Origin of the sequence: Hominimerdicola alba (assembly GCF_900109655.1) — a bacterium.
Taxonomy (GTDB): domain Bacteria; phylum Bacillota; class Clostridia; order Oscillospirales; family Ruminococcaceae; genus Hominimerdicola; species Hominimerdicola alba_B.
Map to the genome: position 1 here is coordinate 115,343 of NZ_FOAT01000005.1, position 57,671 is coordinate 173,013.

Annotated in this window: 56 protein-coding genes and 3 tRNA genes (1 of these 59 cut by a window edge); 26 read left to right on the forward strand and 33 right to left on the reverse strand. The window is 47.6% G+C overall.

Annotated elements, in window-relative coordinates:
- A protein-coding gene (locus tag BMY75_RS07560; protein WP_074831972.1) for a YesL family protein crosses the window boundary here: on the forward strand, positions 1 to 284 show its 3' end. The gene continues 610 nt to the left of window position 1, outside the view; only the last 284 of its 894 coding nucleotides appear in the window; its start codon lies off the left edge, out of view; its stop codon occupies positions 282 to 284.
- A 104-nt stretch (positions 285 to 388) separates the two neighbouring features.
- Here BMY75_RS07560 and BMY75_RS07565 read toward each other — a convergent pair whose 3' ends face one another.
- Entirely contained in the window at positions 389 to 1,597 is a 1,209-nt protein-coding gene (locus tag BMY75_RS07565) for an ATP-binding response regulator (RefSeq protein ID WP_074831977.1), read from the reverse strand.
- Between the two features lie 218 nt (positions 1,598 to 1,815).
- Here BMY75_RS07565 and BMY75_RS07570 point away from each other — a divergent pair, with 218 nt between their 5' ends.
- The 12 genes from BMY75_RS07570 to argS all read left to right on the forward strand — a co-directional run bounded on the left by BMY75_RS07570 (position 1,816) and on the right by argS (position 12,441).
- Entirely contained in the window at positions 1,816 to 2,307 is a 492-nt protein-coding gene (locus BMY75_RS07570) for an RNA polymerase sigma factor (protein ID WP_074831981.1), read from the forward strand.
- A gap of 1 nt (position 2,308) precedes the next feature.
- Positions 2,309 to 3,496 carry a hypothetical protein gene (locus BMY75_RS07575; RefSeq protein ID WP_074831984.1) on the forward strand — a complete coding sequence of 396 codons (1,188 nt, stop codon included), beginning with the start codon at positions 2,309 to 2,311 and terminating at the stop codon, positions 3,494 to 3,496.
- A gap of 345 nt (positions 3,497 to 3,841) precedes the next feature.
- Positions 3,842 to 4,270: a 50S ribosomal protein L13 gene (rplM, locus tag BMY75_RS07580; RefSeq protein ID WP_024857551.1), complete on the forward strand. Its 429-nt coding sequence runs from the start codon at positions 3,842 to 3,844 to the stop codon at positions 4,268 to 4,270.
- 16 nt (positions 4,271 to 4,286) lie between these two features.
- A complete protein-coding gene (rpsI, locus tag BMY75_RS07585) occupies positions 4,287 to 4,688 on the forward strand; it encodes a 30S ribosomal protein S9 (RefSeq protein ID WP_074831988.1) in 402 nt (133 codons plus the stop codon).
- A gap of 82 nt (positions 4,689 to 4,770) precedes the next feature.
- Positions 4,771 to 5,277 (forward strand): hypothetical protein, encoded by a 507-nt coding sequence (locus BMY75_RS07590; RefSeq protein WP_074831992.1) that lies wholly within the window; start codon positions 4,771 to 4,773, stop codon positions 5,275 to 5,277.
- Positions 5,278 to 5,624: 347 nt separating this feature from the next.
- Positions 5,625 to 5,771 (forward strand): hypothetical protein, encoded by a 147-nt coding sequence (locus tag BMY75_RS17960; RefSeq protein WP_170844270.1) that lies wholly within the window; start codon positions 5,625 to 5,627, stop codon positions 5,769 to 5,771.
- Positions 5,758 to 7,443, forward strand: a complete 1,686-nt coding sequence (locus tag BMY75_RS07595) for an RNA polymerase sigma factor (protein WP_074831995.1) — start codon at positions 5,758 to 5,760, stop codon at positions 7,441 to 7,443. Before BMY75_RS17960 ends, BMY75_RS07595 begins: the two co-directional genes overlap by 14 nt.
- 102 nt (positions 7,444 to 7,545) lie before the next feature.
- Positions 7,546 to 8,061 carry a GNAT family N-acetyltransferase gene (locus BMY75_RS07600; protein ID WP_242940199.1) on the forward strand — a complete coding sequence of 172 codons (516 nt, stop codon included), beginning with the start codon at positions 7,546 to 7,548 and terminating at the stop codon, positions 8,059 to 8,061.
- A gap of 213 nt (positions 8,062 to 8,274) precedes the next feature.
- Positions 8,275 to 9,360: a D-alanine--D-alanine ligase family protein gene (locus tag BMY75_RS07605; RefSeq protein ID WP_074832003.1), complete on the forward strand. Its 1,086-nt coding sequence runs from the start codon at positions 8,275 to 8,277 to the stop codon at positions 9,358 to 9,360.
- Positions 9,353 to 10,174 (forward strand): glutamate racemase, encoded by an 822-nt coding sequence (gene murI, locus BMY75_RS07610; protein ID WP_074832006.1) that lies wholly within the window; start codon positions 9,353 to 9,355, stop codon positions 10,172 to 10,174. The genes BMY75_RS07605 and murI overlap by 8 nt, the downstream gene beginning before the upstream one ends.
- A gap of 51 nt (positions 10,175 to 10,225) precedes the next feature.
- Positions 10,226 to 10,666, forward strand: coding sequence for a YwiB family protein (locus tag BMY75_RS07615; protein ID WP_170844271.1), 441 nt, complete (start codon positions 10,226 to 10,228; stop codon positions 10,664 to 10,666).
- 14 nt (positions 10,667 to 10,680) lie between these two features.
- The gene (gene argS / locus BMY75_RS07620) at positions 10,681 to 12,441 is read left to right on the forward strand and encodes an arginine--tRNA ligase (protein ID WP_074832012.1); all 1,761 of its coding nucleotides are present in this window, start codon (positions 10,681 to 10,683) and stop codon (positions 12,439 to 12,441) included.
- Between the two features lie 91 nt (positions 12,442 to 12,532).
- On the opposite strand, the gene BMY75_RS07625 is transcribed toward argS, so the two are convergent.
- From BMY75_RS07625 to BMY75_RS07695, 15 genes are all read right to left on the reverse strand, one after another.
- Positions 12,533 to 14,608, reverse strand: coding sequence for an EAL domain-containing protein (locus BMY75_RS07625; protein ID WP_074832016.1), 2,076 nt, complete (start codon positions 14,606 to 14,608; stop codon positions 12,533 to 12,535).
- 129 nt (positions 14,609 to 14,737) lie between these two features.
- The gene (gene yfcE, locus BMY75_RS07630) at positions 14,738 to 15,250 is read right to left on the reverse strand and encodes a phosphodiesterase (RefSeq protein WP_074832020.1); all 513 of its coding nucleotides are present in this window, start codon (positions 15,248 to 15,250) and stop codon (positions 14,738 to 14,740) included.
- Positions 15,251 to 15,271: 21 nt separating this feature from the next.
- On the reverse strand, positions 15,272 to 16,546 hold the full coding sequence (locus BMY75_RS07635) for a bifunctional folylpolyglutamate synthase/dihydrofolate synthase (protein WP_074832022.1): 1,275 nt from the start codon (positions 16,544 to 16,546) through the stop codon (positions 15,272 to 15,274).
- 50 nt (positions 16,547 to 16,596) lie between these two features.
- On the reverse strand, positions 16,597 to 17,844 hold the full coding sequence (locus BMY75_RS07640) for an ROK family transcriptional regulator (RefSeq protein ID WP_074832024.1): 1,248 nt from the start codon (positions 17,842 to 17,844) through the stop codon (positions 16,597 to 16,599).
- Positions 17,845 to 18,175: 331 nt separating this feature from the next.
- On the reverse strand, positions 18,176 to 18,424 hold the full coding sequence (locus BMY75_RS07645; protein ID WP_024857565.1) for a YdbC family protein: 249 nt from the start codon (positions 18,422 to 18,424) through the stop codon (positions 18,176 to 18,178).
- A gap of 20 nt (positions 18,425 to 18,444) precedes the next feature.
- Positions 18,445 to 20,451, reverse strand: coding sequence for a lipopolysaccharide biosynthesis protein (locus tag BMY75_RS07650; protein WP_074832028.1), 2,007 nt, complete (start codon positions 20,449 to 20,451; stop codon positions 18,445 to 18,447).
- Positions 20,452 to 20,570: 119 nt separating this feature from the next.
- Positions 20,571 to 21,149, reverse strand: a complete 579-nt coding sequence (gene yfbR, locus BMY75_RS07655; protein WP_074832032.1) for a 5'-deoxynucleotidase — start codon at positions 21,147 to 21,149, stop codon at positions 20,571 to 20,573.
- 40 nt (positions 21,150 to 21,189) lie between these two features.
- Positions 21,190 to 21,996, reverse strand: a complete 807-nt coding sequence (locus BMY75_RS07660) for a helix-turn-helix transcriptional regulator (RefSeq protein WP_074832036.1) — start codon at positions 21,994 to 21,996, stop codon at positions 21,190 to 21,192.
- Positions 21,997 to 22,353: 357 nt separating this feature from the next.
- A complete protein-coding gene (locus tag BMY75_RS07665; protein ID WP_074832039.1) occupies positions 22,354 to 22,806 on the reverse strand; it encodes a hypothetical protein in 453 nt (150 codons plus the stop codon).
- Positions 22,807 to 22,867: 61 nt separating this feature from the next.
- The gene (gene leuB / locus BMY75_RS07670; RefSeq protein ID WP_074832044.1) at positions 22,868 to 23,950 is read right to left on the reverse strand and encodes a 3-isopropylmalate dehydrogenase; all 1,083 of its coding nucleotides are present in this window, start codon (positions 23,948 to 23,950) and stop codon (positions 22,868 to 22,870) included.
- Between the two features lie 75 nt (positions 23,951 to 24,025).
- On the reverse strand, positions 24,026 to 25,180 hold the full coding sequence (locus tag BMY75_RS07675) for a hypothetical protein (RefSeq protein WP_074832047.1): 1,155 nt from the start codon (positions 25,178 to 25,180) through the stop codon (positions 24,026 to 24,028).
- Positions 25,181 to 25,199: 19 nt separating this feature from the next.
- Positions 25,200 to 26,792: an MBOAT family O-acyltransferase gene (locus tag BMY75_RS07680; protein WP_074832050.1), complete on the reverse strand. Its 1,593-nt coding sequence runs from the start codon at positions 26,790 to 26,792 to the stop codon at positions 25,200 to 25,202.
- A gap of 4 nt (positions 26,793 to 26,796) precedes the next feature.
- The gene (locus BMY75_RS07685; protein ID WP_074832054.1) at positions 26,797 to 27,969 is read right to left on the reverse strand and encodes a diaminopimelate decarboxylase family protein; all 1,173 of its coding nucleotides are present in this window, start codon (positions 27,967 to 27,969) and stop codon (positions 26,797 to 26,799) included.
- 9 nt (positions 27,970 to 27,978) lie between these two features.
- Positions 27,979 to 28,212 (reverse strand): acyl carrier protein, encoded by a 234-nt coding sequence (locus tag BMY75_RS07690; RefSeq protein ID WP_013497742.1) that lies wholly within the window; start codon positions 28,210 to 28,212, stop codon positions 27,979 to 27,981.
- A gap of 132 nt (positions 28,213 to 28,344) precedes the next feature.
- On the reverse strand, positions 28,345 to 29,850 hold the full coding sequence (locus tag BMY75_RS07695; RefSeq protein ID WP_074832059.1) for an amino acid adenylation domain-containing protein: 1,506 nt from the start codon (positions 29,848 to 29,850) through the stop codon (positions 28,345 to 28,347).
- Between the two features lie 400 nt (positions 29,851 to 30,250).
- On the opposite strand from BMY75_RS07695, the gene BMY75_RS07700 reads away from it, so the two are divergent.
- From BMY75_RS07700 to BMY75_RS07710, 3 genes are all read left to right on the forward strand, one after another.
- A tRNA-Lys gene (locus tag BMY75_RS07700) sits at positions 30,251 to 30,323 on the forward strand.
- A gap of 40 nt (positions 30,324 to 30,363) precedes the next feature.
- Positions 30,364 to 30,445: transfer RNA gene (locus BMY75_RS07705), tRNA-Leu, on the forward strand.
- A 153-nt stretch (positions 30,446 to 30,598) separates the two neighbouring features.
- Positions 30,599 to 31,258, forward strand: coding sequence for a GNAT family N-acetyltransferase (locus BMY75_RS07710; protein ID WP_074832062.1), 660 nt, complete (start codon positions 30,599 to 30,601; stop codon positions 31,256 to 31,258).
- A 465-nt stretch (positions 31,259 to 31,723) separates the two neighbouring features.
- Here the strand turns inward: BMY75_RS07710 and BMY75_RS07720 are convergent, their stop codons facing one another.
- The 3 genes from BMY75_RS07720 to BMY75_RS07730 all read right to left on the reverse strand — a co-directional run bounded on the left by BMY75_RS07720 (position 31,724) and on the right by BMY75_RS07730 (position 34,595).
- Complete coding sequence (locus BMY75_RS07720; protein ID WP_074832069.1) at positions 31,724 to 33,325, reverse strand: putative ABC transporter permease subunit; 1,602 nt, start codon at positions 33,323 to 33,325, stop codon at positions 31,724 to 31,726.
- Positions 33,318 to 34,028 carry an ABC transporter ATP-binding protein gene (locus BMY75_RS07725; protein WP_074832313.1) on the reverse strand — a complete coding sequence of 237 codons (711 nt, stop codon included), beginning with the start codon at positions 34,026 to 34,028 and terminating at the stop codon, positions 33,318 to 33,320. Before BMY75_RS07725 ends, BMY75_RS07720 begins: the two co-directional genes overlap by 8 nt.
- 494 nt (positions 34,029 to 34,522) lie before the next feature.
- Positions 34,523 to 34,595, reverse strand: a tRNA-Thr gene (locus BMY75_RS07730).
- A gap of 216 nt (positions 34,596 to 34,811) precedes the next feature.
- Here BMY75_RS07730 and BMY75_RS07735 point away from each other — a divergent pair.
- Both BMY75_RS07735 and BMY75_RS07740 read left to right on the forward strand, forming a co-directional pair.
- On the forward strand, positions 34,812 to 35,159 hold the full coding sequence (locus BMY75_RS07735) for an Asp23/Gls24 family envelope stress response protein (protein WP_074832072.1): 348 nt from the start codon (positions 34,812 to 34,814) through the stop codon (positions 35,157 to 35,159).
- 51 nt (positions 35,160 to 35,210) lie between these two features.
- Positions 35,211 to 36,866, forward strand: coding sequence for a DAK2 domain-containing protein (locus BMY75_RS07740; RefSeq protein ID WP_074832075.1), 1,656 nt, complete (start codon positions 35,211 to 35,213; stop codon positions 36,864 to 36,866).
- Positions 36,867 to 37,089: 223 nt separating this feature from the next.
- Here BMY75_RS07740 and BMY75_RS17965 read toward each other — a convergent pair whose 3' ends face one another.
- The 5 genes from BMY75_RS17965 to BMY75_RS07760 form a co-directional block, all read right to left on the reverse strand.
- Positions 37,090 to 37,230: a hypothetical protein gene (locus tag BMY75_RS17965; protein WP_170844272.1), complete on the reverse strand. Its 141-nt coding sequence runs from the start codon at positions 37,228 to 37,230 to the stop codon at positions 37,090 to 37,092.
- A gap of 1 nt (position 37,231) precedes the next feature.
- Entirely contained in the window at positions 37,232 to 39,583 is a 2,352-nt protein-coding gene (gene feoB / locus BMY75_RS07745; protein ID WP_074832078.1) for a ferrous iron transport protein B, read from the reverse strand.
- 241 nt (positions 39,584 to 39,824) lie between these two features.
- A complete protein-coding gene (tgt, locus tag BMY75_RS07750; protein ID WP_013497736.1) occupies positions 39,825 to 40,973 on the reverse strand; it encodes a tRNA guanosine(34) transglycosylase Tgt in 1,149 nt (382 codons plus the stop codon).
- A 26-nt stretch (positions 40,974 to 40,999) separates the two neighbouring features.
- On the reverse strand, positions 41,000 to 41,482 hold the full coding sequence (locus tag BMY75_RS07755; protein ID WP_074832082.1) for an NUDIX hydrolase: 483 nt from the start codon (positions 41,480 to 41,482) through the stop codon (positions 41,000 to 41,002).
- Positions 41,483 to 41,491: 9 nt separating this feature from the next.
- On the reverse strand, positions 41,492 to 42,115 hold the full coding sequence (locus BMY75_RS07760) for a hypothetical protein (RefSeq protein WP_074832085.1): 624 nt from the start codon (positions 42,113 to 42,115) through the stop codon (positions 41,492 to 41,494).
- Between the two features lie 180 nt (positions 42,116 to 42,295).
- Here BMY75_RS07760 and BMY75_RS07765 point away from each other — a divergent pair, with 180 nt between their 5' ends.
- The 4 genes from BMY75_RS07765 (at position 42,296) to BMY75_RS07780 (ending at position 45,573) form a co-directional block, all read left to right on the forward strand.
- The gene (locus BMY75_RS07765; protein WP_074832089.1) at positions 42,296 to 43,312 is read left to right on the forward strand and encodes a stage V sporulation protein AD; all 1,017 of its coding nucleotides are present in this window, start codon (positions 42,296 to 42,298) and stop codon (positions 43,310 to 43,312) included.
- A complete protein-coding gene (gene spoVAE, locus BMY75_RS07770) occupies positions 43,309 to 43,665 on the forward strand; it encodes a stage V sporulation protein AE (RefSeq protein ID WP_074832092.1) in 357 nt (118 codons plus the stop codon). Before BMY75_RS07765 ends, spoVAE begins: the two co-directional genes overlap by 4 nt.
- Before the next feature lie 235 nt (positions 43,666 to 43,900).
- Positions 43,901 to 45,121 (forward strand): phosphoglycerate kinase, encoded by a 1,221-nt coding sequence (locus BMY75_RS07775; RefSeq protein WP_074832095.1) that lies wholly within the window; start codon positions 43,901 to 43,903, stop codon positions 45,119 to 45,121.
- Between the two features lie 242 nt (positions 45,122 to 45,363).
- On the forward strand, positions 45,364 to 45,573 hold the full coding sequence (locus BMY75_RS07780) for an NPXTG-anchored protein (protein WP_074832098.1): 210 nt from the start codon (positions 45,364 to 45,366) through the stop codon (positions 45,571 to 45,573).
- A 52-nt stretch (positions 45,574 to 45,625) separates the two neighbouring features.
- Here the strand turns inward: BMY75_RS07780 and BMY75_RS07785 are convergent, their stop codons facing one another.
- From BMY75_RS07785 to BMY75_RS07795, 3 genes are all read right to left on the reverse strand, one after another.
- Positions 45,626 to 46,765, reverse strand: a complete 1,140-nt coding sequence (locus BMY75_RS07785) for an aminotransferase class V-fold PLP-dependent enzyme (RefSeq protein ID WP_081350480.1) — start codon at positions 46,763 to 46,765, stop codon at positions 45,626 to 45,628.
- An 11-nt stretch (positions 46,766 to 46,776) separates the two neighbouring features.
- The gene (locus tag BMY75_RS07790; RefSeq protein WP_074832101.1) at positions 46,777 to 46,992 is read right to left on the reverse strand and encodes a putative Se/S carrier protein; all 216 of its coding nucleotides are present in this window, start codon (positions 46,990 to 46,992) and stop codon (positions 46,777 to 46,779) included.
- 109 nt (positions 46,993 to 47,101) lie between these two features.
- Entirely contained in the window at positions 47,102 to 48,487 is a 1,386-nt protein-coding gene (locus tag BMY75_RS07795; RefSeq protein WP_074832104.1) for a glycine--tRNA ligase, read from the reverse strand.
- Positions 48,488 to 48,664: 177 nt separating this feature from the next.
- Here BMY75_RS07795 and BMY75_RS07800 point away from each other — a divergent pair, with 177 nt between their 5' ends.
- Both BMY75_RS07800 and BMY75_RS07805 read left to right on the forward strand, forming a co-directional pair.
- A complete protein-coding gene (locus BMY75_RS07800; protein WP_207646264.1) occupies positions 48,665 to 49,381 on the forward strand; it encodes a hypothetical protein in 717 nt (238 codons plus the stop codon).
- Complete coding sequence (locus tag BMY75_RS07805) at positions 49,378 to 49,569, forward strand: hypothetical protein (RefSeq protein WP_074832111.1); 192 nt, start codon at positions 49,378 to 49,380, stop codon at positions 49,567 to 49,569. The genes BMY75_RS07800 and BMY75_RS07805 overlap by 4 nt, the downstream gene beginning before the upstream one ends.
- Before the next feature lie 78 nt (positions 49,570 to 49,647).
- Here BMY75_RS07805 and BMY75_RS07810 read toward each other — a convergent pair whose 3' ends face one another.
- The 5 genes from BMY75_RS07810 to serC all read right to left on the reverse strand — a co-directional run bounded on the left by BMY75_RS07810 (position 49,648) and on the right by serC (position 52,747).
- Positions 49,648 to 49,947: a hypothetical protein gene (locus BMY75_RS07810; protein WP_074832115.1), complete on the reverse strand. Its 300-nt coding sequence runs from the start codon at positions 49,945 to 49,947 to the stop codon at positions 49,648 to 49,650.
- Positions 49,948 to 49,977: 30 nt separating this feature from the next.
- Complete coding sequence (locus BMY75_RS07815; RefSeq protein WP_074832118.1) at positions 49,978 to 51,117, reverse strand: 3-phosphoglycerate dehydrogenase; 1,140 nt, start codon at positions 51,115 to 51,117, stop codon at positions 49,978 to 49,980.
- 24 nt (positions 51,118 to 51,141) lie between these two features.
- Complete coding sequence (locus BMY75_RS07820; RefSeq protein ID WP_074832122.1) at positions 51,142 to 51,348, reverse strand: DUF6440 family protein; 207 nt, start codon at positions 51,346 to 51,348, stop codon at positions 51,142 to 51,144.
- 36 nt (positions 51,349 to 51,384) lie between these two features.
- The gene (locus BMY75_RS07825) at positions 51,385 to 51,564 is read right to left on the reverse strand and encodes a DUF6440 family protein (protein WP_074832125.1); all 180 of its coding nucleotides are present in this window, start codon (positions 51,562 to 51,564) and stop codon (positions 51,385 to 51,387) included.
- Between the two features lie 97 nt (positions 51,565 to 51,661).
- On the reverse strand, positions 51,662 to 52,747 hold the full coding sequence (gene serC, locus BMY75_RS07830) for a 3-phosphoserine/phosphohydroxythreonine transaminase (RefSeq protein WP_074832130.1): 1,086 nt from the start codon (positions 52,745 to 52,747) through the stop codon (positions 51,662 to 51,664).
- Positions 52,748 to 53,177: 430 nt separating this feature from the next.
- Here serC and BMY75_RS07835 point away from each other — a divergent pair, with 430 nt between their 5' ends.
- Positions 53,178 to 54,395 (forward strand): aminotransferase class I/II-fold pyridoxal phosphate-dependent enzyme, encoded by a 1,218-nt coding sequence (locus tag BMY75_RS07835; RefSeq protein ID WP_074832133.1) that lies wholly within the window; start codon positions 53,178 to 53,180, stop codon positions 54,393 to 54,395.
- 327 nt (positions 54,396 to 54,722) lie between these two features.
- Here BMY75_RS07835 and BMY75_RS07840 read toward each other — a convergent pair whose 3' ends face one another.
- Entirely contained in the window at positions 54,723 to 55,625 is a 903-nt protein-coding gene (locus BMY75_RS07840) for a DUF4846 domain-containing protein (RefSeq protein WP_074832136.1), read from the reverse strand.
- Between the two features lie 313 nt (positions 55,626 to 55,938).
- On the opposite strand from BMY75_RS07840, the gene BMY75_RS07845 reads away from it, so the two are divergent.
- Entirely contained in the window at positions 55,939 to 57,543 is a 1,605-nt protein-coding gene (locus tag BMY75_RS07845; protein WP_074832140.1) for a peptide chain release factor 3, read from the forward strand.
- Positions 57,544 to 57,671: the final 128 nt, after the last annotated feature.

Below are 57,671 nucleotides of genomic sequence, written 5' to 3' on the forward strand. Positions count from 1 at the left end.
TTGTGATAGCATTCAACTATATATTACTGATATTGCCCTCAACGATAGCCTTGGCGATGACACTTCTGATGTTCTTCCCATATACGTTCCTGACATTCGTTGCGTGCTTCAACTGCTATCCCGTGATACGCAAGTACGTTATACAGCCTTATTATGACAAGACAGGTGAGAAGAACCCCGAGGACAAAGATATTGACCCCGAGGAAGTTCTTTTCGAGGACAAAGCAGCCGAGGAAGAGGCAATGCCTGTTCAGAAAAAGTCAAGACCAAAGACTATAAAGTAAAATTGGCGGTCGAAATAGTTGCCGCTAACCAAAAAGAGCGTATGCATTGGTTTTGCATACGCTCGATTTTTTATTTCCGTGATAATTTCAGCTTATTCCGCTTCTCACTTCAGCAGCTTGACCAGTTCTGTATAAAGCACTGCCGGGATGACCGGCTTCGCTATGTGCCTGTCCATGCCAGCCGCCTTTGAACGCTCCATATCCTCGGGATAGGAGTTCGCACTCATGGCTATCATCTTAACTGTGGAACTGTCGCTTCGTTCAAGGACGCGTATCTTGCCTGCGGCTTCAAGGCCGTCCATCACAGGCATTTTAACGTCCATAAGTATCACATCGTAGTAACCGATGCCCGATGCCATAAACTTTTTCAGGCACTCATATCCATTTGCGGCAGAGTCCGTTTCAAAGCCCACACGCTTCAGCAGCTTGACTTCCAGTATACGGTTTATGGAATGATCGTCCACCACAAGAGCACGCTTTCCGCTGAAATCATAGCTCATTTCTGAGTTGTTATCATTAGCCTTGCCGCCTGATGCAGGCTCGCAGTCGATCTCCACAACAAATTCGGTACCGACGCCCACCTGAGATCTCACGCGGATATCTCCGCCCATCATGTCCACAAGGTTCTTTACTATGGAAAGACCAAGTCCCGAACCCTGTATCTCAGCTGTTGCGGCTGTCCTCTCCTGGGTAAAAGGCTTGAACATATTCTTCGTGAATTCCTCTGACATACCGATACCGTTGTCCTTCACGGTAAACACCGTTCTCACCTTGCCGTTGCCCGCCGCCATCTGGGAGACTGTCAGCACTACCCTGCCCTTTTCGGGGGTGAACTTCACCGCGTTTGAAAGCAGATTCAGCAGTATCTGCCTGAGTCTCAGTTTATCAAGCACCAGCGTATCAGCGAATATATCGTGAAATTCCGCCGCGAATTCGATACCCTTCTGTTCAGCCTGCGGCGCCATTATGGAAGTCAGGTTCTCCGCAAGAGCTTCAAGAGAGTAAGCCTCGGGATAAAGTTTGAACTGACCGCTCTCTATCCTCGCCATATCCAGTACTTCCCCAAGTATCTCCAGCTGATACTCGGCTGATTCCCTTATCTTTTTGAAATATTCCTTAGCCGCCCTGCCTTCGGATTCTTCTTCGCCAAGTCTTGCAAGACCTATTATGGAATTCATCGGTGTGCGTATCTCATGACTTGTGCGGGACATGAAAGTTGTTACCGCTTCATAGTTTCTCCGTGCACGCGACAGTTCCCCTTTCAGCTCAGCGACCTCTTTCACCGCCGCAAGATATTCCTCCTCGGTATGCAAAAAAACACCTCCCCAAAATATTTATACTATTATAACACAATATTAAGCAAATGTAAAGACCTTTAGCTAAACCACCTGGTAAACTGTCGGAAAGTTAAGCTTCTCTTTGTTGTTTTCCACACATCATGAGTACACTTTTAGTATATTATGCTGATTTTTGAGATCACTATTGAGATTTCGGAGATTTTGAGCGATTATTATACAGGAGGTGAAAAAGTATGCATACTGAAAAAACCGCCATTCAGGAACTTGAACAGACAATAACTAAATACAAACGCACGGTCTACGGCATCGCGCTGACACAACTGAAAAACAAGCACGAAGCAGACGATGTTTTTCAGGAAGTATTTCTGCTGTACTATTTAAAGAAGCCCGTATTCGATGATGAGAAAGCTAAACGTGCGTGGCTCATCAGGACTGCGCTGAACAAATGCAGGCAGTACAATCTAGGAAAATGGAACATGAATACCGACAAGAACTTTGAACCGACCGAAGACAGAACAGCTGACTTTGAAAGCAAGTATGACAGCGAGATCATCGAAGCAGTAAGAGAACTTCCCGAGTATTTGCGCGAGCCCTTGTATCTCCACTGTTTTCTCGGTCTTTCGGTCAACGAAACGGCTTCACTTCTTGGTATCAGGGCAAACACGGCAAGCATGAGATTGAGCAGAGCGAAAAAGATACTTAGATCAAAAACGGAGGGTGAATGATATGAAAGATAACGATTTTAGAAGAATTGAAAATCAGCTCGAACCCGATGACAGGCTGGTAAGAAATGTGATCAATAAGGCATCGGAGTTATCGGCAAACAGTGAGATGGCAGAGGACTATCTGAAAAACCATGATGTTACGGAAACAATTACGGTCAAGCACAACAAAGGTTATATGTATATCTTATCTGCTGCCGCCGCACTTGCACTGGTGTTCGGAGCAGGTATATATATTCGCAGTAATAACGCTGTAAAAACGCATACTCCCGATGCTTCAAGCACGGAAGAAAACGCTGCAGTGGTCACTGACAGCACTCCTGAAACATCAGTTACGGAGAATGTTCCGGTGTCTGAAAGCATTGCGGAAGCAGTAGATAGCAAGGTGGATATCCCAGACAGCACAGTGGATACCCCCGACAGAGTGGCTGACGAGAGCAAATCAGAGATCAAAGATGATGGCAGGAGCGAATGGAAACCGGACAGAACTACTGATAGTTTTGAAAACGAAAACGGCAATGGTCAAGCGGCTGTATTGGCACCCGCAACTGATGAATACAGATCATTCGAGATGAACGACAATACCTATTATTTCGCCTGTGGAAACAAAGGTGAGATATATGATCCGGAACACATGATCGGAAACAATATCCCGAACATTTCTTACATCAATGAATTCCTGAAAAATGTGGAAGTGCCCTCGATGTTCGGGGATATCCGTCCTTCGGCACAAGCAGAGGTTTACAGCCTGCAATTTGCCGATCCCGGCTATCTTGTTGCGGTAAGGTTCATAGATGTTAACGGCGATGAAAGGTACTATCTCTTTGCGGATATGGACCACAGCTTTGACACACTGGAGGAGCATCTGCTTGCACTGAACATTGACATATACACCTTTGACGGCACAGCCATCATCAGGCGAGACGGTGTGCGTTCTTTCATTGATGATGACAGCACACTGAAAGAGATGCTGCTGTCAGCCAACGGTGAAAAGACCGACACAGCATACGGTGAAGCACTTTGTGAGATATTCCTCGATACACCTATCTATGGTGGAAGCGTAGGATATACTGTTTATAGCGATGGCTATATCGGCGTGGTGAATGGTTTCGGAAGTGAAAGTATCTACAAAGTCGGGACAGAAACGACCGCTCAGATGGTAAGCTATATAAATGAAAACTACCATGAGTAAAAATCATGAGCCGTTGAAAATGATCATACGGCAATAACATATCCCCTGCATATACTGCGGGGGATATTTGCTGTAAAAACACAAGTTTTCTCCCATAATACTGTGCATTTTCACCTGTGAACGAAAAATGAAACGGCAAACGAGAAATCGAGAAAAACAAAGAGATTTAAAGAGAAATCAAGAGAATGAGGGATATAAATTAAAAATTCGGCGTATTGACTATTGACATTGGCGAAAAGATGTTGTATAATAGCTTACGTTGCGAATCCCGAAGGTCGTCTTGCGTGCGTCCTCGGGCAGATAGAACGGTTTTTACCGTACACGATATTTTAAGGAGGATACGATATGTCTACTTATATGCCCAAGGCTGCGGACATCACCCGCAAGTGGTATATCATCGACGCTGAGGGTCAGTCCCTCGGTAGAGTTGCCGCTAAGGCAGCTACTATTCTTCGTGGTAAGCATAAGCCTACTTATGCACCTCACGCTGACTGCGGCGACCACGTAATCATCATCAACAGCGACAAGGCTGTTCTCACAGGTAAGAAGCTCCAGCAGAAGAAGTTCTACCACCACACCGGTTGGATAGGCGGTCTGAAGGAGATCGGCTATGACAAGCTGATGGCTGAGCAGTCCGACAGAGCTATGACTATTGCTGTTGAGGGTATGCTCCCCAACAACACTCTGGGCAGAGCTGCTGCTAAGAGACTGAGAGTTTATAAGGGTGCTGAGCATAACAATGCTGCACAGAAGCCCGAAAAGTACGAGCTGTAAGAAAGGAGCAATCAGAATGTACGAATCCAAGCAGCCATATTTCTATGGCACAGGCAGAAGAAAGCACTCTGTTGCCCGCGTTCGTGTTTACGAGGGTACAGGTAAGGTTACTATCAACGGCAGAGACATCGACGATTATTTCGGTCTTGAGACTCTCAAGCTGATCGTTCGTCAGCCTTTCGCTGTTACTGATACTGCTGACAAGTATGACATTGTCTGCACTGTTACAGGCGGCGGTGTTACAGGTCAGGCAGGCGCTATCAGACACGGTATTTCCAGAGCTCTGCTCCAGGCAAGCGATGAGTTCAGACCTCTCCTCAAGAAGGAAGGCTTCCTCACTCGTGACCCCAGAATGAAGGAAAGAAAGAAGTACGGTCTGAAGGCTGCAAGACGTGCGCCTCAGTTCAGCAAGAGATAATCTCTCTTATACTTCAAAACATTTCAAGGCATCCATCGTTTGGTGGATGCCTTATTTATTAGATATTAGAAAGGAACAACATATGACCCGACAAGATATCATTAAAAATATCGATATTGCAAGACGTTATATGAACGAATACCATCTTCTTTTGCCTGATGATGAAGTCCTGTTCGACTGCTATTGCCTTCCCTCTTTCAGATGGAAAGCGTTTTACGCACAGGTAAGCGCGAAGAACGGTGTATATATAGCCAACTGTGCCTATACAAGATATGCCGATCATTTAGGGAACGAAAGCTATTCCCGCCACTTTACAGCCGCCCAAAATGATACGCACCCAGCCATACGAAATGACATTTTCTGTAAGACCGTTTTTCCTGAGCACGAAATTGTTGATGACCTCATTTCCGAAGTTAGTGAATATTCCGCTAAAACCGATGACACCGAAAACGGTATGATGATCGACGGGATCACCGCAGGGATAAGGCTTTTTGAAAACGGCAGTTTACTTCGTGATATTGTATTGGATAACCCCAATAAGCCTGAACCTCTGCTTGATGCTATCTGTTATTTTTCTGATATGATATAATTCTTTCAAGAATATCATCAACGTGACTTTCCAGAAACCCGATATCCCCCATGCGTATCCCCTACCGATACGCATGTTTTTTTACCTCAAAAATATTTTCTCCAAAAGTGTAACCTCGCTCAGACTTCACCCGTCTTATTAACAGAGAGACATAGATCCGATCGGTAAAAGCAATGTTAGAACAATGGATAGTAATAAATAGAGAGGTCGGTGCGACGAAAAATTTTTTTCAAAAAAGTGTAACCCTGTTAAGACTTCATCCGTCTTATTTACAGAAAGACGTAGACAAACACATCCGGAAATGATAAAATGGAGATGACAGGGATCATAAGAAAAGAGAGGTCGGTATGGATATCACGATAGATGAGATGTTCAGACGTTTGCTCATACAGATGCAGAAAGATACTGCACTGTCAGAGAAAGAGAAAGAAATATTAATGAAAGAACTGGAAACAAAGATCAATGAGGAGGAAAACAAGGATGAAAAAGAATGAGCTTATCGAAATGGTAGAACAGTTAAAAGCAGGAAATAAAAATGCACTCAAGGCTCTTTATGAGGAGTATTATGACAGACTGTACTTCTTTGTGCTGAAAAATGTGGACAGCAAGGAAGCGGCTGAGGATATAACACAGGATACATTCCTAAAATCCATGGAGAAGATAGATTCTCTGGAAAAACCTGAGAATTATGTATCATGGCTCCACAGCATCGCATACAACAGATGTACTGATATGTTCAGGAGCAGAAAGAGCGATGTGTACTTCGATACCGATGAGGAGTTTGAATCCGCTATGGAAAGCCACAGTCTCAACGAACCCGTAATGGTACCCGAGGACTACGCCACCGACAAGGACAGGTCTAGACAGCTGAAAGCCATGATAGACAGTCTTAAGCCAGATATGAAGTCGGCGCTGATACTGTACTATTATAATGATATGAGCCTTGCTGATGTAGCTAAGACCATGGGTATTCCCGAGAATACTGCAAAGCAGAAGATCTTCCGTGCCCGCAAGAAGCTGAAAACCAAGATAGAGGAAATGGCAGGCAAGGGCATCGTGCTCTCAGCTATACCCATGAACCAGCTGCTGCGCGGAACAGTATCACCTAAGAAAGCGGCAGCTATGGTGACAAGATCAGGCGCTTCATTAAGCAGTGTCCCGCTTATAGGCAAGATAGCAGGCATATCCGCGGCGGCTGTTATAGCTGTGGGCGTTCCCGTTAGCCTGAGCCGCATGGACAAAAATGCTGATATCGCAGGTAACGTAAGGGTACATGATTCCAGCGCGGTTTCGGCAGAAGCAAATGATTCAAGCACTGCGGATACACTTGCTTCCGAGATGATAGAAGTCTCCCTCTCCGATACATCTGCCGCCAAAGACACAGCAAGCCGTCCCGAAAACAGCAAGGCAGAGGATACATCGTCCAAGCCCGCTGAGAACTACGCAGAACCTGCACCGGCTTCCAATGGGATCGATGTAACCGCGGCAGTAAACACCTCCGCACCTGTGGAGCCTGCTCCCGAAACTGCCGACGTCCCCGAAGAAAAGAAAGAAAACCAACCTGTGGAGATGACTCCCGAAAAGCTTCTCGGCATGACAAATTCTCAGCTGAGAGAGCTTTCAGACAACGATTTTGAGGTTGTACTTGAACCCTATTCTTTCAACCTTGTGTACGGCATAAGATGCAAGGCTTTCCCGAACTACGTTTACATCGTTGATATCCGCAACGAGGACGGTCAGCCTGACGGACCTCTTGATGCGATCGACCGCTGGCACGGAGATAAGAAGATAGTGCTTGACAGCGAAGAGGTACGCGAACTGATAGTACAGGGCAACGAACCCCTCGGCGAAGGTATCAGCGTCGGCATGACATACAGCCAGATAAAAGAGGTAAACGGCGGTCTGCATTTGTATAATGACGGCTTTGCTTATCCCAGGATAAACAGCAAGATATGGGGACTGCACTTTGCTTTAACAGATGAAGAACAGACACTCATCAATGAAAAGTTCGATGAGCTAGAAGCCGAATACGAGGGTACAACTAATGTCCCCATGATAGACCTTACCGAACTCGGCATCGACCCTGTATGCAGTTATGCACATATATTTAACACCTACAACGGTGTAAATACAGGTATATATGACGGAGTTTTTGTAGACAACTAAATCTGAAACACAAGCATTTGCCATAGTATCCCCGATTTGCATCTCGGAGATACTATGGCTTTTCTGTTGACAACAATGCCGACCGGTAGTATAATATTTACTATGACAAATAAATTTACGGAGAAAGATCTTATGGAAGATATCAGACTGATCTTAGCAAAACCGGGCGATGAAAAGATAATACACGCGTTGAAGTATTCTTCTTTTCTGCCGCTGTATGAGCGTTATAAAGACGATGAAACAAGCCCTGCAAAAGAGCCCATCGAAAAAGTCATCACTAAGCTTAAAAGCGAAGACACGGATTATTATATCATAAATGCGGGTTCAAAGCCTGTGGGTGGGATAAGGGTAGTCGATGACGGTATTGTAGATGACAGGCAAGTTTACCGTATAAGTCCACTATTCATCATTCCCGAATACCAGAACAAAGGGATAGGTCAGAGGGTCATAAAAATGATCTTTGATATGTACGAAAGTGCTGATATATGGCGGCTTTCCACCATCAAGCAGGAAGCGGGCAATCGTCATCTGTATGAAAAATGCGGATTTAAGCTAGTCGGCAATGAAATGCCCATCAACGATAAAATGACCATCGTGTTTTACGAAATAATAAAATAGATATCTGTCCTTTCAGTTATCATGACAGGAAAATCATGCCCCGAAGTTCATTTAAATGCTTCGGGGCAAAGCTTTTTTCGGGAGAATTTTCTGCATGAAGACAGTCTGCAAATTGTAAACTTTTTGTTTCATTGTAATTAGTGTTTGCAATCAGCGTAAATATGTGGTATAATATTAAATTGACGTAGTATGTACACGAAAGGACGTATTATTATGGCAAAGCTTAAAGTTGCTGTCATTTTCGGCGGCAAATCCAATGAACATGATGTATCGGTAGTCTCAGCGGCTCACGTTATACGCAGTATCAGCGCGAATTCCGACCGCTATGAGATAATCTGCATAGGTATAACCAAAAAGGGTCACTGGGTAAGATTCATGGGAAGCGTGGAGGATATCGAGAACGGCAGCTGGGCTGAGAATCCCGACAACGCTGCCTGCATATTCAGCCCCGACCCCGTACACCGCGGCTTTATACAGCTGGAAAATGACGGCAGCTACACCAATATAAAGGTAGATGCTGTATTCCCCGTGCTCCACGGCAAAAACGGCGAGGACGGTACTATACAGGGCATATTCCAGATGGCTGAGATACCCTTTGTGGGCTGTGACCTTCTGTCTTCTGCCTGCTGCATGGACAAGGACGTTACACATACCATACTTGAAGCTCACGGCATACGCACCGCTAAGTGGATAAGCATGATATACCGCGATATGAAGCAGCTTGATGAAAAGTGTGCACAGATGGAGAAAGAGCTTGGCTATCCTATGTACGTTAAGCCAGCTAACTGCGGTTCTTCCGTGGGTATATCTAAGGCTCACAACTACGATGAACTGAAAGCAGGCATCAAGGCGGCATTCTCTCATGACCAGAAAGTTGTGGTTGAGCAGGGCATCGTAGGCATTGAACTTGAATGTGCAGTTATGGGCAACGATGAGCCTTTCGCTTCAACCGTAGGCGAGATAGCTGCTGCTAACGAGTTCTATGATTATGATGCAAAGTACAATAATGCTGATTCAAAGACTTACATACCCGCAAGAGTATCCGAAGATAAGATAAACGAGGTTCGTGAAGCGGCTGTAAAGGCATTCAAGGCTATGGGCTGCGAGGGTCTTGCAAGATGCGACTTCTTCCTTTCCGATAAGGGCGAAGTGATACTCAACGAGATAAATACTCTCCCCGGTCATACCAAGATTAGTATGTACCCCAAGCTGATGGAACACGCAGGCATAAGCTATGCCGAGCAGGAAGACAGGCTGATAAAGCTTGCTCTTGACAGATCGGAAGTGGATTATGAATAACTCACCTATTGGCGTATTCGATTCGGGCGTGGGCGGACTTACCTGCGTCAAAGAACTCACAAAGCTCCTGCCCCACGAGGATATAGTATACCTCGGCGATACCGCGAGAGTCCCCTACGGTACGCGAAGCAAGGAAACAATAGCTGAATACACCGCACAGGATATGGAATTTCTCAGGGGACACAACGTAAAGATGATACTTGTTGCCTGCGGCACAGCATCTTCTGTTATAATGTCCAGCCCCGAATTCAGCGGAAAGACAGAGCCCAGCTACAGCGGAGTTGTAATGCCAGCCGCACACGCTGCCTGCGCATCTACCAAAAACGGCAGGATAGGCGTTATCGCTACGGGTGCTACTATCAGGAGCGGAAGCTACGGCAAGGTCATCAGGAGCATCGACCCGAGTGCTAAGGTGATAGGCAAGGCTTGCCCTATGTTCGTGCCGCTGGTGGAAAACGGCTATATCGGCAAGGATTGCGCTCCTACCAGATATTTCGCTGAGGAATACCTTGAATGTATGAAGCGCGAACAGGTGGATACACTGATACTGGGCTGTACACACTATCCCCTGCTGGCTGACCTTATCTCGGACATCATGGGGGAGGGCGTAAAGCTGATATCCGCAGGTGCCGAGCTTGCAAGGTTCGCAGTCAAGACCCTCACATACAGCGATGAGCTGGCAGACCGTGAGGAGCAGGGCAGTCAGAAGCTTTACTGCACCGACAGCCCCGAACTTTTCTCGGAAAACGTGGAAAGATTTCTGGGAGAGAGCTTTTCGGGCACGGTTGAGAAATGTGTGCTGACAGCCCACTGATGCATTTGGCAGGATAAGTAAAATAAGCTGACCGATGTTAGGAGAATGAGCTTGGATAAAAAAGAAGTTGATATCATACTCGTCAGCCGTCAGTACGAGGACTTTGACGATGACCCTGTGAATTACGAGCAGACAGAAGTGCTCTCGGTGGGAACATACGAAAAGACCGCAAACGGCTATCTGATAGAGTATGAAGAAAGCGAAGCTACGGGCTTCGAGGGCTGTATCACGAAGATAGAGAGCTTCGGCAAGAAAAAAGTGGTGATGTCCAGGCGGGGAAATGTATCCTCTGAGCTGGTGATAGAACCCGGCGAGAAGCATCACTGTGTCTACGGTACGCTTTACGGCAATTTTGAAGTTGGCGTTGAGGCACGTAAGATTACCGATAAGCTCACAGATGAGGGAGGCAGGCTGTCTTTCTCGTATGTGGTAGATGTAAATTCGGGACTGATAGGCACCTTTGATATAGATATTCAACTTAAACTGAGATAAACGGAGGAAGTAAGATGCAGGATTTGATAAAGGAAGCTTTCGCGCAGGCAAGGGAACTGGTGCTGAACGCACTGGGTCAGCTGGTGGCTGAGGAGGTATTCCCCGCTGAGGCTGTTCCCGCTTTCAATATTGAGATACCCGCCGACCCCAAGAACGGCGACGTTTCCACAAATGCGGCTATGGTATGTGCAAAGCCTTTCAGGAGCGCTCCCAGAAAGATCGCTGAGGCAATAGTCGGCAAGATAGATACCACCGGAAGCTGTTTCGATAAAGTTGAGATAGCAGGTCCGGGATTTATAAACTTCTACTACGGCAAGGGCTGGTTCGGCTCGGTAGTAAAGGCAGTTCTCGATGAGGGTACCGAGTACGGCAAGACAGATTTCGGCAAGGGCAAAAGAGCTCTGGTGGAATTCGTATCCGCTAACCCCACAGGACCCATGCACATAGGCAACGCAAGAGGCGGCGCTATCGGTGACTGTCTGGCTGCTGTTATGGAGTATGCAGGATATGAAGTTGAGAGAGAGTTCTACATAAACGACGCAGGCAACCAGATAGAGAAGTTCGGCAAGTCCCTGAGACTGAGATATATGCAGATATGCAGTGACAAGGGTCAGGAGATAGTTGCCAGGAACCTCGATATGGACGCTTTCTGCAAGACCATATACGAAGATTCTGAAACATTCCCCATGCCCGATGATGTATACCTCGGCATGGATATCATCGCTCATGCAAAGAATTTCTTTGACGAATATGGCATGATAGCTTCTGCACAGCCCGAAGAGGAGTGCAAGAAGGCACTGGTAGACTACGCTCTGCCCAAGAATATCGATGGTCTGCACAAGGACCTTGCCAAGTACCGCATTAGCTACGATACATGGTTCAGAGAGAGCACACTGCACAATGACGGCTCTGTACAGGAAGTTATCGAGAAGCTGAAAGCAGGCGGATACACCTATGAGCAGGACGGTGCGCTGTGGTTCAGGACTACCGATTTCGGTGACGAAAAGGACAGAGTGCTTGTCCGCGACAACGGCATACCTACCTACTTCGTGCCTGATATCGCTTACCACTACAACAAGCTGGCTGTACGTAAATTCGATAAAGCGATAGATATCTTCGGCGCTGACCACCACGGTTATATCCCCCGTCTGAAAGCTGCCATGACAGCTCTGGGCGTTGACGAGAAGAAGCTGGATGTAGTTATCATGCAGATGGTAAGACTTGTAAAGGACGGCGAGACCTACAAGCTGTCAAAGCGTTCAGGCAAGGCTATCACACTGAATACTCTGCTGGAAGAGATACCGATAGATGCGGCAAGATTCTTCTTCAACCTGCGTGAGCCCAACTCACAGTTCGACTTCGACCTTGACCTGGCTATCTCCAACTCCAGCCAGAACCCCGTATACTACGTTCAGTACGCACACGCACGTATATGCTCGGTGATCAAGAAGCTGAAAGAGGAGAACATCGAAGCAAAGCCCTTTACTGCTGATATGGCTGAAGCCCTCAGCACACCCGAGGAGCTGGAGCTTGTTAAGCTGATGGCAACTCTGCCCACCACCATAACCGAAGCTGCAAAGGCTTACGACCCTGCAAAGGTGACCAAGTACGCGGTAGATATCGCTACACTGTACCACAAGTTCTACAACGCCTGCCGTATCAAGGGCGAGGAAGAGAACGTTATGCAGGCAAGACTTGCACTCTCCATGGCTGTAAAGCAGATAATCAAGAATATACTGGATATGCTGAAGATAGGCTGTCCCGAGAGTATGTAAATGATCTTATGATAACAAAAGCACTTTCCCGCGGGAGAGTGCTTTTTTGATGCGTAAAAACAGGCTGCCGTCCGTACAGCAGCCTGATATATCACTTATTATCATCGTACATATACTTTTCTTCAAAGTCGCCCAAAGGCATAGCCTTATCAAAGAGCCAGCCCTGTGCCTTGGTGTAGCCGCTCTGGCAGAGGATAGCCGCCTGCGCATCAGTCTCTACGCCCTCAAAGATGATATCCTTATTGGCAGTATCGATAAGACTGCACATATTCGCCACGAAATCGCGGTCATTCTTGTTCTGCTCGATATTATCGATGAAAGACTTGTCTATCTTCACGATATCCACAGGGGCATTCATCAGCACGCTGAGGGTGGAATAACCTATGCCGAAATCATCGATGCTGACCTTGAAGCCCTCGTTTCTCAGCTTATCCATCACCGAGAAAAGCGCCTGAGTGTCCCCCGAGAAACAGGATTCGGTTATCTCTATCTCGATATCTCCCCTGTCAACATCGTAGAGATTCGCCGTGCAGATGATATTATCAACGAAATTCGGCTGAGTGATATGATGCTGGCTGAAATTCACCGATACAGGAAAAACCCGCTTGCCGTCATGCTTCCATTTTTCAAGGGTGCGCAGTACCTCGCCGTATATGAAGAAATCCAGCTCGTCGATATAGCCAACCTTTTCCAGCACGGGAATGAACTCAAATGGCATTTTGTACGTGCCGTTGGGATTTCTCCACCTAGCCAGAGCCTCAGCGCCGATTATCACCCGCTTTTCAAGGTGGAACTTGGGCTGCAGGAACATTTCTATCTGCCTGTTTTTGATAGCCGCGTGGAGTTCGTTGCATATGGACTGCTCGTAGAGTTTCTGCATCCTCATTCTCTGAGAATATATTCCACATAGTATGCTGCTGGAATGCTTAACGCTGCGCCTTGCAAGGTTAGCATTGTCGATGGCGGTGTTCAGCTCTATCTCGCCCTCGGGAAGTATATACATTCCGCAGGCGATACGGATATCCCCCGAGGGGAATTTCTTCTTCTGCATAGTGGTGAACCTTACGTTCTGCTGTTCAACGCTCCGTATCAGCGCTGTTCGGGTATTTGCCCTGCAAAGGCATATAAAGAAATCCGAATACAGGCGGCAGCCGATAACAAAGCTTGCACCGCCCCGCAGACAGGCGGTATAATCCCTCAGCATAGCGTTGCCCGTTTCATATCCGAAGTTCTCATTAACGTAGGAGAACTCATTGATATCCGTATACACTATGGCATATACCATATCCTTTTCCCGCTTCGCCAGCATATTCGTCGCCTGCTGGGTGAAGCCCTTGCGGTTGTACAGCCCCGTCAGCTGGTCGGACTGTAACAGGAATTTGATATACTCGGTATCGCTGTCGGATTTGGTAGCGAGAGCTTTCAGCTTCTGGATATTTGAAAGTCTGCCGAAGACCTCGGTAACATTGCCCGATTCGTCCGCAAAGCTGATATACGCATCACTGTACCAGCAATAATCATCGTCATACGCCTTTGTCCTGAACTCCATAGTGCCTTTCATAGGCTTCTGAAGAGCTTCTTCCCAGGCATCGAAATAAGCGTCCTTGTCCTCGGGGTGCAGAAATTCCTCCGCCGCCCTGCTGCCCAGGAAGTTTTCCAGAGTATTGTCATAATCCAGCCTGAACCTTGTGATGCTGACAGTCAGGTGCATGATATCCCGCTTTACATCGTAATCGTAGTAAACATCGTCGGTATTTTCAGCCACCATATGCAGCTTATCACGCTGTTCTGCAACCTTGCGCGTTAGCTTTTTATATTCGTTCTCCAGCCTGTCATGGCAGCTGCAGTTGGTGAAAACCACATCAACACGGCTCCTGTCGTTGATTATACCGCAGCAGTGCACAAAGATGGATCCTCCGTCCCGAGCGGTTATGGGCAGTCTTACGCAGAAAGCCCTGTTATCATCAGAAATGCTGTTGATGTATTCCTCGATCTTTTCACGTTCATTCTCTTCAAAAAGCGAGTAGAATGTAAGCTCCTTTTCCAGAACATAATCACGGCTGTACCCTGTAAAGCCGAAAAAATCATCGTCTACAGAAACTATCTTACCGCCTGCTGTAAAATCAACACAGCAGATGCCGGCTTTAAGCCTGTTATTCTCTTCCATTCACTCACCCCCTTGAAAAGTGATGACACAGCGAATTTTACTTCTTTCTTAATTGTATCACATTTTTATAATTTATTCAAGAGGTTATAAAATTTTTATAAGATTTGCACAATACAAAAACAGGCTTTTTTACAATTTTCCGAATGTGAATTTTCCGTTTTCCAGAATAAGATAGCTGTGATCAGAGCCCTCCTTGGGGATGGACACAGAACCCGGGTTGATATAGGTGAAATCCCCGTGATCCTTGATAACAGGCACGTGTGTATGCCCGTGGAGAAGCACCGTACCCTTGCTCATTGGGGGCAGGTTATCGCAGTTGAACTTGTGGCCGTGGGTAGCGAATATTGTTAAATTATCGTCATAGATGAAAGCATATTCAGCCATTATCGGGAATTCCAGCACCATCTGGTCGACCTCGGTATCGCAGTTGCCGCGCACGCAGAGTATCTTGTCTTTCAGGGGATTCAGCATGGCAATGACTTTCTTGGGCTCATAGCCCTCGGGCAGGTCGTTGCGGGGTCCGTGGTAGAGGATATCCCCCAGCAGGAGCATTTTTTCAGCGCCGCTTTTTTCAAATGCCGCCAGCATTTTCTCGCACCAGTAAGCCGAACCATGTATATCGGATGCTATAAAGAGTTTCATATTATCACGCTTTCTATCTTATTAGTTATTCTTGTAGATCTCATGCACTGCTGAGACCAGATAAAGCGAACCGCAGACCAGCGTCAGTCCATCACTGTTTTGCTGTTTCATATTTTCAATCTCGGTAAGCAAGTTGTTTTTAGCTGGCGAGGCTTTTCCGCCAAGAGCGTTTATCAGCTCTGCAAGCTCCGACGCATTTTCGGCGCGGTCGGAGAAGCCGTCAACGGTGATGAAGCTGTCAACGTGAGGAATAAGCACACTCAGTGCCTCGCGGAGATTTTTGTCGCGGCACATACCAATTACCGCATGGCATGGGCGCTTCCCAGCTATGACCTTTGCAAGCGCACGCACTCCATCGGGATTGTGACCGCCGTCCAGCATAACAAGGGGCTTTCGGGAAAGTATCTCCGTCCTGCCGGGCAGTACAGCATCTGCTATACCCTCGCGGATATCTTCATCGGAAAGACCAAGCTTCTCACGCAGTATCTCACAGCCCTCTATCACCGAGAGTGCGTTATCTGTCTGATGAATGCCTGCCATGGAAGCATGGTAGTTTTTGCCATTGTAGGTGAAGTCCGTTCCATCAAGTCCTGAATTTTGTACTGATAATTTATCAGCGTCGGGTATTACAAGGCTCGAATCCATTTCACGTGCCTTTTCAGCCACAACAGCCCTGACTTCCTCGGTGTTGCCCGCACTAAGTACGCAAGGCACTCCCCTTTTGATTATACCTGCTTTCTGTGACGCTATCTGCTCGACTGTATCTCCTAATATGGCGGTATGGTCAAGATCAACCTTGGTAATTACGGTCAGCAGAGGCGTGGTTATGATGTTGGTGCAGTCCAGCAGACCGCCCAGCCCTGTTTCAAGCACGACGATATCACAGCCCTGTTCCTCAAAGTACAGGAAGGCTATCGCCTGAGTTATCTCAAACTGGGAAAAGCCCGTATCTTCGGGGAATTGGGACACTGCCTCATGTACTTTACCCGCCAGCCTTGCAAGGGCTTCGCCGTCGATATTTCTGTCGTTCACCTGTATCCTGTCGGCGTACTCGATGATGAACGGCGAGGTGAAAAGCCCTGTTTTCAGCCCTGCGCGGAGGAACACGCCGTCAAACATACGCGCTGTTGAGCCCTTGCCGTTGGTGCCTGCGATATGCACGAATCTCAGCCTGTCCTGAGGGTCGCCTATGGCTGACATCAGCTTTTTTATGCGGCTGAGATCCTTCACGGGCTTGCCAGAATGTGAGAACCCGAATATGTATTCTATTGCCTTTTCGTTACTGTATTCAAACATTGTTTTCTCCCAAAAAATCCCCGAGAGTTCGACCCTCGGGGAAGATTTTATTATGAATTTGCATCGAATCCGCCGCGGTTGAAGAACAGTTCTCTGATAGCCAGAGCGCAGCCCGACAGGAAGCGGTGCTTGTCTTCGATAATAGAAGTCTCGATCTTGCCTGCAACCAGGGGACCACCTATCTCGTTGAGGGCATTTCTGATGCGGTTGAAATCGACCTCGCTGTTAGTGTGGTTTGTGAAATGGTGCAGAACTATCTTCTGAGGATTGGTGGAGAAATACAGGTTGTTTATCAGCACAGCGGTCAGCTTGATCTCGCTGTCGATAACTTCCTTGACAGCAGGATCGTCCTTATCGTATGCTGTCTGCACCATATCCATTTTAACGTTCTTGAAGCTGCCCTTGGATGCCTCATAAAGGTAAGGTGTCCTATCGGGTGAGTATACCTCGCTCAGCTTTGCAAATGTAGCAGAAGGAGTGATCTCGTTCTCAACACAGCCGCGTCTGCCGCACTTTTCACATACTCTTTCGCTGTAAGGATTGATGATCATCTTATCAACGAAACCTGTTCTGTTATCATACGAAACGATAGGCTCGTTGAGGTTTGTTACAACGAAGTTCATATTATTACCGTACTGCAGGAAAGCGATATTCTGTCTGTTGGGATCCTTGGTCTTGAGGAAGTCGATGTTCGCCATAGCGGTGCCCTTTACAGAGTTATCGAACACCAGAGGCAGATCGGTATAGCCCCTGATAAGGTTGCGTACCTTTGAATAATCGGGGATACCGTCTTTGACTTCAACGCCAAGCTTCTCATACATTGTGGGGAATACGCCGAAACCTATGCCCAAGATAGAGTTCTTATCCAGGCAGTTATCAGCCAGTACTTCCTTTATGGACTTCCTTACGAAGTCGAAAATAGCGTTGTACTCGATGGTATGATCTATCGAAAGATTTCTCTTGTCAAGTACTGCGCCTGCCAGAGTAGAAAGACCCACGCTGACGATGTCCTCTTCAAGAGTTACACCGATAACGAACTTATAGTGATGATTGATATCTATAAGTATCTTCTTTCTGCCGCGGGGCGCTTTCTCGGTGATGTGCTTGTACTCGCCTATCTCCTGGATTATGCCCTGCTCGATCATTTCATTTGTAATAATAGTTACAGCTGCCCTGGTAAGTTCCAAAGTGCCTGCGATATCTATTCGCGACGTAGGTCCCCTCTGCTTCAAGATCTTCAGGACCTGCATCCTGTTGCGCCTTTTCAGGTCAAGCTTACTGATACCATGCTGTTCCATATCCCTGTTCCCTCCGAACCATATATTTATTATAAGTTTGTAAGAAAGTTTAATATAATCCTTTGGATTTAATTATATCAGATAATTATTAAATAAATATGAACATTCAATTAGCATTTAACCATCATGTCAAGTTTTACAATTTGTTAACTTTCTTTTCGGTTTAGTGCAAATCCCACAAACCTCCATGAGAAATTTGTGGGATAATACTGAACATATTATTTATAATAAACGACATTGAAATTGCTACTTTGCAAACTTCGCAAAAGCATATATCGAACTTTTACTCGTTTTCAAAGTGCAATTTCTAATGTCGTTAACTATAACGATATTACAGCATCTGAGATTCGTCAATATCGTCCTCTACCTCGCCGTTTAGGATATCCTTAAGGGTAGCCAGCTCCTCATCGGTAAGTGTTACGCCCTTAGCCATTCTTGTATGGTCGGGTGACCAGTCTCTGATATCGTACTTTGCAGGGTGATCGCCCCAGCTTACCTTGTTCAGTTCCTTGGTCCAGCCCTTAGCGTTCTCGGAAAGCACACCTACGTGCTCCACGATCTCAAATTTCAGTTCTGCCATATTTATCTCTCCTTAATGTATTATTGACTGTCAGCTTCATTGCTGTCAGGCAGTTCGCTTATTGTTGAAGTGGTTTTCCCGCCGCGGCGGCGTACCGGTATCATACCGGTGATCCTGTCCAACGGTCCCAGAGTACCGTATTCGATATAATCAAGTGCAAATTCGTCTATGGACTTGCGGTATACTATTATCAGCGCGATAAGCTGTATCAGGAACAGGAACCAGCCCAGATCACTGAGTATCAGCGCCCCAAGCAGAAGATCGAAAGATGCTACCGCCATGGCGATATAGCGCTTTTTCCTGTACATAACTATGGGTGCGGCGCACATGATGAACAGCACTCCCGCTCCGAATATATGGCTGAAAAGCAGCCATATCAGCGCCGAACACAGCACCTGACAGAACAGGAATATCTTTGGCGCATCCAGCTTTATACCAAAGGCATATCCCGCAGCCAGCACAAGTATCAGCGGTACGCACTTGAACAGCAGGTTGAGTCCTGCAAATGCCACAACTCCCGCGGCTATCAGCGAAAGCTTCTTTGTACCCAGATTCGTTACCTTTTCAGCTATGCGCTTCGGCATAAAGCGGAAGAACAGGCTATTTATGGACTCCATATTGATAACGAACACCGCACAGAACAGCGCAAGTACCACAAGGTACAGCAGCTTGTGGTGCATGAGGTCGGGTTCCTTAACGAGTACCGCCGTCATCATCATGACCAGCACGTTGCTGACTATCATCTTGCGGATATCCATTTTGAACGGTACTATCTTTTTAGAATCGATAGCGCGTATAATGAACACTGTCATGTAGCTGGCGATAGTCGAAAGAGGCGGACCGTACAGACCTATGGTGGGTATCAGCACGATATTCAGCCCCACGTTTATAACGCCCGATATAAGGCTTGTGAACAGCGAACGCTTCGTCAGTTTGCTGGCGAGGTAGATACTGCCCATAAATGTGGTCAAGCACGAGAATATGGTGGAGTATATCAGCAGCGGCGAATACCTGACACATTCGCGGAACTTGCTGTCTATCCACACCATCGTGATCGGCTGTACAATGAGCAGACAGCCTGCCGCCAGTATATAAAGCAGGCTCTGGTTGAAATCAAATACCTTTTCGTAGAACTTATCCCTGTCCTCGGAATCGTTCTCGGTTATGGCAGACATATTCCACGCCTGCCCGAACATCATATACACCGTAGCCACAAGGTTAGGTATCTTATACGCCGCAGATAGCACGCCGTTCCTGTCCTCACCGATATAGTAGGTGGTCATGAAGCTGTCGGAGCTGTTGGTTATCAGCCAAAGCAGCTGTGCAGGTATCAGCGGTACTGAATACTGCAGCATCGTCTGCAAAAGTTCCCTGTCGATATACTTGAAGTCCATATACTTCCAGAGTTTTGCCGCTATGGTCACGAATACGGCGGTTATCGCATCGGATAATATGGTAGACAGCAGGTACTTTTGAATACCCGTGTTCGCCCCGAGGAAATCCTTCGGCAGCACAAGGTAGAACAGCACCATGAACAGCAGTGTGAAGAACGTGGCGACTATGCCCGCCACCGCAAACAGCTGCACCTTTTCCATCGCCCGCACGAATGTTGTATACAATGTCTTTATTCCCGACATGAATACATACAAAAACAGCAGGACCGCGTAGCCGCTTATCCATTTATCCGCCACCCCGATAAGGCTGATAAGTCCAAGTAGCGCCGCGAATATCAGCATACCCGCGCCGCACACCACATTTCCGATGGTGAATACCTTTTTCTTATCGTAAGCCTTGTCCAATCCGAAGCGTATTATAGCTTCGCTGATGGTCATGGTAGCGAGGGGGATTATCCAGTTGGCTATCTGGGTGAGGTAATCAGTCCTGCCAAGCTCTGACTGTGTCAGATGTTTGGTATATATCGGCACAAGCAGCAGCACCAGCACTTTCGAGCTGAATGAGCCGATGGCAAAGACGATGGTGTTCATCATCAGCTTGCCGTAGCTTGAGCCTATCCTTTTTTCACTCATTTTTTCTTTCCCTCATTGTTTAATAGAGATACTATATTAGTATAACACATATCTCCCATTATTGCAAGAATTTTATCAACAAATTTTCTCCAAGAGTGAATTGGATTTTATGCGGAGGGTCAAGCCTGTTCGTCAAGGGTAAGGTCGTAGGCGGGTATGAATTCTTCGAGGAAGGCCTCAACTTCGGGTATCGCCAGCTTGTGTATAGCTTCTATGGTGGATTTTTCTGCCGAAGCGAAATCTGCATTGCCCATCTTGCGCTCCTCGATGCACTTTATCAGCGCCGAGAGCTTATCCGCGCCCTTGACCAGCTTCCAGAGCTCCTTTTCCTCATCGGTGGGCGAAAGCAGGGGCTCGTAATACTTTTTCAAGTCATCGGGCAGATAACCTATGAGGGTGTTTTTCGCCTTTTCTTCCACCTCGTTGTAAGCGCCCTTTATCTCCTTGCTGTAATACTTTATGGGGGTGGGCAGGTCGCCTGTGATTATCTCGGTGGTATCGTGATACATCGCCAGAAGCGCACATCTTTCGGCATTAACGTTCCCGCCGAAGCGCTCGTTGCGGATAAGTGCCAGGGCATGGGCGATGAATGCGACTTCAAGGGAATGTTCGCTGATATTCTCCTTGATGGTGTTGCGCATCAGCGCCCAGCGGTTTATGTATTTCATACGTGATATAACAGCAAAAAATCTGTCCATATTTATGTACTCCTTATCTTGTTATCATATGGCTGAGGGTTCACTCTCCCCCGCCCTTTGCGCGGTACTCGGTAGGTGTCATACCAGCCGCTTTACGGAACACTCGCGTGAAGTATTTTTCGTCAGAGAAGCCGCAGGAATAGGCGACTTCCTTGATGCTGACAGTCCCCTCGGAGAGCAGGTCTTTCGCAAGCTCCATTCGGCAATTGTTCAAAAAAGCGGACAGTGAACTGCCCATCTCCCGACGAAACAGCGCTGAGATATAATCGGGCGAATAGTGGAATCTTTCAGCGATATCGGCGACCGTAAGCCTGCGGTGACAGTTTCTCCGCACCCACATAACGACCTCACGCACAAGGGGGCTGATGCCCTGTTCTTCAATGCCCGCCTGATAGGAACATTCCAGCAGGAGCATTTTAAGCGCACATAGGGTCATTTCGGGGGCTGTGGCATCCTCGCGGCGGGAACAATCAAGCATGATATCGAAGATCCTGCGCAGTCTGCCTGTATTGGTGACGGTGAAGCTTTCGGGCAGATGGCAGGCATAGTTTTCGGGCGTGGTGGTCTGCCATTGGCTGTCTGTACAAAAATGCACCCACAAATAAGATAACCTGCCCTCACTGTGCTTGGTACCAAAATGCTCCAGCCCGCGGGCAAGAAGTATCGTTTCGCCCGAACCTATGGCGAATTCTCTGTTATCCTGAGTGATAAATAGCGTACCTTCAAGCACCAGGATAAGCACATGGCAATCCAGCACACGGCGCATATGCAGAAAGCCGTCCTCGGCGATAAGACTGCCTGCCACCAGATATTTCAGGCTGTCAAGTTCATTGGCATAAAAATCCACAACAGCACCCCGCTTTCCATGAGACAATTATAGCACCCGCATGGGCGGATGTCAATACAGGATGAGCAAGCGGGAAATAGCTGTACAATATAACAGACAGATAGTATAACAACAGATTAAATCGAGAGTGGACATTTTATCGTTCACGCTCCCGATTTGTTCTTCCATGAAACAGCAGCGCCTTTTATCCCTGCAATTCCCGGCACGATATAAAACACCACCGCAAATATTTCCGCAAAGATCATTGTTATCTCCTTATAAAAAGGGAGCTGCCATAAATGACAGCCCCCACCGAAACATTATCTGATATGTTTTCTAAAATTTTTGGGATTTTATGTCAGCCCGCAGATATCTCACTTATCGACCTAGAATATGACCTATCACGACACATAACGCCATAAGCAGAAACATACTGCCCGCGATCAGACCAGCTATGCTGTCAAATTTAAGCTGCGCAACATCTTCGGGCAAAAGCGGAGCACCCTTTTCGGGAAAAGTCAGACGTACCTGCTTCACCCACCTGTACCGAAAGGTGAAATGCCCCTGTGTAGTGATGATATATCTCTCGGGAGTGTCACTGTCGGGCGGCGTGCATACCGCCGTAATATCGCGGTAACGCTCGATAAAACGCCCGTGCCTTTTAAGATAGCTCCTGTAACCCCTGATTTCCCCCACTGCATACCTCGCCGTCTTTTTCAGAACTTTTTTATATCTCCGTGAGTACACAGCACCGAATATACCAGCAGTCCCGATGATAAGACACAGAAGCACCGGGTATATCACATCTTTTTCCAAATCCGCAAAGATCATTGTTATCTCCCTATAAAAAGGGAGCTGCCATAAATGACAGCCCCCACCGAAACATTATGTATTATACTCTTTCTGCTACCAGAGTACCCATTTCCTTACAGCCTACCTGCTTCATGCCCTCGGACATGATATCGCCTGTGCGGTAGCCCTCAGCCAGTACCTGCTTTACAGCGGCATCGATGGCGTCAGCTTCCTTGTCCATATCGAAGGAATATCTAAGCATCATCGAAGCGGAAAGTATGGTAGCCAGAGGGTTAGCCTTGTCCTGACCTGCAATATCGGGTGCAGAACCGTGGCTGGGTTCGTACAGACCGAACTTTGTATCGTTCAGCGAAGCAGAAGCCAGCATACCCAAAGAACCGCTTACCATCGCAGCTTCATCGGAAAGGATATCACCGAACATATTCTCGGTGAGTATTACATCGAACTGCTTGGGGTCACGTACCAGCTGCATAGCGCAGTTATCCACCAGCATATGCTCCAGCTCTACCTCGGGGTAGTCCTGTGCAACTTCGTTTACTATCTTTCTCCAAAGTCTTGAAGAATCCAGAACGTTAGCCTTATCAACACTTGTTACCTTCTTGCGGCGCTTCATAGCTATATCGAAGCCCTTGATAGCTATACGTCTTATCTCGTCCTCGTTGTAGGTCAGGGTATCAACAGCTGTCATCTTGCCGTCAACTTCCTCGGTCTTTCTTGCACCGAAGTAAAGTCCGCCTGTGAGTTCACGCATTATCATCATATCGAAACCGCCCTCGATGATATCGCTTCTCAGAGGGCAGGCGAATTTCAGCTCGTCGTAAAGATTAGCGGGACGCAGGTTAGCGAACAGTCCCAGCTCTTTTCTTATCTTCAGCAGACCTGCCTCGGGACGGAGGTTGGGAGCCAGCTTGTACCAGGGAGAAGTGGAAGTGTTTCCGCCTATGGCACCCAGCAGAACGGCATCGGCAGCCTTAGCGGTAGCAACAGCCTCATCTGTCAGCGGAACGCCGCAGGCATCTATGGAACAGCCGCCCATGAGTATGTCTGTGTATTCAAAGCTGTGCCCGAATTTTGCAGCCACAGCGTCAAGCACCTTTATAGCCTCAGTAACTATCTCGGGACCTATACCGTCGCCCTTGATAACAGTTATCTTCTTATCCATGTCAATTACTCCTTTAGCCTTTCGGCAGAATTATTAATAATATTAGTATAACATCCGCAGACCCGCTTGTCAATATCACTCTTTAGCGGAGGATGATTCTCCCGAGAATCTGTTTTTGAATTCTGCATACTTTTTCCTCAGCGAAAGTGTGCTCTTGCCGAAATCGCAGAATTCGTTATACTGCACGTCTTCCTCCTCAAGGGTCTTCTTTTTGAGGATATCGAAAATATTATGGGTATACTCGGCGCATTCATGCCACTGCTCATCGACCTTTTCAGAGTGAGTGGTATTTATATCATAGTGATCCACCAGATATTTGCCGAGATAAAGAGTATTCTTCTCATTGCCGAAAACGTTCAGATGGTCGCCGTTGTAATAATCGGTGTTCTCATCTATGCCGATATTCTCATCGTACTCGAAATTAACATAATCGTAGCCCGCGTCGGTTATCAGCTTTTTAAGCTCTGCATCCGTTTCAGGGGTAAATTTATCCTTGTGAGGCGCACGTATGAACAGCACGTTCTCCAGACCCAGCTCCTTGCAGTGTTCCAGAGTCGCTGTGAGGTTCTTTATGCCGTATTCGCCAAGTTTATGTTTCCTTTTCTTGGTCTTCTTCACTGCCGAATCGGTAGTCGTCCTTGTACCGAAGCTTTTCATCATCGAAACATCGCCCTTGTTGTTGAGCCACAGCTGATACTGTCTGCTTGCAAGCATCATTGGGTGTTTCCAGTTATCGTGATATTTCAGCAGACCAACATAATAATCGACACGCTCATCCTCGGGAACTTCCTTTTGGATAAGTTCAAACCACTGCTTGTCCTTTTTGATATTGTCTATCCACTTGCGCTTCACACCTTCCTGATACGGGTGATCGCTGTTGTAGAAAAATCCGTTGACCTCAAACACAACTACCTGGGGCTTCTGCCTTGATAAAAAGGTATCCAGCATCGAGTTATACAAATGACCCGGCGCAGCTTCAAAAGCCAGATTATAGCTGGTGAATCCGTATTCATCATAGGCGATGGGCGGCGAGAAATCCGCATAGACCTCACTGCATCCGATCAGCGCCACATCAAGTGTATTTTCCGGTTCGCGGTAGAAGTTCCGCACATGAGTTTCCGAGCTGATAGCTGTATACTGCATGACCCATGATAAAAGCACGAATAAAAGCAGCATAACGATACCCAGCGCCGAAAGCTTCACCGCACGTTTCATCTTATTGCTTTTCATATGTCTCCTGCTCTCCTTATCAGAACTGCATATAATAGAAATCCGCGGGGTTTGAACCCGGTCCGTATGAGCCAAATATCACAACTGCATAGAACAGTACTATGAATATCAGCGACTGGAAAACAAAATTCTTCTTGCATATCTGCTCACGCAGCGTAGTCTGTGAATGCTCCTGTTTCAGGGATACTATCAGCATAACTGCCATTGCGGCAAGCACCACGATCAAATCGGCTCTGCTCAGTGTTATCGATGTCAGGAAATCCTTGCTGAGAAGCTCACCGAGGTGCAGGTCTGTCACCGACATAAACATCATGTGCATAGCGGTCGAAAAATCAGGTGCGATATCGAAGTAATAGCCCACCAGAACTATCAGGAAAGTCCTGAACAGCTGAAATGCGATAAAGGGCTTGTTGGTATTTTCGATATGAAGTTTCTTTTTCCAATTTTCAAAATTGCTCTCCAGCAGTGTCGATACCATTATGATACCGCCGTTCCACACGCCGAAAGCCACATATTTCCAGTTAGCGCCGTGCCATATGCCCACCACCAGGAAGGTTATCAGCGAAGCCAGGCTTACAGGCAGTACCTTTGATATCTTCATGCCAAACTTAGCTTTCAGTGCCTTGCCCATTTTCTGGAAAGGCTTTGACATAGCCACGGGATAGAACAGGTATTCTCTGAGCCATGCACCAAGGGTGATGTGCCAGCGGTGCCAGTAATCAGAGATATCCTTTGCGAAATAGGGGCGTTTGAAGTTTTCAGCCATATTTATGCCGAAAAGCTGTGCCACACCTCGGGAGATATCTATACCGCCCGAGAAATCAGCGTAAAGCTGTACAGCGTAGATAAGCGCCGTAAGCAGTACCGCCGTGCCCGAAAAGCTGTCGCAGTCATTGGGTACTGTCTGCACCGCGCCCACAAGACGGTCAGCGATGACCAGCTTTTTGAAAAAGCCCCATGTTATCAGCAGAACGCCCTGCTTTATATTTTCAAATCTGATGCGCTCACCTTCGTAAAGCTGATGAGCAAGGTCGCTGTAAAAGGCTATGGGTCCCTGCACTATCTGGGGGAAGAAGGACACGAACAGCAGGTATTTCAGATAATTCCGCTCAGCCTTGTACTTTTTGCGGTAGATGTCGATGATATACCCCATCGACTGGAAGGTATAGAACGAAATGCCCAGGGGCAGGAACAATCCCAGATTGGGAACACTTGTCCGCCCTGTTATAGAGTTTATGGTATCTGCAAAGAAGTTGAAGTATTTCAGAAACGCCAGAACGCCGAAGTTCAGCACCAGCACCGAAGCGCATATACGCTTTTTGCCGATCGTTACCTTATCCTTGAAAGCGCTCTTTTCTTCCTTGCTCCACTTGCCTTTCTGCGACTTCAGATAGGCATCCTTTTTCTCGATGTAGCTTTCCAGCCACAGTCCTCCGCCGTAGGTAGTCGCAGCGGTCATTATGATGAATCCGATGTACTTCAGACAGACTATCGCATAGAAGCCCATGCTAGCCAGCAGAAGCACCCACCATCTCTTATTCTTTGGGAAAATACCGTATAACAGCAGACATACCGCCACATACAGCAGGTAATTTATCGAAGTATAGCTCAAGTTATTACCTCCGCTGCGGTGAATTCAAGGGGTATGTCGCGATGTGTCCGCGCTGTTCGCTAAGTCCGTCCTTTTCGCTGTAAAGAGCCACTGCGGGCATATCTCTCGAAAGGAATGCCGCGATGCCCTCAGCCACGGAATAGGCACCGCACTTTGAAAATGCGATGATATCCCCTCTTTCAAGGGCAGGCAGAGTTGCCTTGCGCACAAGGATATCCGCGGTGGTACACAGACTTCCGCAAAGGCAGTAGTCGCTTTCCTCACCCGATCTATCCAAGACTTCTATGGGCGGCACTTTCATAGCCATGTTCTGACCGTAGTAGTTCACATGATTTATACCGCCGTCGCATATCACGTAATTTATATCATTTGTGGTCTTAATGTCCATTACTTTGGTCAGATAGCTTCCGCATACAGCCGCGAAGAATCTGCCCATCTCAACTGTCAGGGGATACTTCTCAGCAAATGCTTTCACTACCTCGGACACTTCTTCAAGCAGCGCAATATCGGTGCTTTCGGTAAAATCCTTGTAATACTCCACCGCCAGCCCCGTGCCGTACTCTATATGCGAGGGCTTGTAGCCATGCTCGTTTTCAAGCTCGGTGCAAAGCTCATCTAAAAGCGAAAGCTCCTTTTCGATGGTCTTCACCTTAGTTTTCTGCGTACCTGTAAAATAATGCAGACCAATTATCTCAACGCCCGCAAACTGATCTCTGCGGTCGATAATGTCCAGAAGATCGGACTTATCCATACCAAACTGACTGCCATGTGCCAGCCTGAGTATCATCTTAACCTTACCGCCGTTTTTAACTGCGCACTCGTTTATAAATTCAGCGTGCAGTTTGCTTTCAGCAGTGAATATCGCAACGCCGTCAGCATAAGCACGTGCGATATCCTCCTCTGTCTTGTTCACACCCGAGAAAATTATCTTGTCAAGTGGCGCACCCACTTTTTCGCATATGCTCAGCTCTCCCGGAGAGCATACTTCGATATACGAAAACTCCTCGGGCAGTGCCGCCAGCAGAAAAGGGTTCGCCTTTATGGAATAGCAAAGCCCGACCCTGTCACCGAAGGCATTTTTTACCGCCGCTGTGCGCTTTGCGAAAGCATCGGTATCAAACACATAGCAGGGCGTGCCTAGGGTGTGAGCCGCCTTTTTTAATATCTCTTTCTCCATGCCGCGGTATCAGTCCTCGTCCTGAAGCTTTTCGATGAGAGCCATCATGCCCTCGATGCTGTTGAAGTTATCGGGCACAAGATTGCCCACCTCTATCTCGATATCAAACTCATCGTTCATAGCTGTTACCATCGATACTATATCGAATGAATCCAGCACGCCGTCAGTTATGAGCTGCTTTTCATTTTCAAAATCAACATCTGGTCTTATCTCTTCCAGTAATTCTAAAAGCTGTTCTTTCATGGTTTGTTCCTCCTACGTTTCATAGAAAACGACTTCGAAATTGCTGCTTTGAGAACTTCGCAAAAGCATATATCGAACTTTTACTCGTTCTCAAAGTGCAATTTCTGAAGTCTTTTACTATACCTTAAATCCTTACTTCATCATATCCGCAAGTGTGCGCATATCTGTCTTGCCGTTTGCAAGACGCGGGAGCTCTTCAAGCTGTATCAGCTTGCGGGGCACCATAAATCCGGGAAGTATCCCCCTGAAATGCACCGCTGCCTCCTTGACCGTTGCCGTACCTGTGTAGAAAAGATATATAAGCTCTTTCTCTTTGAGGTACATGGCGCAGCATTCTCTGATGCTTTCCAGTCTAAGTGCGGCATTTTCTATCTCTGAAAGCTCCACCCTGTGACCAAGGTGCTTTATCTGTCTGTCCTTGCGTCCATTGAACCACAGCACACCGCTTTCATCGAATATCCCGTAATCTCCTGTTTTATAGATAAGTTCATTGTATGCACCGTTCAGCGGGTGCTGAATGAACGAACTGTCTGTAAGTTCCTTATTGTTGTAATATCCCAGCGCGAGTATGGGTCCGCTGACGCATATCTCGCCCTGTTCGCCTGTTTTCACAGGCTTGTTTTCATCGTCAAGCAGGAACACCCTGTAATTCCTGTAAGGTCTGCCGATGGGGAGAGTGTCACCCTCCTCAACGATACCATCAACTTCGTGATAGGTGCAGGATGCCGTACACTCGGTAGGTCCGTACTGGTTGACGAATTTGCATTCGGGAAGTTCCTTCTGCCATACTCTAAGGGCACTGCAGGGCATCACCGAGCCCGAGAAGCATACCTTTCTCAGGTACTCAGGCTTTTCGCCCTCAAAGGCTTTCAGCTTGACCGCTATGGTGAATACCGAAACGCTCCAGCCCACGGCAGTGACTTTCCTCTCGTTCATCACCCTGAAAAGCTCTGCGGGCATCATGAAGCACTGCTTGGGTATTATGAACATCGACGCACCTGTGAATATAGGCACATAGATATCCCTTACCGCCGCGATATAATCAAGGGGCGACTGATTGCCCAGCACATCGCTGTCATCTATCTTCATGACTTCGAGATACGCGCTTATGTAGCACATCAGGGACATCATGGAAGTTATAACGCCCTTTGGCTTGCCTGTTGAACCCGAGGTGAATATCACGTAAAGGGGGTCATCAGCGCAGGCATAACGCGCCCTTTCATCGAGGGCAGGCTGATCTATCTCGTGAGCCGCAAGTTCCTCGGCTGACAGTATCTCGCCCTCAAAGCCCAGTTCACGGGCTGTCTTCATTCCCTCCTCGTCTGCGATGAGCAGTTTCGGCTGAAGCACCGAGAGTATATCCCTTAGTCTGGCTTTGGGCTGAGTGCTGTCCATAGGTGCGTAGAAGCAGCCCGCGTACACGATGCCCAGGAATATCACCGGGGTATGGACACGTCTGCCCGACATCACAGCCACAGGACATCTTGCGGGTATCTTCTCCGCAAGGGCACTGCCTATACGCTTAGCGCGTTCGGTGACCTCGGAAAAACTCAGGCTCTCATCACTGTCGGAGTAGGCAATTTTTGTTTTGAATCTGTCCGCTGTTTTTTCCAGCAGACGAAGTACATTCAATTCCATTTTTTGTTCTCTCCTGCTATTATATCTATTGTGAAAATGTGCAACATTATCCACACTATCATTGTATCACTTACCGCCGTGAACGTCAATATCCATTCTTCACAATTACGATATTATGCATTTCTCAATTGTTATCATAATTGAGTATTTTTGGATTTTCTGTTAACGTGCACATGTTTTCGATAAACAAAAGTACAAAAAAGAGGACAACCAAAACATAGCATTCAAATCGGCAGAGCCAGTCCGGACAAGCCTCGAAAGGCGGTACGCTTTCCGGCTGTGCAAGGGGTGATTTTATCAAAAGCTGTTTTTCTGAAAAAAATTTTTGAAAAGCACTTGACATATCATAAAAAAGATGCTATAATATACGAGTTGTTATGAGAGTTATCTCAGAGCAAATGAGCCATTAGCTCAGTTGGCAGAGCATTTGACTTTTAATCAAAGGGTCTGGAGTTCGAATCTCCAATGGCTCATTTATCGCCTTCGGTACTTATCGGGGGCGGTATTTTATATGCGGGTGTGGTGAAATTGGCAGACACGTTAGATTTAGGTTCTAATGCCGAACGGTGTGCAGGTTCAAGTCCTGTCACCCGCACTTGGCACGGATAAGCTCCGTGCCTTATTTTATATTAAGGAGTTGTCTTTTTGACAAATAGCAAAATGGAGATAGCAGCGTAAACGGGACGGTTTGCGAATACTATCTGCACAAACCTCCCGTGGGCGGTCAACACTATCAGGAGGATAAAAAATGAAAATTACAGACTATATCATTCGACAGGAAACAGAAAAGGACTACCGCGAGGTAGAGGAAATGGCTCGTGAGGCGTTCTGGAATCTCAGCGTTCCGGGGTGCAGTGAGCACTACTTTATACATCTTCTCAGACAGCACAAGGCGTTTCTGCCGCAGCTTGACTACGTAATCGAAAGCGATGGCATGATACTGGGCTGTGTGATGTACTCGGAATCGGATATAACCGATGAACAGGGCAACAGGAAGACCGTGCTGACCATGGGACCTCTCTGCGTAAAAAAAGATTATCAGCGGCAGGGGCTTGGCAAGGCACTGCTTGAATACACTTTCAGGCTGGCGGAAGAGATGGGCTATGATACCGTGATAAACTTCGGCAACCCAGATAACTACGTTGCACGGGGCTATAAAAGCTGTCTGAAGTACAACGTATGCTTTGAGGGAGATATCTACCCTTCGGCACTGCTGGTGAAGACACTGAAAGACGGTGTGTTCGATGGCAGAAAATGGTATTATCACCAGAACGATGCCGCTGACCCCTGCGACGATGAACAGGCGGTGGCTGAGTACGATGCGCTTTTTCCGCCAAAGGAAAAGACATGGCAGCCAAGTCAGGAAGAGTTCTTTATCCACAGCCATTCACTGATGCGGCGCGAATGATGTTTATGACGGATACCCATATAAAAGTTTTACCCCGAAGCGTTTCAAAAGCGCTTCGGGGCATTGTATTTATTTTATCTGCTCAGATAAATCAGAATTTGCCCTCGGGCGGGCGGCTCGTATCCGCCTATTATCGGTAAGCGGAGCATTAAAGTTTTGTGTGACGGCGGGTCTGTAAGTAGTGAAATAAATCAGAATTTATCATAAACTGCGAATATCAAACAAAGTACAGTAGCTGTAATACCCGCAATCATAGATATGACGTTTAATAGTAATATTTTTTTAATCCTCTCGTCGCTACTTTCTTTATATCTTTTTGAATTACGCTTGTATTCTGTTAATGTGCAAATATTCAAAAGACAAAATATGATAAAAAAAATCCAATATTTCATATCAACTGCTCCAATAAATTCCGATTTATATTGATAATTAATTATATCACTGCTTTGACGCATTGTCAACGGACTACCCCCGCTTTTCGGCTAAGGACATAGCCCTCAGGTACGAAAGCAGTGCAAGGACAGCGGTTATGGGTATCAGTATTGCAGTTACAAGCAGTGGGGACATGATGGTGCCCAGGTATACCACAAGCACGGTAAGACCCATGGTCACGAACATATTCGGTAACATATATATGACAACTGCCGTGCCCTGCTTGATGACTTCCACCTCGTTCTCCCAGTCAAGGCGCATATGCTTTATGCCGCATACACAGCCCCATGCGCTGGAAAATGCACACTGGCATATCACCAGTACTATAAGCAGTAAGGTGTTCGGTAGTGATGCCTTTGCCGATATGCTGAAAGTCAGGGTGGCGAAGACCGCAAAGGGGACTGTCAGGTACATATTGAAGAGCATCTTGCCCTGATAGAGCGTCTTTTTGCTGATGGGCAGGCTTTGCACTATCCAGTAGTTCCTGCCTTCGAGAGAGGGCGTGAATGCCGTTGTGGCTACCATTCCCACGAAGAAATATGCGATGAAGGGAAAGGCAGGGATAAGCATTTCTACGGTGAGGGGCGAACCTTTTGTCATGGAGCTCAAAACTTTCTGAGGGTCGATGAACAGCACCGCAACGCCTGCCACAAAGCACATTATCTCGCCGATAAGGGCGTTTGTCATGTATACCACGGAGCCTGTCATGCGCCTGAATTCCTTGAAAGCTATGGCGTTCACAAGGTTTTTCTGCTTCTGCTCTTTCATCACGAATCCGCCGGAAGCCGCGTGTGATCTCAGTGCGGAGTTTATCTTTCGGTATGACCTGCCCACGGGGATAAAGGTCACGATGAACAGGACAAGGGTCACAGCTATGAAGATAAGCATATGCAGTACATTCAGGTCGGTGACAGCGCCCTTGAACCACTTCATGGGCAGATATATCCTGCTTGCCTTGTTGGTGGTCGCGGAGAGGGTGTTCAGCGTATCTTTCACCTTGTTGTTCTGGAACATATCCTGCAGGAAGAACCTCAGCCCGAAGCACAGCCCCACAAAGGCTATGGAGATGACTGTCTGGGCGATGGTCTTGTTTTTGAAGCCCGAGCCGAGCCTTGCTATTATAAAGCCGATGAATGCCGCCGCAAGCATGGGTATTATGGGCAGGAGAAGCGAGAGTATCAGCCACAGGGGATAGACTATGACCGAGGGCTTTGCGTATATGCCGTAGCCCGCCATCATGGATACCGAAACGCTCATATACCAGGGCAGGCTAGTGATATACATATACATGAACTTGCACGCCGCGATGTTTTTCGGCTCAAAGGGCAGTGACATCAGCATATCGTATTCCTTGAAGCCGAAGAGGTATCCGTTTGTTTTGAAGAGGGTGAAGACGAAAGCCAGCAGGGATATCACCATGGCACACATATCGGGGATAAATGCTGTCAGCCCAAATTTGCCGTAGCCTATGCAGTTTGCCACACAGTAGCACATCAGCATGAGATACAGTAACACAGCCCCTATCCAGCCCCCGACTATCTTACCGCGCTTTTTTCTGTCCTTACAGTGTTTATAGCAGTTGGCTCTGCTGGTGGATTTCAGCAGAGTTCTTAGCAAAATAATATTCTTATTCATCTGCTACCTCCAGGAATACATCTTCCAGCGAATCGCCCCGGGTGAGTTCTTCCATAGTGCCCTGAGCGATTATCCTGCCCTGCTTGATGATAGCCACCTTGTTGCAGAGCTTTTCGGCAACGTCCAGCACATGGGTGGAAAAGAATATCGCCGTGCCTTTTTCGCATATCTCGTGCATTATCTGTTTGAGGATGAAAGCGGCTTTGGGGTCAAGTCCCACAAAGGGCTCGTCCAGCACAAGAAGCTTAGGTTCGTGTATCAGCGCCGAGATTATCGCCAGTTTCTGCTTCATGCCGTGGGAATATGAACTTATCAGGTCGCCGAGAGAATCGGTTATCTCGAACCTGTCTGCATAATTCTTGATGCGCTGCTGTCTTTCAGATGCGCTTATGCCGAAGACATCGGATATGAAATCAAGGTACTGTATACCCGTCAGATTCTCGTAAAGGTCGGGGTTATCGGGGATATAAGCGGTTATCTTCTTACATTCGAGAGAGTCTGTCTTTACCGAATGACCATCGATGAAAATATCGCCCTCGGTGAAATCCAGCACGCCCACCACTGCACGTATTGTGGTGGATTTTCCTGCGCCGTTATGACCGATGAACCCGTAGATATCGCCCCTTTCAACGGTTATGGACACATTGTCCGCGGCTTTTTTGCCCTCTCCGTAGGTCTTGGTGTATCCTTTTATCTCCAGCATAGCTTTTTTGTTTCCCATAAGCTTACCTCCGTTATTTGTTCTCTCTGTGCGGGGGATATCCCCACGCTATATATTTATTTGATATCATAATGATATCACACTTTTCGTAATTTGTCAATAGGTGAGTACAGGGCTGGGGGATAATGTTATCATAATCCTTTTCACTATCACCCTTTTACCCCCAAAAAGTTGTACGTTTTTGTACAACTCTTGCAGAAATATGTCCGAGTTAAAATATAAATCATTTGTCTGTACATAGGGCGATGGGTCTTTTTGTGGAGGATATACAGAAGATATAGGGTCATTTTTGAATTTGTAAATTTAAAAAAAGGCATAAAAAAAGCCCCTCTCAGGGCATAAAGCAACAGCCCGCTGACACAACATAACGTCATGCCAGCGGACTGCGCTTACCAATTCAATTTAACCAAGATAAGGATGTTATCCGATCCTTATTAGTAAACACCCCCGGGAAGACCCGAAAGTGTTAACTATAAAGCTGGTGACGGGATTCGAACCTGCGACCTGCTCATTACGAATGAGCTGCACTACCAGCTGTGCTACACCAGCGTGTTGAATATTCAATCAACTTTAATATTATACACTACTTTAGCTGATTTGTCAAGTACGGCACAGCCAAAATTACCGACCTCTGCCGCCGATGCTGACAGTCCTGTGAAAATGACTTAACAGTATGATAAAAATTCTATCTAGCCCTTGCAAAATTTAAAGGTATATGTTATAATGTAGCTTGATAGATTTTGTTTCACCAAGGGAGGCGTTTGTATGATCAAAATAAAAAATCATCTCGGTACTATTGGCGTATCCACCGGCTATCTCAGACAGCTGATATCCAATACTGCCGAAAATTGCTTCGGCGTTGCGGGACTGAACGCATACGGCGCTAAGCAGGGCGTTAATGCCATGCTCAAAAGACAGAATACCACTAAAGGCGTGATAATCTCGCAGGACGGCGACGAGCTTGTGGTCGACCTGCATATCACCGTTACATACGGCGTTAATGTGGGCGCTATCGTTGACAGCATAATACATAAGGTAAACTACGTGCTGACTAATGAAGCAGGTATAACAGTCAAGTCAGTCAACGTATATGTTGATGAGATGACCGACTGATATTTCGTTGTTATACGGTCTGTCCATATCATAGATTAGGAGGAACTGATAGTGATAAACGGAAATATGCTGCGCCGTGCTTTCATCAGCGGTGCGCACAGTATCACCAATAAAAAAAGGTCTGTGGACGAACTGAATGTATTCCCCGTTCCCGACGGCGATACAGGCTCAAATATGTCCATGACTATAAATAACTCGGTCGCTGAACTGGAAAACCTTGACGATAACGTACCTGTAAGCACTGTTGCAAGTACTGCGGCTTCCTGCCTGCTGAGGGGCGCAAGAGGAAACTCGGGCGTTATACTCTCCCTGATATTCAGGGGATTCTCCAAGGGTCTTGCAGGAAAGACCGAGATGTCTGCCGAAGACCTTGTAAACTCCCTTGAACTGGGTGTTCAGGGCGCTTATAAATCGGTTATGAAGCCCACAGAGGGCACTATACTCACAGTTGCAAGAGAAGCGGCTGAAAAGGCAAGAGAAACACTTAAATCCACCAATGACCCCAGAGCAGTCATGGCAGATGTCTGTGACCAGGCAAAGAAAACTCTGGATAATACACCCAAACTTCTGCCCGCACTGGCTAAGGCAGGCGTTGTTGATGCAGGCGGCATGGGACTTCTGATAATCTTCGAGGCTATGCGCGATGTATTCAACGGCGGTGATGTGGTAGTTCAGGAGGCTCAGCCCGCTGAAAAGAAGACCACCGAAGCTGAGGGCGCTGTTACGGTAGATACATTCTCGTCCGTAGTAGGACAGTATGATACCGAGATACACTTCACCTACTGCACCGAGATGCTGATAACCAAAAAGCCCGACTGTGACGACCCCACCAAGCTGAGAGCTTATCTTGAAACTATCGGCGACTGCGTAGTCGTAGTCGATGACGATGAGATAATCAAGGTACACGTTCATACCAACAACCCCGGCAAGGCTATCGAGAAAGGCCTTGAATTCGGTTATATAAACTTCCCCAAGGTGGAGAACATGAAGCTCCAGCACGAGAAGGAGCAGAAGAAAGCAAAGAGCTCTTTCGTTCCCGCTGAGCAGACCAACGAGTTCGGATTTGTTGCAGTAGCAGCAGGCAACGGTATCGAGACCATGTTCAAGGACCTTGGTGTTGACTGTGTTGTAAAGGGCGGTCAGACCATGAACCCCTCCACACAGGATATACTCGAAGCTATCATGAGCTGTCCCGCAAAGACAGTATTCGTACTGCCCAACAACAAAAACATCATTATGGCGGCAGAACAGGCAGTAAAGCTTGCCGACAGAAAGGTATGCGTGCTCCAGACAAGGACTATCCCCCAGGGTATGTCTGCGATGCTGGCGTATGACCCCGATGCCGACTTCAACACTAATCGTATTGAGATGACAGCGGCGATCGAGAGGGTATCCACAGGACAGATAACCTTTGCGGCGCGTGATTCTGATTACGAGGGACACTCCATCAAGCAGGGTGAGATACTTGCCATGGAGAACGGAAGACTTTCCTTTGTAGACAAAGACCTTGCGAAAGCGGCATTCAAGCTGACGAAGAAGCTGGTAAAGGGCGACAGTTCATACATCACCATCATTTACGGTGCAGATGTTACCGATGATGCGGCTGAAGCGCTTTATAAGCAGATAAGCAATAAATATTCCAACCTTGATGTAAACCTGATAAACGGCGGACAGCCTGTTTACTACTACATTATTTCAGTTGAATGATAATAGAAGCACCTCCGAGACCGGGGGTGCTTTTTTGCGGCAAATTTAGCGGAGAGTGTGTGGAAACTGCCAAGGAAGAGAGCTTTTCGCGGAAACAAACCTGCGCACCAAACAAACTATGCCGCGAATCAAAGCGCGCGGTTTATGCGACTGCGTCGGCATATGCCTCGCGCTTTGTCTCTTTGGCATTTTCCGCTAGTTTGTTTCCGCGCCCCACCAATCTCTACATCTTCCCGTGACACTGCGAACAATCTCCACAGCACTCCGAACAGCTGCACTTTCCGCGGTTCCTGAAACAGTGTACTCCAGCTCCCGCCACCGCCGAGATTATCAGCGTCAGAAGCACTATATCCACAATGCTCATATCACACACCTCCGAATGCCATGCCGATAAGTCTTACTGCCAGCGCCGCGCCCCAGGCTATGGCACACTGCCAGATTATCAGCGTCAGCGCCCATTTTTTGCCAAGTTCCCTCTTTACCGCCGCAATCGCCGCAACACAAGGAGTATACAGCAGTGAGAACACCAGCAGACAAGCCGCGCCAAGAGTTGTCAGCGCACTGCCTACGTCCCCCGAGAACAGCACTTCCAGCGTGGATACCACGCTCTCCTTAGCCATAAATCCGCTTATCAGCGAGGTCACTATCCTCCAGTCACCCAGACCGATAGGTGCAAACAGCGGTGAAAGCAATCCTGCCGCTGCCGCAAGTATGCTCTTTTCCGAATCCTCCACCATGTGCAGGTTCATATCAAAGCTTTGCAGGAACCATATCACCACCGAAGCTATCAGTATCACCGAGAACGCCCTTTGCAGGAAATCCTTGGCTTTATCCCACAGCAGCTGACCCACGTTCTTCGCCGCAGGCATACGGTAGTTGGGAAGTTCCATCACGAAAGGCACAGCCTCGCCCTTGAATACCGTGACTTTGTATATGCACGCCACAAATATTCCCGAAAGTATGCCCAGCAGGTAAAGCCCGATAAGTATCCCCGCGCTTTTACCGGGGAAGAATGCCGCCGCAAAAAAGGCGTATATCGGCAGTTTTGCAGTACAGCTCATAAACGGTGTGAGCAGTATCGTCATTTTTCTGTCGCGCTCACTTGGCAGTGTTCTGGTGGACATTACCGCAGGCACGGTACAGCCGAAGCCTATCAGCAGGGGCACGATACTTCTTCCCGAAAGTCCTATCTTTCTCAGCGCCTTATCCATGAAGAACGCCACACGCGCGATATATCCGCTGTCTTCAAGCAGTGATAGGAAGAAAAACAGCGTAACGATTATGGGCAGAAAACTCAGCACACTGCCAACGCCCGCGAATATTCCCTTTACCAGCAGGCTGTGGATAACTTCGTTGACTCCCGCCCTTTTCATAGCGCCATCCGCCAGAGCAATGAGCTTGTCTATGCCCTTTTCCATCAGCCCTTGCAGACCCGCGCCTATCACGCCGAAAGTCAGCCAGAAGACCAATGCCATTATGGCGATGAATGAGGGTATCGCCGTGAATCTGCCTGTCAGCACCTTGTCTATCTTTCTGCTTCGGATATGCTCCTTGCTCTCATGGGGTCGCTTCACCGTTTCAGTGCATACCTTATGTATGAAAGCGAACCTCATATCCGCGATAGCCGCACTGCGGTCAAGACCTCTTTCCTTTTCCATCTGTGCAACGATATGGTCAACTGCATCTATCTCGTTCTGTTCAAGGCAGAGCTGTTTCATCACCAGTTCGTCGCCCTCTATCACCTTGCTAGCCGCAAATCTTACGGGAAGTCCTGCGCGGGTGGCGTGGTCTTCTATCAAGCAGGCGATGCCGTGCAGACATCTGTGTACCGCGCCGCCGCTGTCTTTCTCGTCACAGAGATCCTGCCTCTCAGGTTTTTCCTGATAACGCGCAACGTGTTCGGCATGGTCGATAAGTTCATCAACACCCGAATTTTTAGCCGCTGATATCGGCACCACAGGCACGCCCAGCATAGCTTCCATCTCGTTGATATCCACGCTTCCGCCGTTGGCTGTCAGCTCGTCCATCATATTCAGCGCCACCACCATGGGCACGTCCATCTCGATAAGCTGCATTGTCAGGTACAGATTTCGCTCGATGTTGGTAGCGTCCACGATATTGATTATACCTCTGGGCTTTTCGTCCAGCACGAAGCTTCTGCTGACTACCTCCTCAGCGGTATATGGCGACATGGAATATATTCCCGGCAGGTCAGTCACGCGGGTATTGGGACAGCCCTTGATAGGTCCGTCCTTGCGGTCCACCGTTACTCCGGGGAAGTTGCCCACGTGCTGGTTCGAGCCTGTCAGCCTGTTGAAAAGCGTGGTCTTTCCGCTGTTCTGATTGCCCACCAGTGCAAATGTCAGCTTTACGCTATCGGGCAGAGGTTCGGGCTTTTCGGGGTGGGCTTCATGGAAACGTCCGCCCTCACCCAGTCCGGGGTGCTCGCGCTTTTTCTTTCTCGGCTTTTCCTTAACTGCTCCCTCTTCTTTAGAAAGCTCCTCGACCTTGATCTCCGCCGCGTCAGCCAGACGCAGACTCAGTGAATATCCGTGGATAAGCAGTTCCATGGGGTCTCCCAGCGGAGCGTACTTTACCACCTTGACCTCAGCCCCGGGTATCACGCCCATATCCAGAAAATGCTGCCTGAGCGCGCCCTCTCCGCCGACCTCGGTTATCACCGCTTTCTTGCCTATCTGCAATTCTTTGAGTGTCATTCCTAATTACCTTCCTTAAACGAACTTCCCTGTTTGCTATAATTATGCGAACAGCCTGTCCGATATGCATTGTTATAATCGTCTAACCCAGTTTACCTTAACTAACTTTTATTATAGCACTTCACTTTTCCTTTTGCAATAGCAGAGTGGAAATTTAATTTTTTATTTACATTTCCCGATATCAAAAAAGCCGAATGACCCACGCCATTCAGCTTTTTATCATATCAATATGTTATTTGTATCACTCGCCGTCGGGAAGTCTCTGCGCCAACTTAGCGGAATACTCTGCCCTGAATGCACCGAAGCGTCCCTCGTCAAGGGCTTCACGCATACGCTCGGTGAGGGTGTTGTAGAAATACAGGTTGTGCATAACAGCCAGCCTGCCACCCAGCTGCTCCTCGGATTTGAACAGATGCCTTACATAAGCCCTGCTGAAATTCCTGCAGCAGGGACAGTCGCACTGTGGGTCAACAGGACGGTCATCTGTTTCAAAGCGCTTGTTTTCGATATGTATGATACCGTTCCAAGTGAACATAGTACCGTGGCGGGCATTTCGGCTTGGCATTACACAGTCGAAGAAATCTATGCCGCGGTAAACAGCTTCGATAAGATTCGAGGGCGTACCAACACCCATAAGATAACGGGGCTTGTCCTTGGGCATATAAGGCTCGACCTGCTCGATAACGTGGTACATTATCTCCGTAGGCTCACCAACCGCAAGTCCGCCGATAGCGAAGCCTGCACAGTAGTCAAGCTCGCGGATAGTCTTCATATGCTCGATACGCAGGTCATCGTATGTACAGCCCTGATTTATGCCGAAAAGCAGCTGATCGCGGTTTATGGTCTCTTCAAGGGAGTTGAGCCTTTTCATCTCCGCGATGCACCTGTGCAGCCACCTTGTGGTGCGCTCGCAGGAACGCTTTGAGTAATTGTACTCCGCAGGATTTTCAACGCATTCATCAAAAGCCATAGCGATAGTTGATGCCAGATGGGACTGTATCTGCATACTTTCCTCGGGTCCCATGAATATCTTTCTGCCGTCAACATGGCTGTTGAAGTACACGCCCTCTTCCTTTATGCGCCTTAGCTTTGCAAGGGAGAACACCTGAAATCCGCCGCTGTCGGTGAGTATGGGCTTATCCCAGTTCATGAACTTGTGAAGTCCGCCCATCTTGTATATCACATCGTCCCCGGGACGAACATGAAGATGATAGGTATTGCAGAGCTCCACCTGTGTTTTCAGCTCATTTTTAAGGTCAATGGAAGACACTCCGCCCTTTATCGCCGCGGAAGTTCCCACGTTCATGAAAACGGGAGTCTGTATAGTCCCGTGAACTGTCTTGAATTCACCGCGTCTTGCGGCACCCTCTTGCTTTAATAACTTGAACATAGCTACCTCATTTACTTTTATCTATATTATCTGTCATCTGTTACGATATGTCTTACGCCCTCAAAAGGCTCAAAAAGCTCTGTCCTGAAAAACTCGGGATAGAACTGCCTTTTTTCGGTCATCGGGTCTATCCAGCAAAGATGCTCGGTGGTATCCCCCTCTTTGAAATCCATACCCACAGGCTCAAAATCCTCGGGCACTTTCATATAAAAATAGTAAGCCACCTCGTAAATAAGCTTGCCCTCATGCGGCTCAGCATCACCGTAAAAATAGTTCTCCTGAATGAACCCCAGTCTGTCGATATCCAGCTTAACGCCAGTTTCTTCAAACACCTCGCGGACTATCGCCTGCTCGGCAGTCTCGCCGAATTTGACCCGTCCGCCCACGGTGTAAAGATAATCCGAATGATCATTGCAAGCCATCAGCAGACAACCGTTCTTCGGTATTATGGCGCATACACGGATATTTATAAGCCCGTCACCGCATACCGCGGTCATATCCTCGTTCATACCGACCTCTCAATTTCTCGCATATCTGCCGTCAAAAGCAAACAATTTCTTGACTTCCATAAACTGCTGTATCCGCTTTTCCTCGTTCCTGCCTGTGAGCCTTTTTATGATAACGAATCCGTCACCCGAACCGCCCGAGATATCCATAGCGGCATAATAAACTTTCAAGCCCTTGTTATCCATCTCTTTGATGTAAACATTTTTCACATCACACAGTCTAAAAAGCTGACCGTCCGTATCAAAAACATACTCACTGCCCAGATATATGCTGCTGCCGTTTATCCTGCGGGCAGTTTTCATATCGCTGTATATCCTCTCAGCCCCGTCTTCTTCAACGACTTTCTGAAAGTTTATCATCGCAGGGAATGGCTTGCTGCCGTAAAAGCACAGCATCGAAAGACCGAAAAGCAGTGATATTATCATCAGCACCATTAGCTTGGTCTTATCCTCTGTGTACTGCATACCAACATAGAACACCACCGCAAAGATAAGCCCGCCTGCAAGACCTGCTATCTTAGCACGCCATATCCCCGCACTGCTGTATCTGGCTGACATTCCAAGAAATCTGTCTATCTCGCCGTACATCTCTTTTTCACTCTCGCCGGTAAACGGGAGCTCCATCTTGCTTTTCATGATTTTTTCTCCTGTTGTCTTTTGTCCTTTATATCGGGATATTTCTCTCTTTTTATAACGCAGTATTCCCCGACCGCGACACTGCATTTCTATATATTATAGCACATCACAAAAAAAATTGCAACAAACGAATATTAAATATTTTTCCGCTCATACTATCCTCAAAACGGAGATGATACCATGCACAAAGCAACAACGATATTCCCCGCACCGCCCTCCATAATCACTTCGGCGGCTGTGGGCGGTAAAAAAGAAAACGAAGGTCCCTACGGACAATACTTCGACAAGATCAACGATGATCCCTATTTTACGCGGGAGACCTACGAGGAGGGCGAGAGCCAGCTCCAGAAGCAGGCTGTGCGCATAGCCCTTGAAAAATCGGGACTAAAGGAGGAAGACATTGATGTTCTCATCGGCGGCGATCTTCTCAACCAGTGCGTCGGCACCACATACGGGCTCAGGGACTACAACCTGCCCTTTCTCGGCATTTACGCCGCCTGCTCGACTATGTCAGAGGGGCTTCTGCTGGCTTCCATGCTGGCGGCGGGGGGATTTGCGGACATCGCAATGGCTGTCACCTCATCACACTTCTGCACCGCTGAAAGACAGTACCGTATGCCCCTCAACTACGGCGGACAGCGTCCCCCTACCGCCCAGTGGACAGCTACCGCAGGGGGAGCCCTTGCTGTGTCCCCCAAGGGAAATGCGCCCTATGTACGGGGCGTGACCATCGGGCGGATAGTTGATATGGGTGTGACTGACGCAAACAACATGGGTGCCGCCATGGCTCCCGCGGCTTATTCTACTATACGTGAATTCTTCCGTGATACAGGTATGAGCCCCTCTGATTTCGACCATATAATCACAGGCGACCTGGGAAAAGTCGGCAGCAGACTGCTGTGCCAGATGGGCGATGATGACGGCATTGATATCCGCTCCCGCCACCTTGACTGCGGGCTGATGATATACGACAGCGAAAGTCAGGACGTTCACGCAGGCGGAAGCGGCTGTGGCTGTGCGGCAAGTATGCTCTGCGGATACTTTGTCCCTGAGCTTAAAAGCGGCAGACTGAAAAATATCCTCTTTGCCGCCACAGGGGCTTTACTATCACCCACAGTCAGCCAGCAGGGAGAAAGCATACCCTCGGTGAGCCATATGGTGTGGCTTTCATCGGAGAAAGGAAGTGGGCAGGAATGATATATCTCTATGCGTTTTTAGTCGGCGGCATACTCTGCGCCATAGGTCAGCTTCTGATAGACTTCACCAAACTGACCCCCGCCCGTATACTGACCGCTTATGTGGTCGCGGGAGTAGTTCTGGGCGGTCTGGGGATATACGGCAAGCTCCGCGATATAGCGGGCTGTGGTGCAAGCGTTCCCCTGACAGGCTTCGGGTCACTTATGGCTGAGGGTGTCCGCCGCGAGATAGAAGACAAAGGCTTCCTCGGCATCTTCACGGGAGGTCTCACCGCAGGTGCAGGAGGTATAGCCGCCGCTATGCTCTTTGCTTTTCTCGCATCACTGGTATTCCGCAGCAAAGGCAGAGAGTGAGCTGCTATCGGAATAATAATGAATAACAGCCGTCCCGCAGAAGAGGGATATTTTTGATAATTTGATAAAAATAAGCCAAAACCTCTTGATTTTTTTGCCGTGATATTATATAATAGTATTCGAGGTTGTTAAATATTAAACGACTTGGGTCTTTCGGACTTATTTGTCGTTTACATCAGTTCAACAACAAACGAATCCGCCTCGGCGGAAATATTAAGAGAGAGGTGTCACTAAAATGGCAGGATTAAACAAAGTCACTGTTGAAGACATTGAAGTTAAGGGCAAAAAGGTACTCGTAAGAGTTGATTTCAACGTTCCGCTGAAGGACGGCGTTATCACAAACGATAACAGAATAACCGCTGCTCTGCCCACTATCAACAAGCTGGTAGAGAACGGCGCAAAGGTAGTTCTTTGCTCTCACCTTGGCAAGCCCAAGAACGGTCCTGAGGCTAAGTTCAGCCTTAAGCCCGCTGCTGACAGACTTGCTGAGCTGGTAAGCACAAAGGTAACTTTCGCAGCTGATGATACTGTTGTAGGCGACAACGCTAAGGCAGCAGTTGCAGCTATGAACGACGGCGAGATCGTTGTTCTGGAGAACACAAGATTCAGAGGCAACGACGAGACCAAGAACGGCGAGGAGTTCGCTAAGGAACTGGCTGAGCTGGTTGATGGTCAGGTATTCGTTATGGACGCTTTCGGTTCTGCTCACAGAGCTCACGCTTCCACAGCAGGCGTTACCAAGTTCGTTAAGGAGACCGCAGTTGGTTACCTGATGCAGAAGGAGATCAACTACCTTGGTAATGCAGTTGAGACTCCTGTTCGTCCTTTCGTTGCTATCCTCGGCGGTGCTAAGGTTGCTGACAAGCTGAACGTTATCTCCAACCTGCTCGAGAAGTGCGATACACTCATCATCGGCGGCGGTATGGCTTACACATTCCTGAAGGCTCAGGGCAAGGAAGTTGGTAAGTCCCTCGTTGACGATACCAAGATCGATTACTGCAAGGAGATGATCGCTAAGGCTGAGGCTAACGGCAAGAAGCTCCTCCTGCCTATCGACACCACTGTTGTTTCCAACTTCCCTGATCCTATCGACGCTGAGATCGCTGTTGAGATCGTTGATTCTGACAAAATCCCTGCTGACAAGGAAGGTCTGGACATCGGCACCAAGACTCAGGCTCTGTTCGCTGACGCTGTAAAGTCTGCTAAGACTGTTGTTTGGAACGGACCTATGGGCGTTTTCGAGAACCCCACACTGGCAGCAGGTACTATCGCTGTTGCTAAGGCACTGGCTGAGACCGACGCTACCACAATCATCGGCGGCGGCGACTCCGCAGCAGCTGTTATCCAGCTGGGCTTCGCTGACAAGATGAGCCACATCTCCACAGGCGGCGGCGCTTCTCTCGAATACCTCGAGGGTAAGGTCCTCCCCGGCATCGACGTTATCGCTGACAAGTAATTTTACGCGGTATATCGCTTGATATGTAATTTCAGACACTTCTGCTGTTTCGGCAGAAGTGTCTTTTTTATACATTAAAATCACTTAACTGTACATTAATTTTAACTGTTGATATCTTCCATAAATCGACTTTGTTATTTGGTTAATGTGTATCTTGAAACTGTGATAAAAGTGTGATAAAATAATGATATAAGAATATGACAGACAGGATAATAATGTCATCAGTGAAGGAGTGAGGCGGCATGAGAAAAAAGCTGATTTCCCTGTTATGCTGTACCATGATGCTGTGTTCCGCCGCTGTACCCGTCCAGGCTGATGAAAACACCTCCGACGCAGGAGAAAAAACTGTTATCAGTGAAGACACAAACCCAAATACGGGCACTGTTACCCTCGGTACAGTGAGTGTTGCGCTGGCAGGCTGCGTAGTGCTGGTGTTCAAAAAACGGAAGTAAATTTACATATCACGCGAGAACCCCGCAGATAATCTCTGCGGGGCTTTTGCATTTATGTGCCGAATCTGCTTTCCATAAATCGCAGAAGTGCATTAACCTGCGCGGGAGTATTGAATGCCGACGGCGAGAACCTCACCGCTCCCCTCTTGCCTGTGCCAAGGCTTTCATGGGCGAGTGCCGCACAGTGCATACCGCCCCGCAGGGCAAATCCGCCCTCGCTGAGTTCAGCGGCAGTTTCCTCGGAAGTCCTGCCCTTGATATTGAATGCCACTATGGGCACTCGGGGCATATCCATGTCGTATATCTCCGCCCCCATCTTTTCAAGACCTTTCTCGAACATCTCGCAGAGATTCTTCTCGTGGCGCAGGATAGTTTCCGTTCCCTTGCTTCTGACAAAATCCAGCCCCGCCCCCATTCCCGAAAGCCCGGCAGTATTAAGAGTACCGCTTTCAAGTTTTTCAGGCATATATGGAGTTTGCGCCAGTTCCCCCGAGGTCGCCCCCGTGCCGCCCTCGATTATGGTGGAAAGCGGATATTCACCGCTGCTTATCAAAAGACCCGTACCCACAGGACCGTAAAGCCCTTTCTGCCCCGAAGTGCATATAAAGCTTATCCCACCGCCGATCTTCACAGGAAGCACCCCCGCCGCCTGTGCACAATCGCAGATAAAAGCTATATTCCGCCTTTTGCAAAGTTCAGCGATCTCATTATAAGGCAGTATCCGCCCCGTAACATTCGACGCCGCCATACAGCACACGCACAGGGTATCGTGACGGATAAGCTTTTCAATGCCCTCGATGGTTCGCCCCACATCGGGATATATCTCCGCCACCGAACACTTCACACCGCTGCGCTTCGTCAGGGCATATACAGGTCGGCTGACAGAATTATGCTCCCACCCGCTTATTATGATATGCCCGCCGAACTGCATTATCCCCTTTATCGCCATGTTGAGGGCGTAGGTGCAGTTCGGCGTGAAAGCGGTGTTCTCCGTTTCAGCCCCAAAAAACTCAGCCGCGCTTTTTCTCACCTTGTATACTCTCTCAGCAGCTTCAAGAGAAAGCCTGTGCCCTCCCCTGCCCGGATTTCCCCCGAGAGTCCTCACCGCATCTGTCACAGCCTGCCGCACCGAATCGGGCTTGGGGTAAGTTCCCGCTGAGTTATCGAAATTCACCATAGTGTTCTTTACCATGCCGAGCCTCCCTATAAACTGTATATCCCCTTATAGGGAATATGCTTTCGTTCCAGCTTTAGCGTTATCAGATCGGGGTCGTCCCTGACCACTATGGAATAACCGCAGCCGCTGCCTATATTCTTACGAGTCCGCTCCACCTCGCACCAATAGCCCAGAGAATTAAGATACTCCTTGGCTTTCATCGCGTAGGTTATGCTGCTCATCGTTATCATAGTCTTTTTCATGTGAAACTTCCTTTCCTTGTTTTTTATATGGTATGTAATAAGGGCGGGAAGTGTGAAAAAAGCACCCTGACAATTCATCAGGGTGCTTTTAGATAACTCAAAAGTTTTATCAGAATGCAATCTTCTTGGAGATATAAGCTGTAAGCTCGTCGATCTTTACGCGCTCCTGCTCCATGGAATCTCTGTCACGTACTGTTACACAGCCGTCCTCAGCAGAATCAAAGTCATAGGTGATGCAGAAAGGTGTACCGATCTCGTCCTGACGGCGGTATCTCTTACCGATAGAACCTGTCTCATCATAGTCAACACTGAAGGACTTGGACAGCTCCTCGAACAGAGCAGTAGCAGGCTCAGCAAGCTTCTTGGAAAGAGGCAGTACGCAAGCCTTGTAAGGTGCCAGTGCAGGGTGGAAATGCATAACTGTTCTTACGTCGGGCTTCTCGGGAGTACCGATGTCTTCCTCGTCATAAGCCTCGGTAACGATGGTCAGGAACAGTCTTTCAACACCGAGAGAAGGCTCGATAACATAGGGGATGTATCTCTCGTTGGTCTCGGGATCAAAGTAATCAAGGCTCTTGCCGGAAGTATTGATATGCTGTGTGAGGTCGTAGTCAGTTCTGTCAGCAACGCCCCACAGCTCGCCCCAGCCGAAGGGGAAGAGGTACTCAAAGTCAGTAGTAGCCTTGGAATAGAAGCAAAGCTCCTCAGCAGAGTGATCTCTCAGTCTCAGGTTCTCTTCCTTGATGTTCAGGCTCAACAGGAAGTTCTTGCAGAAGCTTCTCCAGTAGTCGAACCACTCAAGGTCAGTGCCGGGCTTGCAGAAGAACTCAAGCTCCATCTGCTCGAACTCTCTTACTCTGAATATGAAGTTACCGGGAGTGATCTCGTTACGGAAGCTCTTACCAACCTGAGCAACACCGAAAGGAACTTTCTTTCTGGTAGTTCTCTGGATATTTGCGAAGTTTACGAAGATACCCTGTGCAGTCTCGGGACGCAGATACAGCTCACTCTTGCTGTCCTCGGTGATGCCCTGGAATGTCTTGAACATCAGGTTGAACTGACGGATATCAGTGAAGTTGTGCTTGCCGCAGTTAGGGCAGGGAATGCCTTTTTCCTTGATATAGTCCATCATCTGCTCATTGGACCAGCCTGCAACGTTAGTGCCGTCAAAATCCTCGATGAGGTTATCAGCACGGTGACGAGTCTTACACTCCTTGCAGTCCATGAGAGGATCGGAGAAGCCGCCGATATGACCCGAAGCTACCCAGGTCTGGGGATTCATCAGTATCGCAGAATCAAGACCAACATTGTACTTGTTCTCCTGAACGAACTTCTTTCTCCAAGCGTCTTTGATATTGTTCTTCAGCTCAACGCCGAGGGGACCGTAATCCCAGGTATTAGCGAGACCGCCGTAGATCTCACTGCCGGGGTATACAAAGCCTCTGCCCTTACAGAGGGCAACTATCTTTTCCATTGTCTTTTCGGTATTCTTCATGGTGACTCTCCTTAATCATTAAAATACATATACGTATATTGTATAACAGATCTCGTAAAAAGTCAAGTTTTTTTTGTGAACAAACAGCAGTGGTATGCGGGGCTTGCATGAAAATATAAATACCCAGATTATGTCCCGAAAGATGTGTTCAGACGGCATGACAACTGCACCTGTGATGTGTCGTATGTTTCCGAAAAAGGCAGGCAGAATGTTCATACGAAGAAGTGGACGAAAGAACCGCGGAAGATAGAATATGAAAAGCCGACTAAGCGGATGAGGGTGGAAGCGCAGGCACGAGAGGCTGAAATTTTGGAGCAGAAGCGGTTGACTTATGGAGTAAGACGTTATATAATAAAGTCAATAGATGTAGATGATTATAAGATCATCACCGGAGGGAAAGGAATATCTCAGGAAGTTAATGATGTTATCATCAATACTATGAAAAAATGCGAAAAAGATGGGCAGTTTGTAATTAGTGAGATTTCAGATAAGATTTCGCCATCAAACACAGAAGGAACACCAGTACTACAAATTGAACCAATGGTAAACGGTTTATTGAGACTTAATGTCAATACAGAATTTCTTTCAGGAAAATCTTTAGCAGAAATCAATGAAGTTTTCGCTGGTACAGAAAGAAACCTTGCACAAACACTTGAAGAAGCCATTGTCCACGAGAGTGGTCATGCAATTCTTATCAAAGGCAAAACAGCTGCTCAGATAGAAGTGCTTTATAAAGAACTAGAGCCACTTGGTAAAACTGTTGTGAGCAACATTGCTTTAAAAGATGGAGTGGAATGTCTTGCTGAACTTGAAATATTACGCTATCGCAAAACACCTGTTTCAAAAGAGTTGTCTGATTTTTATAAAAAATATATGGGGAGGGAATATCTATGATATGTGTTAATGATTGTAGAGAATGTAAGCATAAACTGCCTAAAATAGAGGGTTGGCTAGCTTGCTGTGAAGCCTTCCCTAATGGGCAACCAAATGATTTTGATTATAGTAAAGTAAAAGAAATCACCGAATGCAACAACGGCATAGGCTTTGAGCCAATTGAAGATAACGACAAACCGTCTGAATAAGGCGGTTCTTTCATGCCCAAATTTCCCCAACGCACACAAAAACAGCGGGAGCCCCAAAGACTTCCGCTGTTAAATACATTATTTCTTGTCGCCGTGATACATCAGCGTTACCGCCATGCCGTTTATTATGCCTATGGCTAACCCGCACACCACATAGAATACCGCTATCGGTATATGCAGCAGCACCGAGATAAGCCCAAAGACCACTATGAACAGCAGCGGCGTGATTATCTGTATAAGAAATTTCCTGCCCATCAGAACAGGCAGTTTTTCCGCAAGTGCCAGCGTTTTTTCGCCGTCAGGATCGTACAGCCTGTACAATATCTGCATGACAGCCATCGGTATACCGATAAGCAATATCAGCGCTAATATACTCATGGTGTACCCTCCTTACACTTTCAACGGATATCAGATAACTCTTACGCCTACAACGCCTGCAACAGCCTTTACAGCGTCAACATTTGCAGAACCCTTAACGTCCAGCAGAGTGTAGCCCCAAGCCTTCTTTGTAGCAGAAGCGCTTGCAACAACGTCAGCACCTACAGCAGCCTTTACAGCGTCCTCGGTAACTTCAGCCTTGTGCAGTACGCATACCAGCTGATCAGCTGTCTTAGCCAGCTCAAGATTCGGGAATGTAACAGAATTTCTGATCTTACCTCTCTCGATGTAGTCCATCAGCTCGTCAGCTGCCATGATAGCGCAGTTGTCCTCGCTCTCGGGAGTGGAAGCACCCAGGTGAGGCAGAGTGATAACGTTCTCCTCGCCCAGACCGATATCGTCAGCGAAGTCTGTAACGTACTTAGCGATCTTGCCTGCCTTGATAGCTTCAACAACAGCAGCAGTATCAACCAGCTCGCCTCTTGCAGCGTTGATGATGCGAACGCCGTCCTTCATCATAGCGATCTGCTCCTTGCCGATGCTGTTCTTAGCGTCGGGAGTGAAAGGAACGTGCAGAGTGATGTAATCAGCATTCTTGTAGATATCGTCCTTGCTGTCAACTACTTTTACGGAAGAATCCAGTGCCTTAGCAGCAGCGTCAGAAAGGAAAGGATCGAAGCCGATAACCTTCATACCCAGTGCAACAGCAGCATTTGCAACCTTGCCGCCGATAGCGCCCAGACCGATAACGCCCAGTGTCTTGCCGAAGATTTCGGGACCTGCGAACTTAGCCTTGCCGCCCTCAACAGTCTTGGGAGCGTCCTCAGTGCCCTTCAGGGAGTTAGCCCAAGCAGCAGCCTCTGTGATCCTTCTGGAAGCCAGCAGCAGAGCGCAGATAACCAGCTCCTTAACTGCGTTAGCGTTTGCACCGGGGGTGTTGAATACTACAACGCCCTGCTCTGCGCACTTGTCAACAGGGATATTGTTTACGCCTGCGCCTGCTCTTGCGATTGCGAGAAGGCTGGAAGGCATCTCATAGTCGTGCAGCTTAGCGGAACGTACCATTATAGCGGTAGGCTCTGCGCACTCGTCAGTTATGGTATAAGCAGCCTTGTCGAACTTGTCAGTACCGCAAGCTGCGATCTTGTTCATTGTCAGAATATTGTACATTGAAATCATTCCTTTTCAAAAATATTATAAAAGCTCTTTGCCGTCCTTAGTGATAACAGGCTTGCCGTCCTGATCAAGCAGAGGTGTAAGACCTCCTGTTTCGCCCCAGTAGCTGTAAATATAATTCACACCTGTTTCCTTATCCACACATATGCAGAAACCGGGAGCACTCATGCTGCCATCCTGCTTAAATGTGACCTCAAAGCGGGTGATCTTTTCCTTTTTAGCCATGTTATCCACTCCTTTTCCCTAAACGGTAAAACAAGCTTATTTTTCGATCTTTGTGATAACTACATTTCCGTTTTCGTCCAGCAGAGGTGTCAGACCACCTGCATAGCCCTCTTTAGCGAAAACGTAATTCACACCTGTCTCCTTGTCTACCAGAACCTTGACAACATCAATCGTGCCCTGAGAGTAGACTGTTTCAAATCTATTGTTCTTTGCCATGATATTTGCCTTTCAGGATCTATGTGTTGTATGCTATATAAATCGGCAACAGCGCAGACCGTTTCCGCCCTGCGCTATGCTTTGATATTTACTTAAATTATGCGTTCTCAGCCTCGAACTTCTTCATGAATTCTACAAGCTTCTCAACGCCCTCGATAGGCATTGCGTTGTAGATGGAAGCTCTCATACCGCCAACGGTTCTGTGACCCTTGAGGTTCTCGAAGCCTGCAGCCTTAGCCTCAGCAACGAACTTCTTGTCCAGCTCCTCGTTGCCTGTAACGAAAGGAACGTTCATCAGAGATCTGTCCTCGGGAACAACTGTGCCCTTGAAGAGCTTGCTGCTGTCAAGGAAATCATACAGGATCTTAGCCTTCTTCTCGTTGTGAGCCTTCATGCCCTCGAGACCGCCCATCTTCTTGATCCACTTGAATACCTTGCCGCAGATGTAGATGCCGTAGCAGGGAGGAGTGTTGTACAGAGAATCATTGTCAGCCTGTACCTTCCAGTCACACATTGTGGGGCAAGCCTTGAATGCGGGACCGTCAGCGATCAGGTCTTCTCTTACGATAACGATCTGTACGCCGGAAGGACCAACGTTCTTCTGAACGCCGCCGTAGATAACGCCATACTTAGTAACGTCAACAGGCTCGCTCAGGAAGCAGCTGGATACATCGGCAACCAGCTCGTGACCCTTTGTGTTGGGCAGTGTGTGGAACTTTGTACCGTAAATGGTGTTGTTCTCGCAGATGTAAACATAGTCAACATCATCGGGGATGTCCAGATCGGAACAATCAGGGATATAAGAGAAAGTCTTGTCAGCGGAGGAAGCAACTCTTACTACCTCACCGTACTTCTCAGCCTCAGCAGCAGCCTTCTTAGCCCACTGACCTGTGATGATGTAAGCAGCCTTACCCTTCTTCATCAGGTTCATAGGTACCTCTGCGAATACCAGAGAAGCACCGCCCTGCAGGAATATTACCTTGTAGTTATCGGGAATGTTCATCAGATCTCTGAGATCCTTCTCAGCTTCCTTGATGATCTCGTCATAAGCCTTGGATCTGTGGGACATCTCCATAACGCTCATGCCTGTGCCCTTGTAATCGAGCATCTCCTCAGCAGCTTCCTTGAGTACTTCCTCGGGAAGAACAGCAGGACCTGCGCTGAAATTATAAACTCTGCCCATTGTTAATGACCTCCATTTGTTTAAAATTAAAAAATCAACACTATTATTATATTACTTTCCGCATTGATTGTCAAGTACCCCGCCATAAACATTATATAAATTTTGGAAGTGCATTTTTAGCGATTTTGAATAAATATTGTTTCATTTATTCGTTTTTAAAGAAAAACATCTGATTATTGGTACATAAATTTTCTGCTTTTGCAATTTTGGAATGCAATTGTTGCAAAATTACATTTAGCTTAGTATAACTGCAAAAGTTGTACAATTTGTTTAAAGTAATAAATCGGCAGAGAACTTAATTCGGCGGGTGTATCCTTGACAATGTCTGAAAATGGTGGTACAATGTAATTTAAAGTGCTTATAAGTTTATTTATCGGCATTTATTGTAAACGACCTATACGAAATAATAATATAAAGAAGGTAAAGTAAAATGAGAACTTTTTCAAAATCTCACAAGCTGGATAATGTCTGCTACGATATACGCGGTCCCGTTATGGACGAGGCTGACAGAATGATCGCGGCGGGCGAGAAGATACTCAAACTCAACATCGGAAACCCCGCACCTTTCGGATTTGATGCACCCCCTGAGATAATCGGCACCATGACCGATAATCTCCACAACGCACAGGGCTATTCCACTTCAAAGGGTATCCCTCAGGCGCGTGAAGCTATACTTGCTTATCACCGCGGCAAGGGTGTCAACGTGGCTTCCATCGATGATATCTACACAGGCAACGGCGTAAGCGAACTTATCACCATGGTAATGCAGGGACTTCTTGACAACGGCGACGAAGTTCTCGTACCCGCCCCCGACTATCCCCTGTGGACAGCTTCGGTAACTCTCGCAGGCGGTACTGCCGTACATTATATATGTGATGAGTCTTCCGAGTGGTTCCCCGATATCAAGGATATGGAGAGCAAGATAACTCCCAAGACAAAGGCTGTTGTTATAATAAACCCCAACAACCCCACAGGCGCTGTTTATCCCCGCGAGGTTCTGGAGCAGATAGCAAAGCTCGCCCGCGAACACGACCTTATCGTATTCTCCGATGAGATATATGACCGTCTGCTGATGGACGGCGTTGAGCATACATCTATCGCTTCCATCGACCCCGACCTGTTCTGCATAACTTTCAACGGCATATCAAAATCCCATATGTCCGCAGGTTTCCGCGCAGGCTGGATGGTACTCAGCGGCAACAAAGAAAATGTCCGCGGCTACATCGAAGGACTGAATATGCTGTCCTCCATGAGACTGTGTTCAAATGTTCAGGCTCAGTACGTTATCCCCGCCGCACTGAAAGGCTCAGGCGCTCCCGACAAGGAGCTTCTCCCCGGCGGACGTATATACGACCAGAGAGAATGCATCTACACTCTGCTGAACGATATCGACGGCATAAGCGCCGTTAAGCCAAAGGCAGCGTTCTACATATTCCCTAAGATAGACGCAAAGAAATTCGGCATAACCAGCGATGAACAGTTCGTCCTCGACCTGCTGAGAACAAAGAAGATACTCCTCGTAGCGGGCGGCGGTTTCCACTGGGAACAGCCCGACCATTTCAGGATAGTATACCTCCCCTGCATCGACCAGCTGAAACTGTCAATGTCAGAGATGAAGGACTTCCTGAGCACATACAGACAGAACTAAAAAACAAGGCGGCACGGTGTGTGGCTGATGTCTGTAAAGAATACTTGTGACTATCACTGGGGAAAACCTTTCTGAAGAAAGGTTGTTCCCCAGACCCCTTTCCAAAGACTTTTACTTTGTTTTTGCGGGGGATAGCTATTCTAATTAAGAAATACAAAATGCGGGGGATAGCCGTACTTTTAAAGTACAGCTATCCCCCGCAAAAACATAATAGAAGTTTTAGGAAAAGGGGCTTGGGGGAATAACCCTTTTTCAAAAGGGTTTTCCCCCAATAATAGCTACAAACATTCTCTATAAATATCAACTACACACCGTGCCGCCTTGTTTTCAGCTCTTCCATCTGCGGATATCATTTTTGCTTGAAAACTTGAATCCGCCTACGCTGAAAGTCTCCTGCCTGAGTTCCGCTTCCGTGAACCAGGGCGAACCGTCCTTGCCATCCACGTTGTTCACTACATGAAAACACACCGCAGGTATAAAACTCTGCCCAAGAAGATAGCACTTCTCACCCTTGTCGTTAACGGCTGTATCTAGCACCATCACCACATGAGTTTTATTGCAGATGATATCCCCTGTGCGAAGTTCATCAACGGATATCACCTTTGATTCATCCAACAGCGAAAGCGTGCCCGCATAGCGCATCACAAGTTTCAGATAGTTTCTGTACTGCTGTTCGCTGTCATCGGGGAGCGCCGCAGGTATCTCGCAGGAGAAATCTCCCAGCGCAAGTATACGTCTTCCCTTTCGCCATCTGTTGTATGAACATACATCGCCGTTTGAAAGCTGAAACGATATATCATCAAAATTACCGTTTTCATAGCAATAATCGCTGTACAGACGTATTATGCTGTCCGCACACTGCTGATAGCCCTCATCGCCCACACTTATGTCGAAAACCGCCGCAGTGTAGGGCGATTCCTTTGTCCTGCCGTCAAACACAGGCAGTGCAGTACCATCTGGATAAAGAGGATAATCCCGCAGATAAGCCGCAAAACTTCCCTCTTCCGCATCCACGCGGTTGTAACCCTCGGGCGGCAGTATGCGTGTCTGCAAAGTCGTCCCCTCGGGATCTATGGATTTTATATCATATTTTTTCTCCGCCTGAACTATTGTAAGTTCAGCGGCTTTCCACTTAGGGTTCACGCGGATAAATACCACTACAAGAAACGTCGCTATAAGTATCAGAATTATTATCATTATAACTATCTTTTTGCTTTTGGTTTTTGCCATAATGCGTTCTCCTTTCAAAGACCAAAATCTCTACTGATGAATTATACCACCGAAACAGCTTCCTGTCAACTTCTGTATAAGGGGGATTTATGCAATATCAATCACTTCGGGCAATAATAAGCTTCGGTAATTTTGGGAATATGACGCTTGTAAATCATGTCATTTCATGGTATAATGATTAGGTATGCTGAAATTTGTATCGGAGGTCGAACATGATGTGATATGATTTACCATCACGATCAGAACAATACATGAAAAAAACTGACCCGACCCGCAAGCAGTAAGGTCTCACATATATAACGGAGGAAAATTAATGGGCTTAAAAGAAGAAATAAACCGCAGGCGAACTTTCGCCATAATCTCTCACCCCGACGCAGGTAAGACCACACTTACAGAAAAATTCCTGCTGTACGGCGGCGCTATCGCACAGGCAGGCGCTGTTAAGGGTAAGAAGAATTCCCGCCATGCAGTTTCGGACTGGATGGAGATAGAAAAGCAGAGAGGTATCTCGGTAACATCATCGGTAATGCAGTTCCAGTATGACGGCTACTGCATAAATATCCTTGATACCCCCGGACACCAGGACTTCTCCGAGGACACATACCGTACCCTTATGGCGGCAGATTCCGCTGTAATGGTCATCGATGCTTCCAAGGGTGTTGAGAACCAGACCAGAAAGCTTTTCAAGGTCTGCGTTATGAGACATATCCCCATATTCACATTTATAAATAAGATGGACAGAGATGCACGCAGTCCCTTTGAACTTATCGAACAGATAGAGAGCGAGCTGGGTATACAGACCTATCCCGTAAACTGGCCTATCGGCTGCGGCAAAGAGTTCAAGGGCGTTTATGACAGAGACAAGCGCCATATAATCGCATTTTCCAGCGAATCCGAAATGGCTTTCGGCAAGCACAAGGTGGCTATGGAAGAAGTTGAACTTTCCGACCCCGCACTTGATGATATGCTGGGCGAGAATCTGCACGAAACTCTCTCAGATGATATCGAACTTCTGGACGGCGCAAGCTACGAATTCGATATCAACAAGGTAAGAAACGGTGAGCTTTCACCTGTATTCTTCGGTTCTGCGCTGACAAACTTCGGTGTTGAGCCTTTCCTTGAAAGATTCCTGGAGATGACCACCTCTCCCACACCTCGTATGAGCAGTGACGGTCTTATCGACCCATTCGATGAAGATTTCTCGGCTTTCGTATTCAAGATTCAGGCAAATATGAACAAGGCTCACCGCGACAGGATAACTTTCCTGCGCGTATGCTCGGGCAAGTTCGATAAGGAAATGGACGTGCTCCACGTTCAGGGCAATAAGAAGATGCGCCTTTCACAGCCTCAGCAGATAATGGCTCAGGAGCGTGAGATAATCGACGAAGCTTACGCTGGCGACATCATCGGCGTATTCGACCCCGGCATATTCTCCATCGGCGATACCATATGCTCCCCCAAGAGAAAGTTCGAGTTTGAGCCCATACCTACATTCGCCCCCGAACACTTCATGCGCGTGCGCCAGAAAGATACCCTGAAGCGTAAGCAGTTCGTAAAGGGCGCTACTCAGATAGCTCAGGAGGGTGCGATACAGATCTTCCAGGAACCCGAAACAGGTATGGAAGAAGTGATCATCGGCGTTGTGGGCGTTCTGCAGCTTGAAGTTTTCGAGTACCGTATGAAGAACGAGTACAATGTTGAACTCTTCAAGGAGAGCCTTTCGTATAGCCATATCAGATGGATAGACAATAAGGATATCGACGTTAAAAAGCTGAAGCTTTCCAGCGATACCAAGCTTGTACAGGACTTCCGCGGAAATTACCTGCTCCTGTTCACCAGTGAATGGAATATCCGCTGGGCACTTGAAAAGAACGAAGGTCTTGAACTCAGCGAGTTCAACCGCGGCGCTTTGCAGTGATATAAAAAACACAGACTTGCGTAAACTGCCAAAGAGACAAAGCGCGCGGTTTATGCGACTGCGTCGGCATATGCCTCGCGCTAGCAGGCTTGCGGGAGCCACAGTCAGCAAAGCTGACTGTTAAGGGC

Coding starts and splice junctions, on each gene's coding strand:
- BMY75_RS07570 (WP_074831981.1), top strand. CDS start 1,816: ATGCATACTGAAAAAACCGCCATTCAGGAACTTGAACAGACAATAACT.
- BMY75_RS07575 (WP_074831984.1), top strand. CDS start 2,309: ATGAAAGATAACGATTTTAGAAGAATTGAAAATCAGCTCGAACCCGAT.
- rplM (WP_024857551.1), top strand. CDS start 3,842: ATGTCTACTTATATGCCCAAGGCTGCGGACATCACCCGCAAGTGGTAT.
- rpsI (WP_074831988.1), top strand. CDS start 4,287: ATGTACGAATCCAAGCAGCCATATTTCTATGGCACAGGCAGAAGAAAG.
- BMY75_RS07590 (WP_074831992.1), top strand. CDS start 4,771: ATGACCCGACAAGATATCATTAAAAATATCGATATTGCAAGACGTTAT.
- BMY75_RS17960 (WP_170844270.1), top strand. CDS start 5,625: ATGGATATCACGATAGATGAGATGTTCAGACGTTTGCTCATACAGATG.
- BMY75_RS07595 (WP_074831995.1), top strand. CDS start 5,758: ATGAAAAAGAATGAGCTTATCGAAATGGTAGAACAGTTAAAAGCAGGA.
- BMY75_RS07600 (WP_242940199.1), top strand. CDS start 7,546: ATGACAAATAAATTTACGGAGAAAGATCTTATGGAAGATATCAGACTG.
- BMY75_RS07605 (WP_074832003.1), top strand. CDS start 8,275: ATGGCAAAGCTTAAAGTTGCTGTCATTTTCGGCGGCAAATCCAATGAA.
- murI (WP_074832006.1), top strand. CDS start 9,353: ATGAATAACTCACCTATTGGCGTATTCGATTCGGGCGTGGGCGGACTT.
- argS (WP_074832012.1), top strand. CDS start 10,681: ATGCAGGATTTGATAAAGGAAGCTTTCGCGCAGGCAAGGGAACTGGTG.
- BMY75_RS07625 (WP_074832016.1), bottom strand. CDS start 14,608: ATGGAAGAGAATAACAGGCTTAAAGCCGGCATCTGCTGTGTTGATTTT.
- yfcE (WP_074832020.1), bottom strand. CDS start 15,250: ATGAAACTCTTTATAGCATCCGATATACATGGTTCGGCTTACTGGTGC.
- BMY75_RS07635 (WP_074832022.1), bottom strand. CDS start 16,546: ATGTTTGAATACAGTAACGAAAAGGCAATAGAATACATATTCGGGTTC.
- BMY75_RS07640 (WP_074832024.1), bottom strand. CDS start 17,844: ATGGAACAGCATGGTATCAGTAAGCTTGACCTGAAAAGGCGCAACAGG.
- BMY75_RS07645 (WP_024857565.1), bottom strand. CDS start 18,424: ATGGCAGAACTGAAATTTGAGATCGTGGAGCACGTAGGTGTGCTTTCC.
- BMY75_RS07650 (WP_074832028.1), bottom strand. CDS start 20,451: ATGAGTGAAAAAAGGATAGGCTCAAGCTACGGCAAGCTGATGATGAAC.
- yfbR (WP_074832032.1), bottom strand. CDS start 21,149: ATGGACAGATTTTTTGCTGTTATATCACGTATGAAATACATAAACCGC.
- BMY75_RS07665 (WP_074832039.1), bottom strand. CDS start 22,806: ATGATCTTTGCGGATTTGGAAAAAGATGTGATATACCCGGTGCTTCTG.
- leuB (WP_074832044.1), bottom strand. CDS start 23,950: ATGGATAAGAAGATAACTGTTATCAAGGGCGACGGTATAGGTCCCGAG.
- BMY75_RS07675 (WP_074832047.1), bottom strand. CDS start 25,180: ATGAAAAGCAATAAGATGAAACGTGCGGTGAAGCTTTCGGCGCTGGGT.
- BMY75_RS07685 (WP_074832054.1), bottom strand. CDS start 27,969: ATGGAGAAAGAGATATTAAAAAAGGCGGCTCACACCCTAGGCACGCCC.
- BMY75_RS07690 (WP_013497742.1), bottom strand. CDS start 28,212: ATGAAAGAACAGCTTTTAGAATTACTGGAAGAGATAAGACCAGATGTT.
- BMY75_RS07695 (WP_074832059.1), bottom strand. CDS start 29,850: ATGGAATTGAATGTACTTCGTCTGCTGGAAAAAACAGCGGACAGATTC.
- BMY75_RS07710 (WP_074832062.1), top strand. CDS start 30,599: ATGAAAATTACAGACTATATCATTCGACAGGAAACAGAAAAGGACTAC.
- BMY75_RS07720 (WP_074832069.1), bottom strand. CDS start 33,325: ATGAATAAGAATATTATTTTGCTAAGAACTCTGCTGAAATCCACCAGC.
- BMY75_RS07725 (WP_074832313.1), bottom strand. CDS start 34,028: ATGCTGGAGATAAAAGGATACACCAAGACCTACGGAGAGGGCAAAAAA.
- BMY75_RS07735 (WP_074832072.1), top strand. CDS start 34,812: ATGATCAAAATAAAAAATCATCTCGGTACTATTGGCGTATCCACCGGC.
- BMY75_RS17965 (WP_170844272.1), bottom strand. CDS start 37,230: ATGAGCATTGTGGATATAGTGCTTCTGACGCTGATAATCTCGGCGGTG.
- feoB (WP_074832078.1), bottom strand. CDS start 39,583: ATGACACTCAAAGAATTGCAGATAGGCAAGAAAGCGGTGATAACCGAG.
- tgt (WP_013497736.1), bottom strand. CDS start 40,973: ATGTTCAAGTTATTAAAGCAAGAGGGTGCCGCAAGACGCGGTGAATTC.
- BMY75_RS07755 (WP_074832082.1), bottom strand. CDS start 41,482: ATGAACGAGGATATGACCGCGGTATGCGGTGACGGGCTTATAAATATC.
- BMY75_RS07760 (WP_074832085.1), bottom strand. CDS start 42,115: ATGAAAAGCAAGATGGAGCTCCCGTTTACCGGCGAGAGTGAAAAAGAG.
- BMY75_RS07765 (WP_074832089.1), top strand. CDS start 42,296: ATGCACAAAGCAACAACGATATTCCCCGCACCGCCCTCCATAATCACT.
- spoVAE (WP_074832092.1), top strand. CDS start 43,309: ATGATATATCTCTATGCGTTTTTAGTCGGCGGCATACTCTGCGCCATA.
- BMY75_RS07775 (WP_074832095.1), top strand. CDS start 43,901: ATGGCAGGATTAAACAAAGTCACTGTTGAAGACATTGAAGTTAAGGGC.
- BMY75_RS07780 (WP_074832098.1), top strand. CDS start 45,364: ATGAGAAAAAAGCTGATTTCCCTGTTATGCTGTACCATGATGCTGTGT.
- BMY75_RS07785 (WP_081350480.1), bottom strand. CDS start 46,765: ATGGTAAAGAACACTATGGTGAATTTCGATAACTCAGCGGGAACTTAC.
- BMY75_RS07790 (WP_074832101.1), bottom strand. CDS start 46,992: ATGAAAAAGACTATGATAACGATGAGCAGCATAACCTACGCGATGAAA.
- BMY75_RS07795 (WP_074832104.1), bottom strand. CDS start 48,487: ATGAAGAATACCGAAAAGACAATGGAAAAGATAGTTGCCCTCTGTAAG.
- BMY75_RS07805 (WP_074832111.1), top strand. CDS start 49,378: ATGATATGTGTTAATGATTGTAGAGAATGTAAGCATAAACTGCCTAAA.
- BMY75_RS07810 (WP_074832115.1), bottom strand. CDS start 49,947: ATGAGTATATTAGCGCTGATATTGCTTATCGGTATACCGATGGCTGTC.
- BMY75_RS07815 (WP_074832118.1), bottom strand. CDS start 51,117: ATGTACAATATTCTGACAATGAACAAGATCGCAGCTTGCGGTACTGAC.
- BMY75_RS07820 (WP_074832122.1), bottom strand. CDS start 51,348: ATGGCTAAAAAGGAAAAGATCACCCGCTTTGAGGTCACATTTAAGCAG.
- BMY75_RS07825 (WP_074832125.1), bottom strand. CDS start 51,564: ATGGCAAAGAACAATAGATTTGAAACAGTCTACTCTCAGGGCACGATT.
- serC (WP_074832130.1), bottom strand. CDS start 52,747: ATGGGCAGAGTTTATAATTTCAGCGCAGGTCCTGCTGTTCTTCCCGAG.
- BMY75_RS07835 (WP_074832133.1), top strand. CDS start 53,178: ATGAGAACTTTTTCAAAATCTCACAAGCTGGATAATGTCTGCTACGAT.
- BMY75_RS07840 (WP_074832136.1), bottom strand. CDS start 55,625: ATGGCAAAAACCAAAAGCAAAAAGATAGTTATAATGATAATAATTCTG.
- BMY75_RS07845 (WP_074832140.1), top strand. CDS start 55,939: ATGGGCTTAAAAGAAGAAATAAACCGCAGGCGAACTTTCGCCATAATC.